This is a genomic window from Pseudomonas sp. B3(2017), from assembly GCF_002113595.1.
GTDB lineage: Bacteria > Pseudomonadota > Gammaproteobacteria > Pseudomonadales > Pseudomonadaceae > Aquipseudomonas > Aquipseudomonas ekonensis.
The window spans coordinates 1-56364 of the sequence record NZ_NEIU01000007.1 but is presented as its reverse complement, the minus strand read 5'-3'; the positions used below and the strand labels follow the sequence as shown (position 1 = coordinate 56364).

53 protein-coding genes and 1 pseudogene (1 of these 54 only partly in view) are annotated in these 56364 nt (G+C 63.7%); 28 read left to right on the top strand and 26 right to left on the bottom strand.

Annotated features, from left to right (window positions below; all coding sequences use genetic code 11):
• The 9 genes from tssM to CAG33_RS12245 all read left to right on the top strand — a co-directional run.
• A protein-coding gene (gene tssM, locus CAG33_RS12285) for a type VI secretion system membrane subunit TssM (protein ID WP_085638604.1) crosses the window boundary here: on the top strand, nt 1-331 show its 3' end. 3209 nt of this gene lie to the left of the window's left edge; only the last 331 of its 3540 coding nucleotides appear in the window; the start codon falls outside the window, past its left edge; its stop codon occupies nt 329-331.
• Entirely contained in the window at nt 331-1059 is a 729-nt protein-coding gene (locus tag CAG33_RS12280) for a PP2C family serine/threonine-protein phosphatase (RefSeq protein WP_085579018.1), read from the top strand. Before tssM ends, CAG33_RS12280 begins: the two co-directional genes overlap by 1 nt.
• Nucleotides 1056-2063, top strand: a complete 1008-nt coding sequence (locus CAG33_RS12275; protein ID WP_085638601.1) for a serine/threonine-protein kinase — start codon at nt 1056-1058, stop codon at nt 2061-2063. Before CAG33_RS12280 ends, CAG33_RS12275 begins: the two co-directional genes overlap by 4 nt.
• A 21-nt stretch (nt 2064-2084) precedes the next feature.
• A complete protein-coding gene (gene tssI / locus CAG33_RS12270; protein WP_085638598.1) occupies nt 2085-4520 on the top strand; it encodes a type VI secretion system tip protein TssI/VgrG in 2436 nt (811 codons plus the stop codon).
• 11 nt (nt 4521-4531) lie between these two features.
• On the top strand, nt 4532-6301 hold the full coding sequence (locus CAG33_RS12265; RefSeq protein WP_085638595.1) for a peptidoglycan-binding protein: 1770 nt from the start codon (nt 4532-4534) through the stop codon (nt 6299-6301).
• 1 nt (nt 6302) lies between these two features.
• Nucleotides 6303-6806, top strand: coding sequence for a hypothetical protein (locus tag CAG33_RS12260; RefSeq protein WP_256576733.1), 504 nt, complete (start codon nt 6303-6305; stop codon nt 6804-6806).
• Between the two features lie 94 nt (nt 6807-6900).
• Complete coding sequence (locus CAG33_RS12255; protein WP_085638589.1) at nt 6901-7356, top strand: hypothetical protein; 456 nt, start codon at nt 6901-6903, stop codon at nt 7354-7356.
• Between the two features lie 29 nt (nt 7357-7385).
• Nucleotides 7386-8762: a lysozyme inhibitor LprI family protein gene (locus tag CAG33_RS12250; protein ID WP_085638802.1), complete on the top strand. Its 1377-nt coding sequence runs from the start codon at nt 7386-7388 to the stop codon at nt 8760-8762.
• 59 nt (nt 8763-8821) lie between these two features.
• A complete protein-coding gene (locus CAG33_RS12245; RefSeq protein WP_139833005.1) occupies nt 8822-9592 on the top strand; it encodes a lysozyme inhibitor LprI family protein in 771 nt (256 codons plus the stop codon).
• A gap of 557 nt (nt 9593-10149) precedes the next feature.
• On the opposite strand, the gene CAG33_RS12235 is transcribed toward CAG33_RS12245, so the two are convergent.
• Complete coding sequence (locus CAG33_RS12235; protein ID WP_085578987.1) at nt 10150-10518, bottom strand: DUF6124 family protein; 369 nt, start codon at nt 10516-10518, stop codon at nt 10150-10152.
• Between the two features lie 519 nt (nt 10519-11037).
• Here CAG33_RS12235 and CAG33_RS12230 point away from each other — a divergent pair.
• Complete coding sequence (locus CAG33_RS12230; RefSeq protein ID WP_085578985.1) at nt 11038-11421, top strand: helicase; 384 nt, start codon at nt 11038-11040, stop codon at nt 11419-11421.
• Between the two features lie 90 nt (nt 11422-11511).
• Here the strand turns inward: CAG33_RS12230 and CAG33_RS12225 are convergent, their stop codons facing one another.
• The 6 genes from CAG33_RS12225 to exbB all read right to left on the bottom strand — a co-directional run bounded on the left by CAG33_RS12225 (nt 11512) and on the right by exbB (nt 18401).
• Entirely contained in the window at nt 11512-12912 is a 1401-nt protein-coding gene (locus CAG33_RS12225; protein WP_085578983.1) for an aminoacyl-tRNA deacylase and HDOD domain-containing protein, read from the bottom strand.
• A 79-nt stretch (nt 12913-12991) separates the two neighbouring features.
• A complete protein-coding gene (recG, locus tag CAG33_RS12220) occupies nt 12992-15067 on the bottom strand; it encodes an ATP-dependent DNA helicase RecG (RefSeq protein ID WP_085638580.1) in 2076 nt (691 codons plus the stop codon).
• Between the two features lie 9 nt (nt 15068-15076).
• Nucleotides 15077-16006 (bottom strand): hydrogen peroxide-inducible genes activator, encoded by a 930-nt coding sequence (locus CAG33_RS12215; RefSeq protein ID WP_085638577.1) that lies wholly within the window; start codon nt 16004-16006, stop codon nt 15077-15079.
• Between the two features lie 254 nt (nt 16007-16260).
• Nucleotides 16261-17007, bottom strand: a complete 747-nt coding sequence (locus CAG33_RS12210; protein WP_085638573.1) for an energy transducer TonB — start codon at nt 17005-17007, stop codon at nt 16261-16263.
• Complete coding sequence (gene exbD / locus CAG33_RS12205; protein WP_085638569.1) at nt 17004-17432, bottom strand: TonB system transport protein ExbD; 429 nt, start codon at nt 17430-17432, stop codon at nt 17004-17006. Before exbD ends, CAG33_RS12210 begins: the two co-directional genes overlap by 4 nt.
• A gap of 6 nt (nt 17433-17438) precedes the next feature.
• Nucleotides 17439-18401: a tonB-system energizer ExbB gene (gene exbB, locus CAG33_RS12200; RefSeq protein WP_085638566.1), complete on the bottom strand. Its 963-nt coding sequence runs from the start codon at nt 18399-18401 to the stop codon at nt 17439-17441.
• A gap of 187 nt (nt 18402-18588) precedes the next feature.
• Here exbB and CAG33_RS12195 point away from each other — a divergent pair, with 187 nt between their 5' ends.
• Nucleotides 18589-19446, top strand: a complete 858-nt coding sequence (locus tag CAG33_RS12195; RefSeq protein WP_085638563.1) for an NAD-dependent epimerase/dehydratase family protein — start codon at nt 18589-18591, stop codon at nt 19444-19446.
• A gap of 131 nt (nt 19447-19577) precedes the next feature.
• On the opposite strand, the gene CAG33_RS12190 is transcribed toward CAG33_RS12195, so the two are convergent.
• From CAG33_RS12190 to CAG33_RS12165, 6 genes are all read right to left on the bottom strand, one after another.
• The gene (locus tag CAG33_RS12190) at nt 19578-20318 is read right to left on the bottom strand and encodes a hypothetical protein (protein WP_085578969.1); all 741 of its coding nucleotides are present in this window, start codon (nt 20316-20318) and stop codon (nt 19578-19580) included.
• Nucleotides 20319-20391: 73 nt separating this feature from the next.
• Nucleotides 20392-20772: a RidA family protein gene (locus CAG33_RS12185; RefSeq protein ID WP_065258184.1), complete on the bottom strand. Its 381-nt coding sequence runs from the start codon at nt 20770-20772 to the stop codon at nt 20392-20394.
• Between the two features lie 24 nt (nt 20773-20796).
• On the bottom strand, nt 20797-22902 hold the full coding sequence (gene spoT, locus CAG33_RS12180) for a bifunctional GTP diphosphokinase/guanosine-3',5'-bis pyrophosphate 3'-pyrophosphohydrolase (protein WP_085638560.1): 2106 nt from the start codon (nt 22900-22902) through the stop codon (nt 20797-20799).
• Nucleotides 22903-22959: 57 nt separating this feature from the next.
• Nucleotides 22960-23226, bottom strand: a complete 267-nt coding sequence (rpoZ, locus tag CAG33_RS12175; RefSeq protein ID WP_085578965.1) for a DNA-directed RNA polymerase subunit omega — start codon at nt 23224-23226, stop codon at nt 22960-22962.
• 167 nt (nt 23227-23393) lie between these two features.
• Nucleotides 23394-24014 (bottom strand): guanylate kinase, encoded by a 621-nt coding sequence (gene gmk / locus CAG33_RS12170; protein WP_085578963.1) that lies wholly within the window; start codon nt 24012-24014, stop codon nt 23394-23396.
• 10 nt (nt 24015-24024) lie between these two features.
• A complete protein-coding gene (locus CAG33_RS12165; RefSeq protein ID WP_085578961.1) occupies nt 24025-24888 on the bottom strand; it encodes a YicC/YloC family endoribonuclease in 864 nt (287 codons plus the stop codon).
• 269 nt (nt 24889-25157) lie between these two features.
• Here CAG33_RS12165 and rph point away from each other — a divergent pair, with 269 nt between their 5' ends.
• Nucleotides 25158-25880 carry a ribonuclease PH gene (rph, locus tag CAG33_RS12160; protein WP_085578959.1) on the top strand — a complete coding sequence of 241 codons (723 nt, stop codon included), beginning with the start codon at nt 25158-25160 and terminating at the stop codon, nt 25878-25880.
• A gap of 28 nt (nt 25881-25908) precedes the next feature.
• Nucleotides 25909-26277 carry a DUF4870 domain-containing protein gene (locus CAG33_RS12155; protein WP_085578957.1) on the top strand — a complete coding sequence of 123 codons (369 nt, stop codon included), beginning with the start codon at nt 25909-25911 and terminating at the stop codon, nt 26275-26277.
• A gap of 85 nt (nt 26278-26362) precedes the next feature.
• Here the strand turns inward: CAG33_RS12155 and CAG33_RS12150 are convergent, their stop codons facing one another.
• Nucleotides 26363-27142 carry an exodeoxyribonuclease III gene (locus CAG33_RS12150; RefSeq protein ID WP_007920349.1) on the bottom strand — a complete coding sequence of 260 codons (780 nt, stop codon included), beginning with the start codon at nt 27140-27142 and terminating at the stop codon, nt 26363-26365.
• Nucleotides 27143-27224: 82 nt separating this feature from the next.
• On the opposite strand from CAG33_RS12150, the gene pyrE reads away from it, so the two are divergent.
• The gene (gene pyrE, locus CAG33_RS12145; protein ID WP_085630203.1) at nt 27225-27869 is read left to right on the top strand and encodes an orotate phosphoribosyltransferase; all 645 of its coding nucleotides are present in this window, start codon (nt 27225-27227) and stop codon (nt 27867-27869) included.
• Between the two features lie 105 nt (nt 27870-27974).
• Here pyrE and argB read toward each other — a convergent pair whose 3' ends face one another.
• From argB to coaBC, 4 genes and pseudogenes are all read right to left on the bottom strand, one after another.
• Entirely contained in the window at nt 27975-28880 is a 906-nt protein-coding gene (gene argB / locus CAG33_RS12140; protein WP_085630201.1) for an acetylglutamate kinase, read from the bottom strand.
• A gap of 17 nt (nt 28881-28897) precedes the next feature.
• A pseudogene (locus CAG33_RS12135) lies at nt 28898-30301 on the bottom strand (phosphomannomutase/phosphoglucomutase); the annotation flags it as partial.
• A 175-nt stretch (nt 30302-30476) separates the two neighbouring features.
• Complete coding sequence (dut, locus tag CAG33_RS12130) at nt 30477-30932, bottom strand: dUTP diphosphatase (protein ID WP_085578949.1); 456 nt, start codon at nt 30930-30932, stop codon at nt 30477-30479.
• Between the two features lie 5 nt (nt 30933-30937).
• Nucleotides 30938-32146, bottom strand: a complete 1209-nt coding sequence (coaBC, locus tag CAG33_RS12125) for a bifunctional phosphopantothenoylcysteine decarboxylase/phosphopantothenate--cysteine ligase CoaBC (protein WP_085578947.1) — start codon at nt 32144-32146, stop codon at nt 30938-30940.
• Between the two features lie 136 nt (nt 32147-32282).
• Here coaBC and radC point away from each other — a divergent pair, with 136 nt between their 5' ends.
• Entirely contained in the window at nt 32283-32957 is a 675-nt protein-coding gene (gene radC, locus CAG33_RS12120; RefSeq protein ID WP_085578945.1) for a DNA repair protein RadC, read from the top strand.
• 131 nt (nt 32958-33088) lie between these two features.
• Here radC and CAG33_RS12115 read toward each other — a convergent pair whose 3' ends face one another.
• Nucleotides 33089-34675 carry an ABC transporter substrate-binding protein gene (locus tag CAG33_RS12115; protein WP_085638556.1) on the bottom strand — a complete coding sequence of 529 codons (1587 nt, stop codon included), beginning with the start codon at nt 34673-34675 and terminating at the stop codon, nt 33089-33091.
• A gap of 446 nt (nt 34676-35121) precedes the next feature.
• Here CAG33_RS12115 and rpmB point away from each other — a divergent pair, with 446 nt between their 5' ends.
• Together rpmB and rpmG are read left to right on the top strand one after the other, a co-directional pair.
• Nucleotides 35122-35355 (top strand): 50S ribosomal protein L28, encoded by a 234-nt coding sequence (rpmB, locus tag CAG33_RS12110; protein ID WP_085578941.1) that lies wholly within the window; start codon nt 35122-35124, stop codon nt 35353-35355.
• Nucleotides 35356-35366: 11 nt separating this feature from the next.
• Nucleotides 35367-35522 carry a 50S ribosomal protein L33 gene (rpmG, locus tag CAG33_RS12105; RefSeq protein WP_003177274.1) on the top strand — a complete coding sequence of 52 codons (156 nt, stop codon included), beginning with the start codon at nt 35367-35369 and terminating at the stop codon, nt 35520-35522.
• Nucleotides 35523-35695: 173 nt separating this feature from the next.
• Here rpmG and CAG33_RS12100 read toward each other — a convergent pair whose 3' ends face one another.
• A complete protein-coding gene (locus tag CAG33_RS12100) occupies nt 35696-36058 on the bottom strand; it encodes a cupin domain-containing protein (RefSeq protein WP_085578939.1) in 363 nt (120 codons plus the stop codon).
• Nucleotides 36059-36294: 236 nt separating this feature from the next.
• On the opposite strand from CAG33_RS12100, the gene CAG33_RS12095 reads away from it, so the two are divergent.
• Together CAG33_RS12095 and CAG33_RS12090 are read left to right on the top strand one after the other, a co-directional pair.
• Nucleotides 36295-37788 (top strand): aldehyde dehydrogenase, encoded by a 1494-nt coding sequence (locus CAG33_RS12095; RefSeq protein WP_085578937.1) that lies wholly within the window; start codon nt 36295-36297, stop codon nt 37786-37788.
• A gap of 182 nt (nt 37789-37970) precedes the next feature.
• Nucleotides 37971-39116, top strand: a complete 1146-nt coding sequence (locus CAG33_RS12090) for an MFS transporter (RefSeq protein WP_085638553.1) — start codon at nt 37971-37973, stop codon at nt 39114-39116.
• A gap of 38 nt (nt 39117-39154) precedes the next feature.
• On the opposite strand, the gene CAG33_RS12085 is transcribed toward CAG33_RS12090, so the two are convergent.
• Complete coding sequence (locus CAG33_RS12085) at nt 39155-40723, bottom strand: phospholipase D family protein (protein WP_085630195.1); 1569 nt, start codon at nt 40721-40723, stop codon at nt 39155-39157.
• 60 nt (nt 40724-40783) lie between these two features.
• The gene (locus tag CAG33_RS12080; RefSeq protein WP_085578931.1) at nt 40784-42205 is read right to left on the bottom strand and encodes a PLP-dependent aminotransferase family protein; all 1422 of its coding nucleotides are present in this window, start codon (nt 42203-42205) and stop codon (nt 40784-40786) included.
• A 178-nt stretch (nt 42206-42383) separates the two neighbouring features.
• Between CAG33_RS12080 and CAG33_RS12075 the strand changes: the two genes are divergently transcribed.
• A complete protein-coding gene (locus tag CAG33_RS12075) occupies nt 42384-42629 on the top strand; it encodes a DUF1127 domain-containing protein (protein WP_085578929.1) in 246 nt (81 codons plus the stop codon).
• A gap of 82 nt (nt 42630-42711) precedes the next feature.
• On the opposite strand, the gene CAG33_RS12070 is transcribed toward CAG33_RS12075, so the two are convergent.
• On the bottom strand, nt 42712-44022 hold the full coding sequence (locus CAG33_RS12070; protein ID WP_085638550.1) for an FAD-binding oxidoreductase: 1311 nt from the start codon (nt 44020-44022) through the stop codon (nt 42712-42714).
• Between the two features lie 145 nt (nt 44023-44167).
• Between CAG33_RS12070 and CAG33_RS12065 the strand changes: the two genes are divergently transcribed.
• Complete coding sequence (locus CAG33_RS12065) at nt 44168-44521, top strand: YkgJ family cysteine cluster protein (protein WP_085578925.1); 354 nt, start codon at nt 44168-44170, stop codon at nt 44519-44521.
• Between the two features lie 240 nt (nt 44522-44761).
• Here the strand turns inward: CAG33_RS12065 and CAG33_RS12060 are convergent, their stop codons facing one another.
• Nucleotides 44762-45250, bottom strand: a complete 489-nt coding sequence (locus CAG33_RS12060) for an Lrp/AsnC ligand binding domain-containing protein (protein WP_003177284.1) — start codon at nt 45248-45250, stop codon at nt 44762-44764.
• 155 nt (nt 45251-45405) lie between these two features.
• Here CAG33_RS12060 and dadA point away from each other — a divergent pair, with 155 nt between their 5' ends.
• The 6 genes from dadA (at nt 45406) to CAG33_RS12030 (ending at nt 51531) form a co-directional block, all read left to right on the top strand.
• Nucleotides 45406-46710, top strand: a complete 1305-nt coding sequence (gene dadA, locus CAG33_RS12055) for a D-amino acid dehydrogenase (protein ID WP_085578923.1) — start codon at nt 45406-45408, stop codon at nt 46708-46710.
• Nucleotides 46682-47035: a RidA family protein gene (locus CAG33_RS12050; RefSeq protein WP_085578920.1), complete on the top strand. Its 354-nt coding sequence runs from the start codon at nt 46682-46684 to the stop codon at nt 47033-47035. Before dadA ends, CAG33_RS12050 begins: the two co-directional genes overlap by 29 nt.
• A gap of 94 nt (nt 47036-47129) precedes the next feature.
• A complete protein-coding gene (alr, locus tag CAG33_RS12045) occupies nt 47130-48203 on the top strand; it encodes an alanine racemase (protein ID WP_085579509.1) in 1074 nt (357 codons plus the stop codon).
• 122 nt (nt 48204-48325) lie between these two features.
• The gene (locus CAG33_RS12040) at nt 48326-48874 is read left to right on the top strand and encodes a cupin domain-containing protein (RefSeq protein WP_007920393.1); all 549 of its coding nucleotides are present in this window, start codon (nt 48326-48328) and stop codon (nt 48872-48874) included.
• Nucleotides 48875-49056: 182 nt separating this feature from the next.
• Complete coding sequence (locus CAG33_RS12035) at nt 49057-49473, top strand: cytochrome c5 family protein (protein WP_085578918.1); 417 nt, start codon at nt 49057-49059, stop codon at nt 49471-49473.
• A gap of 135 nt (nt 49474-49608) precedes the next feature.
• Entirely contained in the window at nt 49609-51531 is a 1923-nt protein-coding gene (locus tag CAG33_RS12030) for an acetyl-CoA hydrolase/transferase C-terminal domain-containing protein (RefSeq protein ID WP_085638547.1), read from the top strand.
• Between the two features lie 65 nt (nt 51532-51596).
• Here the strand turns inward: CAG33_RS12030 and CAG33_RS12025 are convergent, their stop codons facing one another.
• Nucleotides 51597-52169, bottom strand: a complete 573-nt coding sequence (locus CAG33_RS12025) for a xanthine phosphoribosyltransferase (protein ID WP_085578914.1) — start codon at nt 52167-52169, stop codon at nt 51597-51599.
• Between the two features lie 58 nt (nt 52170-52227).
• A complete protein-coding gene (rep, locus tag CAG33_RS12020; protein WP_085578912.1) occupies nt 52228-54237 on the bottom strand; it encodes a DNA helicase Rep in 2010 nt (669 codons plus the stop codon).
• A gap of 265 nt (nt 54238-54502) precedes the next feature.
• Here rep and CAG33_RS12015 point away from each other — a divergent pair, with 265 nt between their 5' ends.
• Entirely contained in the window at nt 54503-56176 is a 1674-nt protein-coding gene (locus tag CAG33_RS12015) for a bifunctional diguanylate cyclase/phosphodiesterase (protein ID WP_085630187.1), read from the top strand.
• The last annotated feature ends 188 nt before the right edge of the window (nt 56177-56364 follow it).

Genomic DNA, 56364 nt, shown 5'->3' with positions numbered 1-56364 from the left:
CAAGTTCGGCGACAAGGTCATGGAATACCGCCACGGCCCGATCCTGCCGATGTCCTTCAAGTGGCCGACCGATGCTGAAGACGGCCGCACCAGCCTGGTGATGGACAAGATGGCGGGCCGCCCGATCGGCATCGAGAAGAACACCGGCCCCTGGTCGCTGTTCCGCCTGTTCGACCTGATGCAGACGGAATACCTGACCGGCCGCGACGTGCTGGTGCTGAAGGCGGACGTGGGTGGCTTGCGCGCCAACTACCTGCTGACCAGCCAGCGCACGCCGAACCCGTTCGACCTCAGCGTGCTGCGCACCTTCCGCATGCCGGTGCAGCTCTGATGCTGGTGGCCAGCCCTTGGCGCAGCGCGGCCCGCACCGACGCGGGCAAGGTGCGTTCGCGCAACGAGGACGCCTTCCTCGACTGTCCGCAGCAGGGGCTGTGGGCGGTCGCCGACGGCATGGGCGGGCACCAGGGCGGCGACGTCGCCAGCCAACTGATCGTCGCCAGCCTCGCGGAACTGCCTCAGCAGGACGACTTCGACGAACGCCTCAAGGCCATCCGCCAGTGCCTGCACTGGCTCAACCGGCGTTTGGGGCAGGAGCTGACCGTCACCGCCGGCCGCCACGACAGCATCATGGGCAGCACCGTCGTGGCGCTGCTGGTGGAAGGCAACCGCGCGGCGTGCATCTGGGCCGGCGACAGCCGTTGCTACCTGTGGCGCGGGCAGCGCCTGTATCAGCTGTCGAAGGACCATTCGCTGCAGCAGCAACTGATCGACGAGCAGCAAATGAGTGCCGAACAGGCCGCCGCGCACCCGGCGGCCCAGGCGCTGACCCGGGCGGTCGGCGCCGCCGAACAGCTGACCCTGGATGTGCTGGAGCTTGAGGTGTATCCGGGCGACGTGTTCCTGCTGTGCAGCGACGGCCTCTACCAGGGCCTGAGCAGCGACGCGATGGGCAACGCCCTGAGCCTGAGCGCGCCGCATGTGGCGCTGGAGCGCCTGTTCGACGGCGCCCTGCGCGGCGCCGCGCGGGACAACCTGACCGCCGTGGTGGTGCGCCAATGAACGGGCTCGAATCCTCGGTCGACGACCTGCTGATGAGCGAAGAGCAGGCCAACAACCTGACCTACTTCGCTTTCGCCAAGTCCCACAAGGCAGAGCCCGCGCTGGCGCCGACCAAGGCCAGCATCGGCGAGCTGCCCCAGATCCTGGCGGGCCGCTACCACCTCGAGCGCCTGCTCGGGGCCGGCGGCATGGGCGCCGTCTACCGGGCGCGGGACCTTTTGCACGAGCAGTTCGGCGATCCCGACCCTTACATCGCGCTGAAGATCCTCGGCGAAGAATTCGCCGAATCGCCGGACGCCAGCGCCTTGCTCTACAGCGAGTTCGCCCTGACCCGGCGCCTGCGCCACGACAACGTGGTGCGCGTGCACACGTTCGAAGTGGACACCGACTGCCAGCGGGCCTTCATCACCATGGAACTCATGCGTGGCCTGACCCTGGACAAATTGCTCTGCGAGCGGCCCCTGGGCCTGCCGTGGAAAGAACTGCGCGACATCGCGCTGCCGCTGCTCGACACGCTGGCCTGCGCCCACCGCCGCGGCGTGCTGCACGGCGACATGAAACCGAGCAACGTGATGCTCAGCGAAGACGGCCTGCGCCTGTTCGACTTCGGCTTGGGTCAAGCCGAAGAGGGCGTGCTGCCCGGCCTGCCGCACCTGAGCCGCGAACGCTTCAATGCCTGGACACCGGGCTACGCCGCCCCCGAACTGCTGGAGGGCCGGCCGCTGTCGGCCAGCGCGGACGTGTACGGCGCCGCCTGCGTGATCTACGAGCTGGCGGGCGGCAAACACCCGTTCCGTCGCCTGCCTTCGACCCAGGCCCGGGACGAAGGCCTGGACCGCGGCCTGGAGGCCCCGGACAACCTACCGAAACACTGCTGGCCCGCGCTGCGCACCGCGCTGGTCTTCGACGCGGCGCAGCGCACCGTCACTGCCCGCCAACTGCATGAAGCACTGAGCGCCGATCCGTCCTGGCTGCAGCGTCTGGCGCTGCGGCGCCACGGATGACATTCGAACAGGGAGCCCTTTATGTTCAACCCCGCTAACGAAACCCACTTCAGCCTCACCGTCGAAGACTACGTGGGCGACCTGCAAGTGCTGTCGTTCACCGGCACCGAAGGCATCAGCCAGCCGTTCCGCTTCGACCTGGAACTGGTCAGCGAAAACCCCGACCTGGACCTGGAGCAGCTCCTGCACAAGCAGGCCTTCCTCGCCTTCGACCCGCAGGGCTCGGGCATCCACGGCCAGATCTACCGCGTCGCCCAGGGCGACGCCGGCAAGCGCCTGACCCGCTACAAGGTGTCGCTGGTGCCGCAGATGCAGTACCTGCATCACCGCACCAACCAGCGCATCTACCAGCAGATGTCGGTGCCGAAGATCATCGCGCTGATCCTCGACGAGCACGGCATCAAGGCCAACGCCTACAGCTTCCAGCTCAGCGAGAAGTGCCCGGACCGCGACTACTGCGTGCAGTACGACGAGACCGACCTGCACTTCATCCAGCGCCTGTGCGAGGAGGAGGGCATCCACTACCACTTCCAGCACAGCAAGAAGGGCCACCTGTTGGTGTTCGGCGACGACCAGACCGTGTTCCCCGACCTCGGCCAGCCGACCGCGTATGTGCAGGGCAGCGGCATGGTCGCCGAAGAGCCGGTGATCAAGGGCTTCAAGCTGCGCCTGGAAACCCGCACCGGCCGCGTCACCCGCCGCGACTACGACTTCGAGAAGCCGCGCCTGCAACTGGAGGCGGCCTACAAGCCGGACGGAGAAAGCACAGAGCCGGATCTGGAAGACTACGACTACCCGGGCCGCTTCCTCGACCGTGCGCGCGGCAAGTTCCTCAGCCAGCGCGCCCTCGAACGCCACCGCGCCGACTACCGCCAGGCCGAGGGCCGGGGCGACCAGACCAAACTGGTCAGCGGCCATTTCATGGCCCTGTCCGACCACCCGCGCAGCGAGTGGAACGACCTGTGGCTGCTCACCGAGATCGTCCACGAAGGCAAGCAGCCGCAAGTGCTCGAAGAGTCGGTGACCAGCGACACCACCGACAACAAGGACGACTTCCACCAGGGCTACCGCAACCGCTTCCTCGCCACCCCGTGGGACGTCTTCTACCGCCCGGCCCTGGAACACACCAAACCCCGCGTGCTCGGCAGCCAGACCGCCACCGTCACCGGCCCCAAGGGCGAAGAGATCCACTGCGACCAGTACGGCCGCGTCAAAGTCCAGTTCCACTGGGACCGCGAAGGCCTGGCCGACGACAAGACCAGTTGCTGGCTGCGTGTCTCCAGCGCCTGGGCCGGCGACCGCTACGGCGCCATCTCCATCCCGCGCATCGGCATGGAAGTCCTCGTCACCTTCCTTGAAGGCGACCCCGACCAACCCCTCGTCACCGGCTGCCTGTACCACAAGGAAAACCCGGTGCCCTACGCCCTGCCGGCGAACAAGACCCGCAGCGTCTTCAAGTCCCTCAGCTCCCCGGGCGGCGGCGGGTACAACGAACTGCGCATCGAAGACAAGAAAGGCGCCGAACAGATCTACATCCACGCCCAGCGCGACTGGGACGAAAACATCGAACACGACCAGAAGATCCGCGTCGGCAACGAACGCCACGACACCGTGGTGAAGAACACCTACACCGAACTCAAGGCCGAAGAACACCGCACGACCATCGCGGACCGCAAGATCGAAGCGCGAATGGACGACCACCTGACCGTCGGCCAGAACCAGCACGTGAAACTGGGCACCGCGCAACTGACCAGCGCAGGCAAAGAGATCCACCTCAAGGCCGGCGACAAGATCGTCATCGAAGCCGGCACCGAACTGACCATCCAGGGCGGCGGCAGCTTCATCAAGCTCGACGGTGGCGGCGTGACCGTGGTGGGGCCGGTGGTGAAGATCAATGCCGGCGGGTCGGCTGGCTCGGGCACCGGGATCGGGATCAAGCCGCCGGTGCTGCCGGGGGCGGCGGATAAGGATAAGGCGGGGAGTTTGATGGATCAGGCGTTGTTGAATGCGCCGCCACCTCCTCCGCCAGCATCCGAGAAAAAGAGCTTCCGTATTCAGATGAAGCGTCCCTATGACAAAAAGGGCATTGCTGGACAGGCCTATACGCTGGAAGTGGATGGAGTGACCTATAAAGGCACAACTTCTAGTGAAGGGTTTGTTGACCAGCCAGTTCCGCCTGATGCGAAGAAGGGCAAGCTTACTTTCTATCCATTTGGCGCAGAATCTCAGCCATGGATCTGGGAGTTGGACTTGAAAGCTCAGTCGGAGGCCTCGGACGTGAAAGGGCTTCAGTCCCGCCTTAAAAATCTTGGGTTCTATGATGGAAAAATAGACGGTGAGAATGGCCCGAAAACTAAGTATGCCACCCGTTGCTTCCATCGTTCCTGTGAGTTATCAGACAAAGATTATCTTTCTTTCAGCGATATTAAACGCCTTGAAGAACAGCATATTGCATAATGGAGTAAGCAATGATTTACGGGAATTTTGATCTCTGTAGGAGGGATCACGATGGTAAACCAGCACAAAACACACCTCCACGTTGGGGAGGGGTCGAGAACCCACCGGTTACCGTTACTAACGCTGAAACAGCTGGGGGGACATCCGGAAGCAGTGCTGCTTTAGCTGTGCCAGAACACGTGAGAAAACTCCAGGAGGATCTAATTAGCTTAGGATTCTCTGTTCTCGGAAAAGCTACTGGAGAGTTTGGGACTAGAACCGAGTGGGCTGTTCGGGAGTTTCAAATATATGCTTCAATGGCGCAGGTTGCATGTGTGAGAAATGAAAAAAGGGGTCAGCTACTATTGGATCAGGCTGGCTCTCCTGTCCGAATAAATAACTTGGATGTTTACTATGACGGCTCCGCAGGTATAGTCGCTAAAGCTGGAAAGGCCCCGACCGTTAGCGGGTCAACCATTGGTCCCGTGAGTTATTATGTTGATAGTCTTCAGTCAGTAGCGAATGCTGCAAGGTATACCGGCCCGATAAGTGGTGTGGTAAATGAAAAAACCAGAACCGCAATAGAGCATTGGCTGAATAGTGACTATAGATGCCCTGTTGTTTTTGAGGCGTGGAGGATCGCTGGGGGATCCAGGACTGATTTGGCTGAGAAAGGTTGCAATATCTGGGCTCATGATAGTTTTACTGAAAGCGGTCCAAGAGTTGTATTTAGGGATTTCAGTAGTTACTTTACTTTTCCAGATGGTCGCGCTCAAACAGAATATCATGCAGTTGGTTACTATCAGAGTGGAACCTTTGGTGGGCCTAATGCGGGTAAAGCGCATAGTTGGTCATCTCAGACTGAAATGACTGTTGAAAAAATAACCGGCGCATCTGCTAATTCGGCGCAACTCAATAGCCCATCCCTTTCAACATATCGAACGATAAGGGTGGTTGCGGAAGCAGAATGTTTTGGTCGGTTTGACGTGCTAAACGCTTGGGATAATGCTCTTATTTCTGGCGGCCCTTGCCATTGGACTATGGGGCTGTATGCACCAAACCCTATAAATCTTTATGGGAAAGGTGAGCTTCCTGGGTTTATGGCATACCTGAAAAATTGTGAGCCTGAAGTTTTTGAAAAGGTTTTTAGTAACTTCGGTTTGTACCCAACGAAAGAGTGGAATGATCCGGGTCTTTATGACGATGATCTAATGACCTATGCAGCTTGGGTAAAGCTTGCGAATGATAGCTACGCTGTTTCCCAAGCGACTCATTCCGAGAATGAATTTACAGAGCTGGTCGCCTCGAAAGATGAAGCTCATTACTTAAAAACTTGGCATTGGTTTTATCGTCTTAGTATGGCCGCGCGCACTATTCCTAGATATAGATCAGCAATGTGGTCTATGGCCAAGCTTAGGCTAAGGGAAATATTGACTGATCCGATCAGCTTCAATGTTGGATCTTTGGTCGTAAATAGTACTGTAGGAGCTATTTACACCTCCGAAAAAGCAGTGGCTATACTTTTGCGTTGGCATGTCTGGCGACCTTCACATGTTGTTAGTGGGGGGCAATATAATAGGCTTCGCAATGTTCTTCAAAACACAATTAACACGTCGGGAGGAGTTAACTGGCAACTCCCGATTGCTAGTTGGGGGGAGGCGCATGAGACTGCACTAGCAACAAAGTTATTTAACGCGTTGCAAGCTTTGAATGATACTATCACTGTCGCCATCGTTTATGGATCCAGTGAGGTTCAAGGGGCGGTCAGAACCGGTCGTAACACATTTGTTATGGAGAATTGATATGAGGTGTCTTTTTATATTCGCATTTCTTGCGACTGCAGCCAACGCTGCTCCTGTAGATGTGTGTTCTCCGGCAGGGGGGGCTAAGTATTTTTTGTCCCCGTGGACGGAGGGTGTGCGTGATTTTGATTTGCTTTCTCGGGTTGATGGTGAAAAATTTTCAATTGAGGAAGGGAAAGTCGTCATTAGTGAAGATATTAATGGCGATGGAGTGAAGGATTTCATTTATCTTTCAACTTCTAGTGGTGGGTCGAGTGGTGATTTTATCTATGAGTTTCTAATTCAGTGTCGTGGTTTTTTAAGAAATGTTGGTGGTGAGTATTTTGCTGGTGTGAAAGTTCTTGATACTCACCCAGTAAATAGTTTGTTTAGAGATATTGAGATCTATTCTTATAATAGAGACAAGCAAGATCAGATTATGCATAGAGATGGTAAGCCGCTAACAACGTCTCATGTTTGGCGTTTTAATTCGGAAACTAAGCTCTATGAAGGTGAGTCAAGGTAGCTAATAGAGACGAATGGTTTGTTTATGCCAATGGTCAATCAATAAAACCGTCCTGTTTTGTATTGTGCGACCGGAGCTAGGACGTGTACGTGCCTTGAAACTATTTGCCGGGTTATTACTAGGCGTGTTGTGGACGGTCTCCGCCCAAGCTGAGCTAATCACCTTCAGTCCAACCCCAGGCACTGAAGTGACGCTCACATCGGAGGGTTCTTCGCTCGCGTTTTCGGTTACACGCGATGGGCACAGCGTATCCCGATCCATCACCTTTGAAGCGGAAAGCGAACTACGTATGCAGTTCGATGATTTCAATTTCGACGGGATGAAAGACTTCGCGGTCTGGCAGGTTGATGACGGGATGGGCACGTACAACATCCACAGGATTTTTGTTTACCAGCCCAAAACCGGCAGCTTCCAGGAACTACAGCCTGATTGCGGTGATGGATTCGTCAACCTGCGTGTTGATGGCAAGCACAAAGCGCTGATCAGCACCTACTGGGAAATGAACGTCCCCAAGCGATGTACAACCCGCTTTGCAAAGCGCAAAGCCTGATGAGCTGAATGAATCAAGGATTGAACACGGTGAAGCGTTTTGTTTTTTCGTTTATCGGCGCGTTGTTGCTGCCGGTTTCGGCGGTGTATGCGCAGGATGACTGCACTCAGGTTTCTTCAGGCTTGGAAAGGCTGCCTTGTTCCGAGTCGGCAAAAAAGTCTGCCGATACGCAGTTGAATGTCAGTTATCAACAGTTGATGGCGCGGATTGAAGCGCAGTATCGGGTCGATCCTGCGCTGGGCTCGTCGTATGCCGCAAAGGTCAAAGAGTCTCAGCGAGCCTGGCTCAAGCTGCGGGACACTGGCTGCGCTTTGGAAGCGTTTGAAATCGAGGCGGGTCAACCCGCTTATGTGGCCACCGTTAACTTGTGCGTTGCCCGGATGAGCCGTGAGCGGTCGGCGTACCTAGAAAAAATTGCGCCTGAACAGGTCACTCCCCCAACCAACAAAAATGCTGCTGCGGCGCCGGTCAATGATGTTTGCCCGTCCGAGGAATTCACGCCGTTTCTGATCGCGTATTCTGCCGATAGCGAGTCTCAGCGACGCCTAACGGCGCTGACGGTCAAACAACTGTTACTCAAGCCGATAGCGGGCAAAGGGCCGACGGACTTCGAACCCGTGACAACGGGAGTGCCGGGGGCCTCGTTGGCGTACCCATTGTTGGCGCCTGTCAGTCCAACCGGGACGCTCGGCGTCGAGATTGAGACCGTCGACGACAGTCACGTCAATGTGGTGGATAAGCGGGCGGGCAACAGCAATGTAAAAATCTTCAACTTCTCACGTCAGGCATGTTGGGTGCTTGAAGGCGTCGAAGACTGGTCGATCAGCGAGAAGGATCTTGTCGCAACGCGTAAACCCGGAATGAGCCGTGCCGAAAACTTCTGCGAACAGCGTGCTGAAGCTTTAGGAGGGCTAGGGTTTCTTGAGCAATACCGGCTGACTGTGGAGTTGATTGAAGCGTCTCTGGAAAATTATGTCTGCGCAGCAGAGTCGGGTGATCCAGAGGCGAGCGAGTCAGCGGCAAGACTGAGCCTTTCGCAGATGGCGTCCCAACTGGAAACCAGCAAGGTTGAGGCGCTGTTCAAAGCCGCTTCAAAGACGCCGAGTGGTGCGTTGGGTTATGCCTCGTTCTTTTGTATGGGGAACTCCACCAATTACGACGGTCCTTGCCTCCACCCCAAGCAGGCAGAAGAGCAGGTCATTCGTGCGATTTCCATGGGTTCAGTTGATGGGATGAATTATCTGGCCAGCTCGTTCGAAGCTGGCGACTTAGGAACGAAGGATGTGTCTAGGGCGTTGGCCTGTTACCAAATGGCGGCCGACAAAGGTGATCAGGCGGGCGCCCGTAACGTGCAGCGGTTGACATCGCAAGGTGCTGGCACGATCAAGGCAAGTCACTGCATTTAGGGGGACAGAGTCAGAGCAGCACGTGTAATTGGGTGATCATCAAATCAGGGACTGAACCATTGAACTGGCTTAACCGTTTTTTATCACTCTCCTTCGGACTGTTGTGCACATCAATCGCGCTGGCCGATGGCGACTGCGCAGTGGTATCCAGCAGTGCGCAGGTTGATCAATGCGCCGAAGTGGCGAAAACCAAAGCTGACACTCAGTTGGACACCCGTTACCACGAACTGATGGAGCGGCTTGAAGCCCACTATCAGCGTGATCCTGCAATGGGCGCTGCGTATGTGGCGAAGGTCAAGGAGGCGCAGCGGGCGTGGGTCAGGTTGCGGGATGCGAATTGCGTGGTGGAGGCGTTCGAGATCGATGCGGACGCGCCTGCCCATAGGACGGTCGTCAACAGGTGCATTGAGCGGATGAGTTTGGAGCGTGCCGTTGAGCTGGACAGGATTGCGCCGGTTTCTGCCGGTGACAAGGCTGTCGACGCTGTTTGTCCGGCCAAGGAGTTTCCGGCGTTCCTCACGGCGTTTTCCGAGCGCCTGGAGGTGCAGAAGGCTTATGTGAAACAACCCCTGCAACTGGTCACAACGATTCCGGGCGATCCCGAGCCGGGATTGGAAAAGCGCAGTGTGAGCGGTGATCAGATCAAGTTTCCGCTCATCCCCGGTCGCGAAAAACGCGATGCGGACGGCCTGACGTTGACCGTTAAGGAAGTGCAGGGCAACAGTGCCACGGCCATTCTGCAGAAGCCGGATACGGACTATGTGTTCGAGTACCGGTTTGTTCGAGGGGCGTGCTGGGTGCTTGAAGAGGTTTCGGACTTTTCGCTTTAGCGCTTTGGCATTCATCTGAACCGCCACGTAGATTTGTGGCTATCCGTACCGCTTAAGGAATGATCGGTTTGAAGTATTTGTCTGTGCTGCCTTTGGTTGCGCTATTGCTCTGTCCTTTGGCTGCCTATGGGGAACTCACATCCGAGGTTCGCTGTTTTCGTTCGTCGGAAGGCAAGAACATCAGTTTTGAGTTCAGGACGTATCACGACTCCGTGTCCATATGGGGCGGGGTGGGTGTCCGGTATAGGCAGTCCAAGCGATTTATTACGCTTGTGCATCGGAACACCGAGCAAATAATCCTGGCAGAGGATCGACCGTATGAGTTCACGACGACTTGGGTGGAGGTCTCCGAAGGTGCTCTGACAGGTGAATATGAGATGGTCAGTCAGGGTGCCCGTGTCTACAGCATGGTCTACACGAACTACAAGTCTGGGAAGAAGTACTCATTCGAGGAAGATTTCGGTATAGATTTTTCACCTGAGACGGGTTGCCAGTGGTGATCCCGGAACCATCAGAAAAGGGGACTCAACGTCCCCTTTTTTCCGCCCACGATCCAGCTACGGCCTGACCTGATACTCCCTGAACTCAATGTGATCGATTGTGCCTTCCACCATCAAGCGCACGCCATCCGCCATTCTGCTCAGGCCCAGTGCCATCGAGCGGCGGGGGCCGTCGAGTTCGTCGGCCAGGTTGGCGGCGATGGCGCTGATGCACAGGAGGTCTTCGGAGGCGTTGGCCATGAGGGCTTCGGCGTCGGCGTTGGGGCAGAGGATGAACAGGCCGCCGAGGCGTTTGGGGCGCGCGGTGGCGGGTTTCAAGTGGTGGTCGAGGGCGCGTTCGGCGGCTTCGTGGAGTTTCCTTGAATCAAGGGATTCGTAGGGGGAGGTTTCTGGTGTTGCGGGGGGATTGGGTGTTGGTTTGATCATTAGCGCTTACTCCAGATTCAAGGAGCTGACACCGTTTCGCTCGCACTTCGAAAGTGGTGGCAGCTGTGCATAGGTGTGCAAGACCGGTGGAGTAACCCGGCAGACCCGAAGGCCTCCCATACACAGCAGCCATAACGATCCGCGAGCATAGGAAAACGCCCGGCCGATTGCCATAACCAATGTGTACTCCCACCGGACTTGCACGTCCGAGTCACCGATTTTGCGGCGACACACAGAGGCTATCGACGAACCACTAGCCCGCCTAGTTCATGGGCATCCCGGCGTTTTGAGGGAAATTTCCTATAGGTTTGCGAGGCGCAAGATCAAAAGATCGCAGCTTCGGCAGCTCCTACAGGGATGTGTTTCAACACGTGTAGGACGCGGGGTTGGAAATCGTGACTTGGCAGTCATCATGCGAGAAAAGCTCGCCATCGTCTTGCAACGTCACTCGATAGTGGCGTTATCCCATGAATCCCTTACACTCCCCCAGCCGTTCATTTTCCTTTTGAGGCTGTGCGCATGAAATTTCGTTTTCTTCTGTGGATGCTGGGGCTGTTGATGGGCAAGGCCAGTCGGACCAATCCGGCGTTCCAGCAGCAGTTGGGTGACAAGGATCTGGTGTTTCAGCTGCAGACCCTGGACGGCAAGGTGGCGCGGCATTTCGTGGTGAAGGGGCAGCGCATCACCAGCAAGGCCGGGGCGGTGGCGGAGCCGGCGTTTGCGATTGCGTTCAAGGACGCGGCGTACGGGTTTGCCACGATGCAGGCCAAGAACAAGCAACTGGCGTTCATGCAGGGGATTCAGGACAAGTCGATTCAGCTCAAGGGCAACCCGGCGCTGGTGATGTGGTTCCAGGGGTTGACCAAGTATTTGAAGCCTAAGAAGGCCAAGCCCAAGGCTTGATGCGGTCAGGTAGACCGGGTTGGATTCATCGCGAGCAGGCTCGCTCCCACAGGGGTTGTGTAAACCCTGAGGGAGCGGGCCTGTTGGCGTTTAGGCCTGGCTGAACTGCGAAGCCAGTTCGCGCAGCAGGACTTCGGCTTCGAGGACTTTGCTGACGACGTCGTTGGCCTTGTCGCGGGTCAGGCCGACGCGTTCCAGCAGCGCGTCCGGGATGTCTTCGTCGGGGCCGGAGCCGATGCCGCGGGCGCGCAGCAGGCGCACGGCCAGGCACACGAGGTTCGGATACTCGGCGTAGGCGCCGTCGTAGTTCGGGTCGTGCTGGAAGCGCAGGGCGGTGGCCAGTTCGTCGGGCATGTCCCAGTAGCGCATCAGCCAGGAGCCGATCTGTTCGCGGCTGATGCCCAGCAGGTGCTGTTCCACGAAGCTGTGGCACAGGTGCGGGTTGACCTCCAGGTGCCGGCAGATCAGCGAGAAGTGCGGCGGGAACACGTGGGCCAGCAGCAGGTAGCCGAAGTTGTGCAGCAGGCCGGCGAGGTAGGTCAGGCCGGCTTCAGGGCGCTGGGCGCGCGGCATGGCGCGGGTCAGGCCTTCGATGACGGCGGCGGTGTAGATCGACTGCTGCCAGTACGGCGTGGTGTGTTGCGGGTGGTCCTTGGGCAGGCTCAGGGTCTTGCCGAGGGCCAGGCCCAGGGCCAGGTTGATCACCAGGTCGAAGCCCAGCACGCGGACGATGGCGTCTTCCACCGAGCGGATCTTGCCCGGCGAGGCGTAGTACGGCGATGCCGCCCAGCTCACCACTTGTGCGGCCAGCGCCGGGTCGGTCTCGACCACGCCGGTGATGTCGTCGATGGTGGCGTTGGGGTCGACCCGCAGTTTGATGATCTTTTGCGCGGTCTCGGCCAGCGGCGGGATCTCGATGGTCGCTTCCAGGCGCTGCTGGATGCGCCGTGCGGTGAACGCCTGCACGGCCTGGGTGATTTCCTCGCGGTCGTCGTCCGGGCGGTCGAGGTTGGGCCGGATGCTGCTCAGGGCTTCGCCGAAGTTGGCGGCGCTGGCCTTGGTCAGCATGGTCTTGAAGGCTTCGCTGGTGATCTCCAGCAGAACGCCCGGCTCGCCGGAGTGGATCAGCAGCTTGGGCTCGCGCAGCAGGCTTTCTTCGTAGAGGCACGGCGAGCTGGTCAGCGCCGGCAGGCCCGGCAGCAGGCTCAGGCTGTGCTTGCCGAGCATCTTGTCCAGGCGCTCGGTGGACACGGCGGTCAGGCGACGGCCGGTCAATTCGGCGAGGCGGTTGAGATCCAGCAACTGGCTCTGTGGGAACAGCACCATCAGCGCGCCGACGGCGTCGTCCAGCAACACGGCCTGCACTTTGCGCGAGGCGTTGAGGCCGTGGTGGTCGATCACTTCTTCGTAGGCGATGCCGAGTTTGTTGAGCAGCAGCCGAATGACAGACGGAGCGTGCGGGGTGTCGGGGGCGAGAGCAGCTTCGGTCATGGTCTGTATCCGTTTTTGAAACAATGGCAGGAGTATAACCAGCTTGGTCGTCGCGGGCTTTGAGAAACTGCGACGGTGCTCACACTTGGCCGTATTGCTGCCCGTGCCGCAGCCAGCGGTCGAGCAGCGGGCTGACGTGGGTGGGCCAGCGCTCCAGCAGCGCCTGCGCGGCGTCGCGCACGGCGGGCAGCAGGTCGGCGTCGCGCATCAGGTCAGCGACCTTGAACTGCAGCAGGCCGGTCTGGCGGGTGCCGAGCATTTCGCCGGGGCCGCGCAGTTCGAGGTCCTTTTCGGCGATGACGAAGCCGTCGTTGGTCTCGCGCATGATGCCCAGGCGCTGACGACCGATCTGTGACAGCGGCGGGTGGTAGAGCAGCACGCAATGGCTGACCGCGCTGCCCCGGCCCACGCGGCCGCGCAGCTGGTGCAGCTGGGCCAGGCCCAGGCGCTCGGGGTTCTCGATGATCATCAGGCTGGCGTTGGGCACGTCCACGCCGACCTCGATCACGGTGGTGGCCACCAGCAGTTGCAGGTTGCCGGCCTTGAATTCGGCCATCACGGCGGCTTTTTCGGCGGGCTTCATGCGCCCGTGGATCAGCCCGACCTTCAGCTCGCCGAGGGCGGCGGTGAGGTCTTCGAAGGTGGTTTCGGCGGCCTGGCAGGTCAGCTCTTCGGACTCTTCGATCAGCGTGCACACCCAATAGGCCTGACGGCCCTCGGCGCAGGCGCTGCGCACCCGCTCGATGACTTCGACGCGGCGGGTGTCGGTGACCAGCACGGTGTTGACCGGCGTGCGGCCCGGCGGCAGTTCGTCGAGGATCGAGGTGTCGAGGTCGGCGTAGGCGCTCATGGCCAGGGTGCGCGGGATCGGCGTGGCGGTCATGATCAGCTGGTGCGGGCACATCCGCCCGCCGACGCCTTTCTGCCGCAGCGCCAGGCGCTGCTGGACGCCGAAGCGGTGCTGTTCGTCGATGATCACCAGGGCGAGGTTCCGGAACTGCACTTCGTCCTGGAACAGCGCGTGGGTGCCCACCACCATCGGCGTGCCGCCGGCGATCTGCTCCAGCGCGGCGGCGCGGTTCTTGCCCTTGAGCTTGCCGGCCAGCCACGCCACTTCAATGCCCAGCGGTTCGAGCCAGCGCTTGAAGGTGAGGTAGTGCTGTTCGGCGAGGATCTCGGTGGGCGCCATCAGGGCGACCTGATAGCCGGCCTCCAGCGCTTGCAGGGCGGCGAGGGCGGCGACCACGGTCTTGCCCGCGCCGACGTCGCCCTGGATCAGGCGCAGCATCGGTTCTTGCTGGCTGAGGTCGTAGGCGATCTCGTTGCCGACCCGCTGCTGGGCGCCGGTGGGGCTGAAGCCGAGGTTGGCCAGGTACTGCGCCGGCAGCCGGGTGGCCTTGGGCATGGCCGGGGCGCGCAGCGAGCGCAGGCTCTCGCGCAGGCGCTGCTGGGATAGCTGGTGGGTCAGCAGCTCTTCGAACGCCAGCCGGTGCTGGGCCCAGTGATGGCCGAGGGCGAGCTCTTCGACGTCGGCGTCGGCGGGCGGGTTGTGCAGGTAGCGGATCGCGTCGGCCAGCGGCGCCAGTTGGTAGTCGCGGGCCAGTTCGGTCGGCAGCCAGTCGGGCAGGCTGGACGGCTTGAGCAGGGTCAGGGTCTGCAGGCAGAGCTGGCGCAGGCGCTGTTGGGTCAGGCCTTCGGTGAGCGGGTAGACCGGGGTCAGGGTCTCATCCACCGGCGGCGGTTCGTCGCCGGTGATGGCGCGGTATTCCGGGTGGTAGATCTCCAGCCCCGACGCGCCGGGCCGGACTTCGCCGTAGCAGCGGATCCGCGTGCCGCGCTTGAGGCCTTCCTTCTGCGCATTGCTGAAGTGGTAGAAGCGCAGGCTCAGGCCGCCGGTGCCGTCCTGCAGGCGCACCACCAGGCTGCGGCGCCGGCCCATGACCACATCGGCGCCGCTGACGGTGCCTTCGACCACCGCGTCCTGCCCCGGGCGCAACGCCCCGATGGGCACCACGCGGGTGCGGTCCTGGTAGCGCAGCGGCAGGTGGAACAGCACGTCCTGGAGGTTCTCCAGGCCGACCTTGGCCAGTTTCTCGGCCATGGCTTCGCCGACACCCTTGAGTGCCGTCACCGACACTTGCGACAGCTCGCCCATGACGCTGGCTTAACCGGCCGTGACCGCGGCGGCGGGCTTGGCCACGGAGCACAGGCGGATGGAGTCGGCGAGGATCTCGATGGCCTTCGGGCGCGGGAAGCTGGCGCGCCAGGCGATGGCCACGGTGCGGAACGGCACCGGCGCCGACAGCGGCCGCACTTCGATCACGCCGGGGGCGTAGTGGTGGCTGTCGACCGCCGACAACGGCAGGATCGACACGCCCAGGCCCGAGGCGACCATGTGGCGGATGGTTTCCAGCGAACTGGACTCCACCGTAGTGTGCTTGGCGCCGTCGTTGCCCTTGGTCAGGGTCGGGCAGGCTTCCAGCACCTGGTCGCGGAAGCAGTGGCCTTCGCCGAGCAGCAGCAGGCTCTTGTCGTTGAGCAGGGCGGCGTCGATGGATTCTTTTTGCGTCCACGGGTGCTGGGCCGGCATCAGCACGTAGAACGGCTCGTCGTAGAGCGGCAGGGTCAGCACGTCGGCTTCGTTGAACGGCAGGGCGATGATGATCGCGTCCAGCTCGCCGTTGCGCAGCTTGTCGCGCAGCACGTGGGTGAAGTTTTCTTCGATGTACAGCGGCATCTGCGGGGCGACCCGGTGCAGCTGCGGAATCAGGTGCGGGAACAGGTACGGCCCGACGGTGTAGATCGCGCCGACCTTCAGCGGGGCGGTGAGCTGGTTCTTGCCGGCCTGGGCCAGTTCGCGGATGCCCTGGGCCTGCTCCAGCACCTTCTGCGCCTGGGCGACGATGCCTTCGCCGACCGGGGTCAGGCGCACGGCGCTTTTGCTGCGCTCGAAAATCAGCACACCGAGTTCGTCTTCAAGTTTTTTCACGCCCACCGAAAGGGTCGGTTGGCTGACGTGGCAACGCTCGGCCGCATGGCCGAAATGCTGCTCTTGGGCGAGGGTGACGATGTAGCGTAATTCTGTGAGAGTCATGGCAAGCGTCCGTGGGTTTGCGGGCCAAGCATACCGGCTGCAATCGATAGACGCACGTTATCAGACTGAGTGCGGCATGCGACACCGGGCAATGCCGGTTTGCCGTTTGCGGATGTGACAAAGGCACCTTTCGGTGCCTTCTGTCGGGTGATGAAGCTTCCTGTAGGAGCGAGCCTGCTCGCGATGGCGCCGTTGGATTCAACGCAGGTGTTGAATGTGATGGCCTCATCGCGAGCAGGCTCGCTCCCACAGTTTCAGCGGCGACGCTCCAGCGAGTACACGAACGGCGCGACGATTTCGATCGAGCCGTTGTTCAGCATGTCGGCCGGCGGCTTGGGCAGCGGCTGGGCGCGGCGGATCATGTCCAGGGTGGCCCGGTCCAGATCGGCATTGCCGGAGCGGCCCACCAGTTCGAACGACAGCACGTTGCCTTCGGCGTCGACCACGAACCGCAGGCGGTTCAGGCCTTCCTTGCCCCGTGCCTGCGCGCTCGCCGGGTACTTCTTGTACTTCTGCAGGTGCGCGAGCAGGGTGCCTTGCCAGCTGGCCTTGGCCGCCAGCTGCGCCGGCGACGGGCCCGGTGCCGGCTGCGCGGATTTCTCCGTGGGCGCCTGGGTCGGTTGCGTGTCGGCCGGTTTTTCCTCGGAAGGCTTTTCCTTCGGCGGCTCCGGCTTCTCGACCGGTTTGGGCGGCTGAGGCTTGGGCTTCGGCTTGGGTTTAGGCTTGGACACGGCGATCTCGGCCTTCGGCGCTTCCGCCAGTTTCGGGATCGGCAGCTGCTCGACCGGGGCCGGCGGCTGCGGCGGCGTGACCACTTTCGGCGGTGCGGGCGGCGGCGGTGCGGGCACCGGGGCCAGCTCGACCATCATGGCCTGCGGCGGCAGTTCGATGGGCGGCCGGGCGGTCCAGTTCACCGCCAGCGCGATGGCCAGCGCGTGGACGCCCAGCACCACGGCCAGGCTACCGCCGTAACGCGTCAGCTTATGGCGCGGCTCGATCATTTCTTGGCTGCCGTCTCAAGGCCCACCAGGCCGACCTTCAGGTAGCCTGCGCCGCGCAGCTTGTCCATCACGCTCATCAGGTCGCCGTAGTCCACGCCTTTGTCGGCCTGGAAGAAGACCGTCGTGTCCTTCTTGCCCTGGGTCTTGGCGTCGAGGGCGACGCCGAGGGTTTCAGGCTTCACTTCGTCGTCGCCCAGGTACAGGCGCTGGTCGGCCTTGACGCTGAGGAACACCGGTTTTTCCGGGCGCGGCGCGGGCTTGGCGGTGGAGGCGGGCAGGTCGACCTTGATGTCCACGGTGGCCAGCGGCGCGGCCACCATGAAGATGATCAACAGCACCAGCATCACGTCGATGAACGGCGTGACGTTGATTTCGTGGTTCTCGGCCAGATCGTCGTCTGCGCCTTCTTTCAAATGCAGGCCCATGGCCGGTTACCCCACTTTCACCATGTGCGGTTGCGAGCTGCGCTCAGGCTGATGGTCGAGGTCGCGGCTGACCAGCAGCAGCACCTGAGCCGACGCGTCGGACACCTGGGCCTTGTAGCCGGCGATGGAGCGGGCGAACACGTTGTAGATGACGACCGCCGGGATCGCTGCCACCAGGCCCATTGCGGTGGCCAGCAGCGCTTCGGCGATGCCCGGCGCGACGACGGCAAGGTTGGTGGTCTGGGTCTTGGCGATGCCGATGAAGCTGTTCATGATGCCCCACACGGTGCCGAACAGGCCGACGAACGGCGCGGTGGAACCGATGGTGGCGAGCACGCCGGTGCCGTTGCTCATGTTGCGGCCGCAGGCGGCCACCAGACGCTCAAGGCGGAAGCTGACGCGTTCCTTGATGCCTTCCTTTTCGCGGGCGTTGGCCGACAGGCGCATTTCTTCCAGGGCGTCGTGCACCAGCAGGTTAGCCAGGGTGCCTTCTTTGGCGGCGGTGACGCTGGCTTCCTTGAGGGAGGCGGCTTTCTTCAGGCTGGCGATCTCGCCGCGCAGGCGGCGCTTGGCGCCCATCAGCTCGAAGCCCTTGGCGATCCAGATGGTCCAGGTGAGGATCGAGGCGAGGGCCAGGCCGATCATCACGGACTTAACGACCGCGTCGGCGTTCTGGTACATGCCCCAGGGCGACAGGTCGTGGGCCATGCCCAGGGTGTTGTCCGCTTCGAGGACTTCCGGTTGGTCGGCGGCGCCGGCATCAACGGCCTGGATCGCGTCGGTGGCGGCTGGCGCTGCGGCAGGGGCGGCTGGCGCGGCCTGCTCGGTGGCGGCAGGGGTGGCAGGGGTGGCCTGGGTGTCGGCGAACGCGGCGACCGGCGCCAGCATCAGGCTGAGCAGCAGGGCTGCCGCGGCGCGCCAGGCGCGAGGTCGGTTGGTTGGCGAAGCGGAGGTTTGAATGCGTGTCATGCTGGCCGGACCTGAAGTAGAAAAACGGTGATGCTCTTCCAGGCCTCGAAAGGCCGAGAACAAAGTGGCGTGCATTATTGCAAGTAATTCTTGTTAACAGAAGTAATAGAGTTGCTTTTTTTCCTGCATTGCTAGCCACTCGTCAGTCGCCGAGGCTAGTCTGGTTCTTTCCGATAGGAGTTTTTCGATGTCTGCGCCTTCTGTTTTGATCGCCGGTTGCGGTGATGTCGGCGGTCGTCTGGCCACGCAATTGCTCGGCGGCGGATGGCAGGTCTACGGCCTGCGCCGCACGGTTTCCCGTTTGCCGGCGGGGGTGCTCGGGGTGGCGGGCGACCTGTTCGGCGAGGCCTGCCCGGCCGGTTGGCCGACCGGTTCGCTGGACTATCTGGTGTTCAGCGCGGCCGCCACCGAGCATGACGAGGCCGGTTACCGCGCTGCCTACGTCGAGGGGCTGCGGCATGTGCTGGGTTGGCTGAAGCAGCATGGCCAGCGGCCCAAGCGAATTCTGTTCGTCTCCAGCAGCAGCGTGTACGGGCAGCAGGACGGGGAGTGGGTCGATGAAGGCGCCGAGACGGTCGCAGCCGGCTATTCGGGGCGGGTGATGCTGGAGGCCGAGCAGGTGGCGTTCGGCAGCGGCATCCCGGCCAGTACCGTGCGCCTGACCGGGATCTACGGCCCCGGCCGGGAATGGCTGCTGACCCAGGTGCGTCGCGGCTATCGGGTGGCGGTCGAGCCGCCGCTGTACGGCAACCGCATCCATGCGGACGACGCGGCCGGACTGCTGGCGTTCCTGCTGGAGGCGGATCGTGGCGGGGCGGCGCTGGATGAGGTGTACATCGGCGTCGATGACGCGCCGGCGCCGTTGGCCGAGGTCGTGGCCTGGCTGCGCGAGTACCTGGGCGTCACCGAATGGGCCGAGGACGCCAGCGTGCGCCGCACCGGCAGCAAGCGGTGCAGCAACGCCCGGGCCAAAGCCCTGGGTTGGGCGCCGACCTATCCGAGCTATCGCGAAGGCTACGCTGCCATTCTTGAAGGGCGCTGCTGACCCCAACGCCAGCAGGCTGGCGCCACAGGGTTCAGCGGCAGCCGCAGATGCTGCGATCGACCGAAATTCCTGTAGGAGCCAGCCTGCTGGCGATGGCGGCAGTGAGGGCGGCGCCGGGATTCAGAAGCGGGTCACTGCTTCTCGAGCAGCCACTTGCGCTCACCCGGGGTGAACTGCGGCTGTTCGTCCGCCAGCGCGGTGTTCACCGCCTGGAAGATCTCCAGTTCCTTGCCCTTGCGCGCAAAGATCCAGTTGTTGCCTTGGCCGTTGAGCTGCAGCCACATGCTGTCGTGGTCGCTGTTCATCGACGCGCAGTCGCCTGCCAGGCACAGGGCGTAGCGGTCGGCGCCGGGCAGGCCGGAGACCTGGCCGTCGGCCTGGAACTGCACGGTGCTGCCTTCGCCCTGGCCGCTGGCGATGGTCCAGTTGCCGCCCAGGTAGGCCGAGTACAGGGCGCGTTCGAAGCTGGCGCCGATGGGGGCGCCGTCCGGCACCGGGATCTGGGCGCGGTCGAACAGCTGTTCCGGTTCGTTTTCGGTGGCGGCCTGTTTCATCTGGCTGCCGTCGCGCTTCAGCTCGCTGCCGGAACCGCCGTAGAAGTCGATTTTCCACGCGCCGGACTGCTCGCCCTGCAAGCGTCCTTCGACATTCTCGAAACCGTTGGTGTAGCGGGCCTGGCCGGCGCGGGTGTTGACGTCCCATTCCAGGTTCGGGCCGTAGGCCTGCAGCGCTTCGCGCAGGGGGCCGCCTTTTGCGGCTGCGTCGATGGCGGTCTGGTTGATCCAGGTGCCGCTGATGTCGCGGTCGGCAGGGTCGCTGGCGCAGCCGCCGAGGAAAACGGCGAGCAGCGAGAGAGCAAGCGCTTTGCGCATGGATAAATCCTTTCGAAACCTTTTCTTGACGGCAAAGCAGTCGGCGCAGCGTTCGCACGCTGCGCCGTGCGCATTACTCGATGACCAGGATGGCATCCATTTCGACCTGCGAACCCTTAGGCAGGGCGGCGACGCCGATGGCGGCGCGGGCCGGGTACGGCTGTTCGAAGTACTTGCCCATGATCTCGTTGACCTTGGCGAAGTGGCTCAGGTCGGTGAGGAAGATGTTCAGCTTGACGATGTCCTTGAACGAACCGCCGGCCGCTTCGGCCACGGCTTTCAGGTTCTCGAACACCTGGACGGTCTGGGCTTCGAAGCCTTCGACCAGTTCCATGGTTTTCGGGTCCAGCGGGATCTGGCCCGACATGTACACGGTATTGCCGGCCTTGATCGCCTGGGAGTAGGTGCCGATGGCGGCCGGGGCCTTGTCGCTGCTGATAACGGTCTTGGTCATGTATGACTCCTTGTGATGGCGGGCTTAGGCGCGCATGCGGGTGATGCGTATCACCCCGGCCAGGGCGCGCAGTTTCTTGATCACGCGGGCCAGGTGCACGCGGTCGTGGACGCTGACCACCAGCTGGACGACGCTGATGCGGCCGTCGCGTTCGTCCATGCTGATTTTCTCGATGTTGCCGTCGGCGGCGTTGACGCTGCTGGCCAGCAGCGCGATCAGGCCGCGCTGGTGCTCCAGCTCGACCCGCAGCTCGACGTTGAATTCGCCGCTGACATCCTTGGCCCACGAGAGCTGGATGCATTTTTCCGGGTTGTGGCGGATTTCGCTGATGTTGCGGCAGTTGTCCAGGTGCACGACCATGCCTTTGCCCGCCGACAGGTGACCGACGATCGGGTCGCCGGGGATCGGCGTGCAGCATTTGGCGTAGCTGAGCACCAGGCCCTCGGTGCCGCGGATCGCCAGCGGGCCTTCCGGCGCCGGCAGCTGTTCGTCCTCGCCGAGCAGGCGGCGGGCCACCACATAGGCCATGCGGTTGCCCAGGCCGATGTCTTCGAGCAGGTCTTCGATCAGCTCCAGGCGGTACTCGGCGAGCATGGCCTGGATCCGCTCGGCGGAGATGTTCTCCAGCGAGCTGTCGAAACCGTTCAGCACCTTGTTCAGCAGACGCTCGCCCAGGCTGATGGATTCGGAGCGGCGCTGCAGCTTGAGCGCATGGCGGATGTGGGTGCGGGCCTTGCCGGTGACCACGAAGTTGAGCCACGCCGGGTTCGGCCGAGCGCCGGGGGCGCTGACGATCTCGACCGTGGAGCCGCTCTGCAGCGGTTCGGACAGCGGGGCGAGGCGGCGGTTGATCCGGCAGGCGATGCAGCTGTTGCCGACGTCGGTGTGCACCGCGTAGGCGAAGTCGACGGCGGTGGAGCCTTTGGGCAGCTCCATGATCCGGCCTTTGGGCGTGAACACGTAGACCTCGTCCGGGAACAGGTCGATCTTCACGCTTTCGATGAATTCCAGCGAGTTGCCGGCGCGTTGCTGCATTTCCAGCACGCCTTTGACCCATTGGCGGGCGCGGGCGTGGGTGCCTTTGGGCTGTTCGTCGCTGCTGGACTTGTACAGCCAGTGCGCGGCGATGCCGTTGTTGGCCATCTCTTCCATCTCGCGGGTGCGGATCTGGATCTCGATGGGCACGCCGTGCATGCCGAACAGCGTAGTGTGCAGCGACTGGTAGCCGTTGGCCTTGGGGATCGCGATGTAGTCCTTGAAGCGCCCCGGCAGCGGCTTGTACAGGTTGTGCACGGCACCCAGCACGCGGTAGCAGGTGTCGACCTTGTCGACGATGATCCGGAACGCGTACACGTCCATGATCTCGTTGAAGGCCCGGCGCTTGCCGCGCATTTTCTTGTAGATGCCGTAGAGGTGCTTCTGGCGGCCGCTGATCTCGCCCTGGATGCCGTCGATGGCCAGGCAGTGGCTCAGGGACTCTTCGATCTTGTTGACGATTTCCTTACGGTTGCCCCGGGCGCGCTTGACCGCCTGGTAGATCCGCGCGGAACGCATCGGGTGCATGGCCTTGAAGCCGAGGTCTTCGAACTCCACGCGGACCGAGTGCATGCCCAGCCGGTTGGCGATGGGGGCGTAGATCTCCAGGGTTTCCTTGGCGATCCGCCGGCGCTTCTCGCCGGAGAGCACTTCCAGGGTGCGCATGTTGTGCAGGCGGTCGGCCAGCTTGACCAGGATCACGCGGATGTCGCGCGCCATGGCCATGGCCATCTTCTGGAAGTTCTCGGCCTGGGCTTCGGCCTTGGTCTCGAAGTTCATCTGGGTCAGTTTGCTGACCCCGTCGACCAGTTCGGCCACGGTTTCGCCAAACTGCGCCTGCAGCGCCTCTTTGGCGATGCCGGTGTCTTCGATCACGTCATGCAGCATCGCGGCCATCAGGCTCTGATGGTCCATGTGCATGTCGGCAAGGATGCTCGCGACCGCGAGCGGGTGCGTGACGTACGCCTCGCCGCTGCGGCGGCGCTGGCCGTCGTGGGCCTGTTCGGCGTAGAAGTAGGCCCGGCGGACCAGGTTGACCTGGTCCTGGCCGAGGTAGGCCGATAAGCGATCGGCGAGGGCGTCTATGCTCGGCATGATGACTCCTGCCGCAAGCTGTGTTCCCGCGCCGTGCTACGTCGACCAGGCATAGGCTTAGACGGCCTCGTTGGACTCGTCCTCGGTAAATGCAGCGAAGACCGGGTCTTCGGTGACGATTTCTTCGGCGGCGATGAATTCAGGGGTCACGATGCCTTCGGCGATTTCACGCAGGGCGACGACGGTAGGCTTGTCGTTTTCCCATGCGACCTTCGGCTCTTTGCCGCCGGTTGCCAATTGACGGGCACGCTTGGTCGAGAGCATGACCAGCTCAAAGCGGTTATCCACGTGTTCTAGGCAGTCTTCAACGGTTACGCGGGCCATGGTCTTCCTCGTAGCAAATGCGATATGCGCGGTGCCCGGATGGGCGAGCGGACTCGGCAGTTTAAAAAAACACCAGCGATTAGGGAAGCGCTGATTTTTTGACCAGACCCTTCAACGCGCTGCAAGTGCCAATGTAAAGCCCTTGCGGCGCGTTTGGGAAGAGCCGGTCAACCGAGCAGTTCGGCCAGCAGTTTGCCGAAACGCACTTGCTGGCGTTTCTGCAGCAGCTGGTTGGAACGGAAAATCGCTTTCAGGTCGTCCAGCGCATGGGCGAAATCGTCATTGATGATCACGTAGTCGTATTCGACGTAGTGGCTCATCTCGCTGACCGCCTCGCGCATGCGTCCGTCGATGATCTCGTCGCTGTCCTGGCCGCGGTTGGTCAGGCGCTGGTGCAGGGCTTGCAGCGAAGGCGGCAGGATGAAGATCGAGCGGGCCTGGGGCATCAGCTTGCGCACTTGTTCGGCGCCTTGCCAGTCGATTTCCAGGATCAGGTCATGACCTTCGTCCAGGGTCTGCTGCAGGCGGCTTTGCGAGGTGCCGTAGAAGTTGCCGAACACTTCGGCGCGTTCGAGGAAGTCGCCGTGTTCGCCCATCTTCACGAACGCTTCGCGGGTCACGAAGTGGTAGTTCACGCCATCCACCTCGCCCGGACGCATGGCGCGGGTGGTGTGGGAGATCGATACGCGGATTTCCGGGTTGGCGTCGGTCAGCGCCTTGACCAGGCTGCTCTTGCCCGCGCCCGAGGGGGCGGAAATGATGTAAAGGGTGCCGGTGCTGTGGGTCATGGGAATAGCCTTACTCAATGTTCTGCACTTGTTCGCGCATCTGCTCGATCAACACCTTGAGGTTGACCGCCGCCTGGGTGCTGCGCGGGTCGAAGGCCTTGGAGCCCAGTGTGTTGGCTTCGCGGTTGAGCTCCTGCATCAGGAAGTCCAGGCGCCGCCCGGCCGCGCCGCCGGACTTGAGCACGCGGCGGACTTCGATGATGTGGGTGCTCAGGCGATCCAGTTCTTCGGCCACGTCGCTCTTTTGCGCGAGCATGACCATTTCCTGCTCCAGGCGCTGCGGATCCAGCTCGGCCTTCATGTCGGCGAAGCGGTCCAGGACCTTCTGGCGCTGGGTGGCGAGCATCTGCGGAACCAGTTCGCGCAGGGTCGATACGTCTTCTTCGATGGAGGTCAGGCGGTCGTCGATCAACCGGGCCAGCTCCGCGCCTTCGCGCTCGCGGCCGGCCTTGAGCTCCTTCAGGCCCTGGTTGAACAGGGCCAGCGCCTCGGCGTTGAGCGCCTGCGGATCGCTGGCGTCGGCGACCAGCACGCCCGGCCAGGCCAGCACTTCCAGCGGGTTCAGGGCGGCGGGGTTCTTGATCAGGCCGGCGACGGTCTCGGCGGCGGCGACCAGTTGCGCGGCGCGCTCGCGGTCCACCTGCAGCGGTTTGCCGGTGCTTTCTTCGGTGAAGCGCAGGGTGCATTCCAGCTTGCCCCGCGACAGGCCCTGGCGCAGCGCTTCGCGCACGGCGCCTTCGAGGTCGCGGAAGGACTCCGGCAGGCGCAGGTGCGGTTCCAGGTAGCGGCTGTTGACCGAGCGCAGTTCCCAGCTCAGGGTGCCCTGGACGCCGGCTTTCTCGACGCGGGCGAAGGCGGTCATGCTGTGCACCATGGTGGTACCTCGCAATGCAGAACGGTGCGGAACCTGCGTTCCGCCTCATCGCTCTCAATGAATGTAAGCCGACTGGCAGCAAAGGCGCAGGATTGTAGCGCAGTGCGGCGGATGCGCCCAAACACACGCTGTGACAAAGGGCTGCAGGCCGTCGGGGACAGGCGTTGCAGGGCCCTCGGTCGTCGGCGGGCATTTTTGACGACTGCCCAGGCGCGGTGCACGGCCCTATAATGCTCCGCAGTTTTCCGTCCCCAGTACAGGTATCTCCTATGAAACGTCCAAGTGGTCGCGCTGCCGATCAGCTCCGCTCGATCCGCATTACCCGCAACTACACCAAGCATGCCGAGGGATCGGTACTGGTCGAATTCGGTGATACCAAGGTCATCTGCACCGTCAGCGTCGAAAACGGCGTGCCGCGATTCCTCAAGGGCCAGGGCCAGGGCTGGCTGACCGCCGAGTACGGCATGCTGCCGCGCTCCACCGGCGAGCGTAACCAGCGCGAGGCCAGCCGCGGCAAGCAGGGCGGGCGCACCCTGGAGATCCAGCGCCTGATCGGCCGTTCCCTGCGCGCGGCCCTGGACATGTCCAAGCTGGGCGATGTCACCCTGTACGTCGACTGCGACGTGATCCAGGCCGACGGCGGCACCCGCACCGCGTCGATCACCGGCGCCATGGTCGCGCTGGTCGATGCGCTGAAGGTGATCAAGAAGCGCGGCGGCCTGAAGGGCGGCGACCCGCTCAAGCAGATGGTCGGCGCCGTTTCCGTGGGCATGTACCAGGGCGAGCCGGTGCTGGATCTGGACTATCTTGAGGACTCCGCCGCCGAGACCGACCTGAACGTGGTGATGACCGGCACCGGCGGCTTCATCGAAGTGCAGGGCACCGCCGAAGGCGCGCCGTTCCAGCCTGAGGAACTGACCGCCATGCTGGAGCTGGCCAAGAAGGGCATGACCGAGATCTTCGAACTGCAGAAGGCGGCGCTGGCTGACTGAGCCGCCGGGCGACCCCAAGGAGGATGCGATGAGTGACGAACAAGAGCTGCAGCCCAGGCCGAGCCACGAGGTGCGCCAGTGGGCCATGTTTTGTCACTTGTCCGCCCTGCTGGGGATCTGGGTGCCCTTCGGCACGCTGATCGGGCCGCTGATCCTCTGGCAGATGAAGCGCGAGACCGATCCGTTCATCGATGCCCAGGGCAAGGAAGCGCTGAACTTCCAGATCACCGTGGCGATCGCCTCGATGGTCTGCTTCCTGCTGATGGTGCTGATCATCGGCTTCGTGCTGTTCGGCCTGCTGGCCATCGGCGCGCTGGTGCTGACGATCATCGGCGGGGTGAAGGCCAACGAAGGGATCGCCTACCGGTATCCGTTCACCTGGCGCCTGATCAAGTAACGATCGACGGTTCCCGCCGGGCAAAGCCTTCAGGCACAAAAAAACCGACAGCGATGTCGGTTTTTTTGAGGCTGCGAAAAGGCGCTCAGATGGTCAGCGTCCAGTCGTAGTCCACGATCAGCGGTGCGTGCTGCGAGAACCGTGGCTGACGCGGCAGGCGTGCGCTGCGCACGAAGCGACGCAAGCCCGGGGTCAGGATCTGGTAGTCGAAGCGCCAGCCGAGGTTGAGCATCTCGGCCTGTTCGTTGTCCGGCCACCAGCTGTACTGGTCGCCTTCGCGGCTGACTTCGCGCAAGGCGTCGACATAACCCATGTTGCCGACGATCTCGTCCATCCAGGCGCGTTCCGGCGCCAGGAAGCCCGGGGATTGCTGGCTGTCGCGCCAGTTCTTGATGTCGAGCTTCTGCTGCGCCACGTACAGCGAGCCACAATAGATGTACTCGCGACGTTTGCGCCGCTGTTTGTCCAGATACTTGCCGAAGTCGTCCATGAGCTTGAACTTCTGGTTCAAGTCCTCATCGCCGTTCATCCCCGAAGGAAGCAGCAAGGTGGCAATACTGACTTTGTCGAAATCTGCTTGCAGGTAGCGCCCGTAGCGGTCGGCCGTCTCGAAACCGAGACCGCTGATGACAGCCTTCGGTTGCAACCGCGAGTACAAAGCCACACCGCCTTGGGCGGGAACTTCGGCGTCGCAGGCATAAAGGAAGTAGCCGTCCAGTTGGAAGGCTGGGTCGTCCAGTTCAAAGGCGGAGGCACGGGTGTCCTGCAGGCAGATGACGTCGGCATTCTGAGCCTGCAGCCAACTGAGCAAACCTCGCTCGACTGCAGCCTGAATACCATTGACGTTCACACTGATGATCCGCATAAATGGCCCCAAAAATCGCGTGCGTGTATGATACACGGCGTCAAGCTAATTAGCTAAATCCGTGGTATTTGGGGTTTTTTTCATGCAAGCGTATCAGCGCGATTTCATTCGTTTTGCCATCGATCGCGGCGTTTTGCGCTTCGGTGAGTTCACCCTGAAGTCCGGGCGCACCAGTCCTTACTTCTTCAACGCCGGCCTGTTCAACTCAGGTTCCGCGCTGGCCCAGCTGGGCCGTTTCTACGCGGCGGCCATCGCCGACAGCGGCATTTCCTTCGACGTCCTCTTCGGCCCGGCCTACAAAGGCATCCCGCTGGCGGCCACCACCGCCGTCGCGCTGGCCGAACACCACGGCCGCGACCTGCCATGGTGCTTCAACCGCAAGGAAGCCAAGGCCCACGGCGAGGGCGGCAGCCTGGTCGGCGCGCCGCTGACCGGCGACGTGCTGATCATCGACGACGTGATCACCGCCGGCACCGCGATCCGCGAAGTGATGCAGATCATCGCGTCCCAGGAAGGCGCCAAGGCGGCCGGCGTGCTGATCGCCCTGAACCGCCAGGAGCGCGGCAACGGCGAGCTGTCGGCGATCCAGGAAGTCGAGCGTGACTTCGGCATCCCGGTGATCAGCATCGTGTCGCTGAACCAGGTGCTGGAATTCCTGGCCGACGACCCGCAACTCAAGCAGCACCTGCCGGCCGTCGAGGCCTACCGCGCCCAGTTCGGCGTTTGACCGGGTTCCTTGCAGGCGCGGGCAGGCTCGCTCCTGCAGGGATCTGAGGCAAAAAAAGACCCCGCTCAGCCAGGCTGAGCGGGGTCTTTTCGTTTGCGTGAGCGCTTAAGAACGCTTGCGGTTGCTGATCAGGGTGCCCACACCGGTGTCGGTGAAGATTTCCAGCAGGATCGCATTCGGCACGCGGCCGTCGATGATCAGCGAGCTGCCCACGCCGCCCTGCACCGCTTCCAGCGCGCAGCGGATCTTCGGCAACATGCCGCCGTAGATGGTGCCGTCGGCGATCAGCGCGTCGACTTGCTGGGTGCTCAGGCCGGTCAGTACCTTGCCTTCCTTGTCCATCAGGCCGGCGATGTTGGTCAGCAGCATCAGTTTCTCGGCCTTCAGCGCTTCGGCGACCTTGCCGGCCACCAGGTCGGCGTTGATGTTGTACGACTCGCCGTTCTCACCGACGCCGATCGGCGCGATCACCGGGATGAAATCGCCCTTGACCAGCAGGTTCAGCAGGTCGGTGTTGATCCCGACCACTTCGCCCACATGGCCGATGTCGATGATTTCCGGGGTGGTCATCTCCGGGGTCTGGCGGGTGACGTTGAGCTTCTTCGCGCGGATCAGCTCGGCGTCCTTGCCGGTCAGGCCGATGGCGCTGCCGCCATGCCGGTTGATCAGGTTGACGATGCTCTTGTTGACCTGGCCGCCGAGCACCATTTCCACCACGTCCATGGTGGCGGCGTCAGTGACGCGCATGCCGTCGACGAAGTGGCTTTCGATGGACAGGCGCTTGAGCAGATCGCCGATCTGCGGGCCGCCGCCGTGCACGACCACCGGGTTGATGCCCACGGCCTTCATCAGCACGATGTCGCGGGCGAAGCCGGTCTTCAGCTCCTCGCTTTCCATCGCGTTGCCGCCGTATTTGATCACCAGGGTCTTGCCGACATAACGTCGGATGTAAGGCAGCGCTTCGGACAGGACCTTGGCGGTTTGGGCGGCGGCATCGCGTTCGAGGGTCATTCAGGGCTCCGGGTGAATCAGAACGGTAGTTGGAGATCAGGTGCAACGCGTTTCAGCTGGGCATGGAACACAGCCTTGATGCGTGCAAGTTCTGCCTCGTCATCGGCCTCGAAACGCAGCACCAGCACCGGTGTGGTGTTGGATGCGCGTACCAGGCCCCAGCCTTTGGCGTAGTCGACCCGCACGCCGTCGATGGTGGTCAGGTCCGCGCCTGGGCCCCACTGTGCGTCGTGCAGTGCATCAATGATGCTGAATTTGCTCTCTTCGGTCACATGGATATTGATTTCCGGCGTCGAAACATCGTTCGGGAAGGTCGCGAACAGCGCTTCGGCGGTGGATTTCTCCTGGCTGAGGATCTCCAGCAGCCGCGCGGCGCTATAGATGCCGTCGTCGAAGCCGAACCAGCGCTCCTTGAAGAAGATATGCCCGCTCATTTCGCCGGCCAACAGGGCGCCGGATTGTTTCATCTTCTTTTTGATCAACGAGTGACCGGTCTTCCACATTAGCGACCGGCCGCCGTATTCCTTGATCAGCGGGATGAGGCGGCGGGTGCATTTGACGTCGAAGATGATCTCTGCGTCCGGGTTGCGCGCCAGCACGTCGCGGGCGAACAGCATCAGCAGGCGATCCGGGAACACGATGCTGCCGGCGTCGGTCACCACGCCGACGCGGTCGCCGTCGCCGTCGAAGGCCAGGCCCAGGTCGGCGCCGGTTTCCTTGACCTTGGCGATCAGGTCGACGAGGTTCTCAGGCTTGCCCGGATCCGGGTGGTGGTTGGGGAAGTGGCCGTCCACTTCGCAGAACAGCGGGATCACTTCGCAGTTCAGCGCTTCGATCAGTTGCGGGGCGATCACGCCGGCCGCGCCGTTGCCGCAGTCGACCACGACTTTCATGCGTCGGGCCAGCTTGATGTCCCGGACGATTTCGGTGGTGTAGCGGTCGAGGATCTCGACCTGGGTCACGCTGCCCTGGCCGCTGCTCAGGTCGCCGGTCTTGAGGCGCTCGTGCAGGGCCTGGATCTGCTCGTTGGCGAGGGTGTCGCCGGCGATCATGATCTTGAAGCCGTTGTAGTTCGACGGATTGTGGCTGCCGGTGAGCATCACCGCGGACTTGCCGGCCAGCACGTTGGCGGCGTAGTACAGCGCCGGGGTCGGCACCAGGCCGACGTCGCTGACGTGGCAGCCGCTGTCGGCGATGCCTTTGATCAGTTGGGCGACCAGTTCCGGGCCGGACAGGCGCCCGTCGCGGCCGACGGACACGTTCGGCTCGCCTTGGGCCAGGCTCTGCGAGCCGACGGCGCGGCCGATCCAGTAGGCCGTTTCGGCGTTGAGGAATTCCGGCACGGTGCCGCGGATGTCATACGCGCGGAAAATGCTGTCGGGAAGCTTCGGTGCTACTTGGGCTGGGGTGCTCATCGGCGGAAATGCTCCATCTCGAAAGTGGCTGGACGCGCCGGCGACTCACTCGGCGGCAGGCTCAAACTGAAGGGTATGACGGCGTTTTCCGCAGAGAGTTCGTGGTATGAAAGGGCCATGACGCCCCGCCCGGCGTGGCCGCTTGCTGTGGCGAGGGGGCCGACTCCCTCGCCACGAACGGTCACTTGGTGCCGGTATGGCCGAAACCGCCGGTGCCGCGTTCGGTCTCGACGAACTCCTCGACCATCTCGAAATGCGCCTGCACCACCGGCACCAGCACCAGTTGCGCCAGGCGTTCGCCGACGGTCATAGTGAAGTCGGTCTGGCCGCGGTTCCAGCAGGAGACCATCAGCGGGCCCTGGTAGTCGGAGTCGATCAGGCCGACCAGGTTGCCCAGCACGATGCCGTGCTTATGGCCCATGCCGGAGCGCGGCAGGATCAGCGCGGCGAGGTTCGGGTCGCCGATGTACACCGACAGGCCGGTGGGGATCAGCACGGTCTCGCCCGGCTTGATCACGGTGTCCTGTTCCAGCATGGCGCGCAGGTCGAGGCCGGCGGAGCCGGGCGTGGCGTATTGCGGCAGCGGGAATTCGGTGCCGATGCGTGGGTCGAGGATCTTGGCTTGCAAAGCGTGCATGTAAATTAAACCTGGTTCAGCCGTTCGGCGATGAATGTGACCAGTTGGCGGGCGATCTTGCCCTTGCTGGTCTGGGCGAAGACCGTGGCGTGCAGCCCACGGTCGATGACGCTGCAGGCGTTCTCTTCGCTGTTGAAGCCGATGCTCGGGTTGGCGACGTCGTTGGCGACGATCAGGTCGAGATTCTTGTCCTTGAGTTTGCGTGCAGCGTAGTCGAGCAGGTGTTCGGTCTCGGCGGCGAAGCCGACACTGAACGGACGGTCGGAACGGGTGGCGATGGTGGCCAGGATGTCCGGGTTACGTACCATTTGCAGGACGAAACCGTCGCCGCTCGTAGGGTCTTTCTTGAGTTTTTGTGGGGCCACGACTTCCGGGCGGTAGTCCGCGACCGCTGCCGAGGCGATGAAGATGTCGCAAGGCATCGCGGCTTCGCAGGCCGCGAGCATGTCCCGGGCGCTGACCACGTCGATGCGGGTGACGCGGTCCGGGGTCGGCAGGTGCACCGGGCCGCTGATCAGGGTCACGCGGGCGCCGGCCTCCACCGCCGCTTCGGCCAGGGCGAAGCCCATTTTCCCGGAGCTGTGGTTGGTGATGTAGCGCACCGGGTCGATGTTTTCCTGGGTCGGGCCGGCGGTGATGACCACGTGCTTGCCGGTCAGCGCCTGACGCTGGAAACAGTCCGCCGCGCATTGGGCCAGGTCGGTGGCTTCCATCATCCGGCCCATGCCGACGTCGCCGCAGGCCTGGCTGCCGGACGCCGGGCCGAAGGTCTTCAGGCCGCGGCTTTCCAGGAGCTGCAGGTTGGCCTGGGTGGCCGGGTCGCGCCACATGGCCTGGTTCATGGCCGGAGCCACGGCGACGATGGCGTCGGTGGCCAGCACCAGGGTGGTCAGCAGGTCATTGGCGATGCCTTGGGCCAGGCGGGCCAGCAGGTCGGCGGTGGCCGGGGCGATCAGCACCAGGTCGGCCCATTTGGCCAGTTCGATGTGGCCCATCGCGGCTTCGGCGGCAGGGTCGAGCAGGTCGAGGTGCACCGGGTGCCCGGACAGGGCCTGCATGGTCAGCGGGGTGATGAATTCGCTGCCGCCGCGGGTCATGACCACGCGCACTTCGGCGCCCTGGTCGATCAGGCGGCGAACCAGATCGGCGCTTTTATAGGCCGCGATGCCGCCGCCGACGCCCAGAACGATGCGTTTCCGATACAGCCGCTGCATAGGTCTGCCTTTCATTTCATGGATGGTAGCGGTGCGGCACCCCCCTCCCCAGGGGCGGGCCGACCGCCAAAAAAGATGGGCTACGATATCACAGCGTCCGCTATGGAACAGCGGCGCCCACAGACAAGGAATGTGTATGAGTATTCGCGATTGGCCGGCGGCGGAAAGGCCGCGGGAAAAGCTACTTGAGCAGGGCTCCGCGAGCCTTTCGGACGCCGAACTGCTGGCGATCTTTCTGCGCACCGGCGTGTCCGGAAAAAGCGCGGTGGATCTGGCGCGACACCTGTTGAATCAATTCGGCAGCCTGCGTTTCTTGCTGGAGGCTGACCTGAACGCCTTCAGCGGACAACTGGGGCTGGGGCCGGCGAAGTTCGCCCAGTTGCAGGCCGTGCTGGAGATGGGGCGTCGGCACTTGGCGGAACGCATGCGGCGCAAGCCGGCGCTGGAGAGCCCGCAGGTCGTGCGCGATTACCTCAAGGCCATGTTGCGCCACGAGCCGCACGAGGTGTTCGGCTGCCTGTTCCTGGACTCCAAGCACCAGGTGCTGACCTTCGAGACGCTGTTTCGCGGCTCCATCGACAACACGGCCGTGCATCCTCGGGAGATAGTGAAGCGCTCTCTGGCCAATAACGCGGCGGCGGTGATCCTGTGCCACAACCACCCGTCGGGAAATACCGACCCCAGCGAGGCGGATCGCGTGCTGACCAAGCGGCTGCAGAAGGCACTGGAGCTGATCGATGTGCGGGTGCTCGATCACTTCATCGTCGGCGAGGGCGAGCCGCTGTCGATGGCGGAGTGCGGCTGGATGTAGCTGCGCACGGAATCAGCGCAGTCCACTGTGGGAGCGAGCCTGCTCGCGATGGCAGATCGATCAACATCGATGTTGACTGACACGGCGCCATCGCGAGCAGGCTTGCTCCTACAGGGGCGGGGTTGTGTCTGCTATTTCAGGGTGACCTTGGCGTAGTCCTGCCGCCCGAACGGGCTCACCGAGTAACCCTGCACATCCTTGCGTGTGAGCGCGAAGGCGGTCGGGTGCGCCAGCGGCAGCCACAGGGCCTGTTGCTGGATCAGGGCCTGCGCCTGTTCGTAGAGCTTGCTGCGCACGCCTTGCTCGCTGGTGGTCTTGCCGGCGCTGATCAAGCGGTCCAGGTCGGCGTTGCAGTACCGGGCGAAGTTGGTGCCGGACTTGACCGCCGCGCAGGAAAACTGCGGCGTGAGGAAGTTGTCCGGGTCGCCGTTGTCGCCCGCCCAGCCCATGAACAGCAGGTCGTGTTCGCCGGCCTTGGCCCGACGGATCAGCTCGCCCCATTCGATCACGCGGATTTCCGCCTGGATGCCGATCTCCGCCAGGTCCGACTGCAGCAACTGCGCGCCGAGGCTCGGGTTGGGGTTGAGCAGGCTGCCGGACGGGCGCGTCCAGATGGTGGTCTGGAAACCGTCCTTCAGGCCGGCCTTGGCCATCAGCGCCTTGGCCTTGTCCACGTCGTGGGCGTAGCCGGGCAGGTTCTTCGCGTAGCTCCAGGTGTTGGGCGGGTAGGGGCCGTTGGCGGCCTCGGCGGTGTCTTCGAACACGGCCTTGAGGTAGTTGGCCTTGTCGAAGGCGAGGTTGATCGCCTGGCGCACTTCCGGCTTGTCCAGCGGCGGATGCTGGCTGTTGATGCCGACGAAAGCGGTCATGAACGCGTCGGTCTTTTCAACTTTGAGTGTCGGCTCCTGTTTCGCCGCCTGTACGTCCAGCGGTTTGGGCGACAGGGCGATCTGGCATTCGTTGCGCCGCAGCTTCTGCAGGCGCACGTTGGCGTCCGGGGTGATGGCGAAGATCAGCGGATCCACCGCCGGCTTGCCGCCGAAGTAGTCCGGGTTGGCCTTGTAGCGAACCGAGGCGTCCTTCTGGAAGCGGGTGAACACGAACGGGCCGGTGCCCACCGGCTGGCTGTTGAGCTTGTCCGTCGCGCCGGCCTTGAGCAGCCGGTCGGCGTACTCGGCGGAGTAGATCGAGGCGAAGCCCATGCTCAGGGTCGCCAGGAAGGTCGAGTCCGGATGGTCGAGGGTGAAGCGCACGGTCAAAGGATCCAGGGCGTCGATCTTCTTGATCAGCGCCGGCAGCTGCATCGACTGGGCATGGGGGAAGCCGCTCTGGGCCACCTGGTGCCACGGGTTGGCCGGGTCGAGCATGCGGTCGAAGCTGAACTTGACGTCTTCGGCGCTCAGGTCGCGGGTCGGCTTGAAGTAGTCGGTGCTGTGGAACTTCACCTGCGCACGCAGCTTGAACACATAGGTCAGCCCGTCGGTGCTGACGTCCCAGCTTTCGGCGAGGCTCGGGACGACCTTGCCGCTGGCGGTGTCGAAGTCCACCAGACGGTTCATCAGCACGTCGGCGGAGGCGTTGGTGGTGGTCAGCGAGTTGTACTGCACCACGTCGAACCCTTCGGGGCTGGCCTCGGTGCAGACGCTCAGGGCGGCGGCCTGGGCGAGGGGGCTCAGCAGCAGCGGAGCGAGCAAAAGGGGGAGGGCAGCGAGGCGCATGGTCAGATTCCTTTACAGATCGGAGGCCCATCTGCAAGTGCAGTCTGGAAAAGGCCTACCCTAGTGGGCACGGTTGCAAATGACTATCCCTTTTTGCAATTTCAGGGCCGGGTTTGCGGGGTTTTGGCGGTGGAGGGCGGTGCCGGGGGAGCGGATCGCCGGCATCGCCGCTTTTGTGCGACGAGCGGTCGAAATCCTCGACAGCCTTAATCCAAAGCGTCCGCAGGGGCAAATTCCGGCTTTTTGCCAATTGATTGCACACCGATTGTTGTTGCTCTCGGGTCTTTCTGGTATAAAGCAGCGCTCTTTTCTAGGGGCCCGGTTCCTTCGCTTGTAGGTGTAGCCGGTAAGACCTCTAAAGAATCGCGGCGCCTGGCGCCACAATGACTAGAGATTAAGCGGCCAACCCATGCCGGGTTGGGCATGTGGTTTTAGAGGGCTGAGGCATGTCTAGAGTATGTCAAGTTACCGGTAAGGGTCCGGTAACCGGGAATAACATTTCCCACGCAAACAACAAAACCCGTCGTCGTTTCCTGCCAAACCTGCAGCATCACCGCTTCTGGGTTGAGTCCGAGAAACGTTTCGTGCGTCTGCGCGTATCTGCCAAAGGCATGCGTATCATCGACAAGCGCGGCATTGATGTCGTGCTGGCCGAACTTCGCCGCGACGGCAAGATTTAAGGGAGCTAATCATGCGTGAATTGATTCGTTTGATCTCGAGCGCCGGTACTGGTCACTTCTACACTACCGACAAGAACAAGCGTACTACCCCGGACAAAATCGAGATCAAGAAATATGATCCGGTTGTTCGCAAGCACGTGATCTACAAGGAAGGCAAAATCAAGTAATTGATTTTTCCGACCGACGAAAAAGGCCCGTATCTCACGATACGGGCCTTTTTTGTTGCCCCGGTTTTGGGTTGCCGGTCCGGGCCCCTTCGCGGGCAAGCCCACACCGTGGATCTGTGTGGTGTTCCCTGTGGAAGCCAGCCTGCTGGCGTCAGCTAAAGGGGCGCAGATCCTCAGGCCTTCTGCTCGAAGATCACATAGATCTTGCGGCACGCCTCCAGCACTTCCCAGGTGCCCCGGAAACCGGCCGGAATCACAAAGCGGTCGCCGACGCGCAGGGTCTTGGCGTTGCCGTCGCTGTCGCGCAGCACCGACACCCCTTGCAGGATCTCGCAGTACTCGTGCTCGGTGTAGTTCACCGTCCATTGCCCGACCGCGCCTTCCCACACGCCGACGTTCATTTGCCCGCAAGGGCTGTCGTACTGGTTGAACACCGCCTGCTCGGGGTCGCCCTTGAGCACCTTGGCCGGATCCGGCCGGTAGCGTTCGGCTTCGCTGGCGGTCTGGCTGATGTCGACGACGTTCTGGATGTTCATTGTTGTTGTCTCCTGTGGTGGCGACGCGATGGATTGGAAAGGGCCAAAGTCTATGTTTATTAAATTGAACACCGCAAGGTCGTATCGCGGCCTTATGTCAAATATATTGAAACAAACCCGGCCACTGGTTTAGGGTGGCGGGTGCCCTTGGCCGAAATGCAGGCTGGCCGGGCAGAATTCCTGAGGACGGCCGCGAAGAGCGCGGCGCCCGCATCCAACAAGAGGAGGACACTCGAATGACCACCCTGACTCGTGCCGACTGGGAACAACGCGCCCGCGACCTGAAGATCGAAGGCCGCGCCTACCTCAATGGCGAGTACACCGACGCCGCCTCGGGCGAGACCTTCGAGTGCATCAGCCCGGTCGATGGCCGTCTGCTGGGCAAGATCGCCAGCTGTGACGCCGCCGACGCCCAGCGCGCCGTGGAGAACGCTCGCGCCACCTTCGATTCCGGTGTCTGGTCGCGCCTGGCGCCGACCAAGCGCAAGGCCGCCATGATCCGTTTCGCCGGCCTGCTCAAGCAGCACGCCGAAGAGCTGGCCCTGCTCGAGACCCTCGACATGGGCAAGCCGATCAGCGACTCGCTGTACATCGACGTTCCCGGCGCGGCGCAGGCGCTGAGCTGGAGCGGCGAGGCCATCGACAAGCTCTACGACGAAGTCGCCGCCACCCCGCACGATCAGCTGGGCCTGGTGACCCGTGAGCCGGTGGGCGTGGTCGGCGCCATCGTGCCGTGGAACTTCCCGCTGCTGATGGCTTGCTGGAAACTGGGCCCGGCCCTGTCGACCGGCAACTCGGTGATCCTCAAGCCGTCGGAGAAATCCCCGCTGACCGCCCTCCGCATCGCCGCCCTGGCGGTCGAGGCCGGCATCCCGAAAGGCGTGCTCAACGTGCTGCCGGGCTATGGCCACACCGTCGGCAAGGCCCTGGCCCTGCACAACGACGTCGACACCCTGGTGTTCACCGGTTCGACCAAGATCGCCAAGCAACTGATGATCTACGCCGGCGAATCGAACATGAAGCGCGTGTGGCTGGAGGCCGGCGGCAAGAGCCCGAACATCGTGTTCGCCGACGCGCCGGACCTGCAGGCCGCCGCCGAGTCCGCCGCCAGCGCCATCGCCTTCAACCAGGGCGAAGTGTGCACCGCCGGTTCGCGGCTGCTGGTCGAGCGTTCGATCAAGGACAAATTCCTGCCGATGGTGATCGAGGCCCTGAAGGCCTGGAAGCCGGGCAACCCGCTGGATCCGGCCACCAACGTCGGTGCGCTGGTGGACACCCAGCAGATGAACACGGTGCTGTCCTACATCGAAGCCGGCCACGCCGACGGCGCCAAGCTGGTGGTCGGCGGCAAGCGCACCCTGCAGGAGACCGGCGGCACCTACGTCGAGCCGACGATCTTCGACGGCGTGAGCAACGCGATGAAGATCGCCCAGGAAGAGATCTTCGGACCGGTGCTGTCGGTCATCACCTTCGACACCGCCGAGGAGGCGGTGCGCATCGCCAACGACACGCCGTACGGCCTGGCGGCGGCGGTGTGGACCCAGGACATTTCCAAGGCGCACCTGACCGCCAAGGCCCTGCGGGCCGGCAGCGTGTGGGTCAACCAATACGATGGCGGCGACATGACCGCGCCGTTCGGCGGCTTCAAGCAGTCGGGCAACGGCCGCGACAAGTCGCTGCATGCGTTCGACAAATACACCGAGCTCAAGGCGACCTGGATCAAGCTGTGAACCGTTGAGGGGGCCTGCCCGTCAGACCCCCGAAACAGCAGAGATCCCTTGTGGGAGCGGGCTTGCCCGCGATGGCGGTGTGTCAGTCGGCATTTTTGTGTCTGACCCACCGCCATCGCGGGCAAGCCCGCTCCCACATTGGTTTTGCGGTGCACATAACAATATCCACAGGAGCGTGGAACATGCGTTGGGCGACGTATTTCGCCGTGTTGGCGTCTGTCTTGAGTGTCGGCCTGGCCCTGGGCGTCAGCATGCCGCTGGTGTCGTTGCGGCTGGAGGGCTGGGGCTACGGCTCCTTCGCCATCGGTGTGATGGCGGCGATGCCGGCCATCGGCGTGCTGCTGGGGGCGAAGGTGTCCAGTCATCTGGCGGCGCGCCTGGGCACGGCGAACCTGATGCGCCTGTGCCTGTGGGGCGGGGCGCTGTCCATCGGCCTGCTGGCGCTGCTGCCCAGCTACCCGGTGTGGCTGGCGCTGCGGCTGATGATCGGCGTGATCCTGACCATCGTGTTCATCCTCGGCGAGAGCTGGATCAACCAATTGGTGGTCGAGCATTGGCGCGGGCGACTGGTGGCGCTGTACGGCAGCAGCTACGCGCTGAGCCAACTGTCCGGGCCGCTGCTGTTGGGGGCGCTGGGCACCGAGCACGATTATGGCTTTTGGGTCGGCGTGGGCCTGCTGACCGCTGCGCCCCTGCTGTTGCTCGGCCGCAGCGGGGCGCCGAGCAGCGAGGCCAGCAGCGTGACCTTCGGCGATTTGTTGGGATTTGGCCGGGAACTGCCGGCGATCGCCTGGGCCGTGTCGCTGTTCGCCGCGTTCGAGGCGATGATCCTGACGCTGCTGCCGGTGTATTGCCTGCGCCAGGGCTTCACGGCGGAAATCGCGCTGGCGATGGTCAGCACCGTGGTGGTCGGCGACGCGTTGCTGCAACTGCCGATCGGCGCGCTGGCGGACCGGCTGTCCCGGCGCACGCTGTTCACCGGCTGCGCCATGGTGCTGCTGCTGTCGAGCCTGGCGATTCCGCTGTTGATCGACACCTTGCTGATCTGGCCGCTGTGGGTGCTGTTCGGGGCCAGCGCGGGCGGTCTGTTCACGCTGTCGCTGATCCTGGTCGGCGAGCGTTACCGTGACGATGCGCTGGTGCGGGCCAACGCGCACATCGCGCAGCTGTGGGGCATCGGCTGCCTGGTGGGGCCGCTGGCGGCAGGCGCGGGCAGCCAGTGGATCAGCGGGCACGCGCTGCCGCTGCTGATGGCGGTCGGGGCGTTCGGCCTGGTGATCCTGCTGATGCGCCAGGGAGCGTTCGGCACGGTGGCCGAGCCGGCCTGACTGATCGCCCCTGTGGCGAGGCCGCCACAGGGGCGGGCCTAAAGCATCCGCTCAAGGCCCACGGTGGTGCTGAACCAGGCATTGAACCGTCGCCACCAGCTCCCCGGTTCCTGGGTCAGGGTGTGCAGCTTGCCGTCGTCCTCGGTCACCCACACCACCTTGCCGTCCTCCAGCTTCGCTTCGTAGCTGAGCGCCGGCGCCATGCCCTGCAAGGCCAGTTCCCGCACATGGGCGGCCAGGGCCGGGCTGTCCACCAGCACGCCGACCTCGGTGTTCCACAGCACCGAGCGCGGGTCGAAGTTGAACGAGCCGATGAACGCTTTCTTGCCGTCGAAGATCATCGCCTTGCTGTGCAGGCTCGAGTCCGAACCCCGGGAGGACGGCCCGTAGAACAGGCGCGGCCCGCTGCCGCCGGTGGCGCCGGGCTGGCGGCGCAGTTCGAAGAGCCTGACGCCGTGCTCCAGCAGCGCCTTGCGGTACGGCGCATAGCCGCCGTGCACCGCCGGCACGTCGGTGGCCTCCAGCGCGTTGGTCAGCAGGCTCACCGAGACACCGGCATCGGCGCGCCCGGTCAGGTACACCAGCCCCGGCTGGCCCGGCACGAAGTAGGCGGAAATCATCATCAGTTCCTGGCTGACGCCCTTCAGTTCCGGCGCCAGTTGGGTGGTCAGCAGCAACTGCGGATCGGGCTTGTCCTTGGCCAGCACCTTGCTCGGCGCATCCCACAGCGCCTGGTTCCAGGCCCAGATCAGCTCGCGGCGCCAGATGTCCATGCGCGGGTCGGTGCTGTAGGTCTTCAGTTGCCGGTACAGCGCGTGGTTCTGCTTGCGGGTGTCTTCCAGGGATTCTTCCAGGCGGGTGCGGGTGTTCTGCAGATCCTTGGCCGTCGGCCGGCTGGAGAGGAACTCGTCGACCGGCCGGCTCAGGGCGCTGTTCCAGTACTGGTCGAAGCTGTGCCCCAACTGCTGCGCCACCGGGCCCACGCTGAGCATGTCGATGTCGGTGAAGTTCAGGTTGGGCTCGGCATCGAAATACTCGTCCCCCAGGTTGCGCCCGCCGACGATGGCGGCGGCGTTGTCCGCCAGCCACAGCTTGTTGTGCATGCGCCGGTGCTGCAGCGACAGGTTGAACAGCCGGCCCGCCGCCCGGGTGACGCCGGTGCTGCGGCCCAGGTGCAGCGGGTTGAAGAGGCGGATCTGGATCTGCGGATGGGCTGCGAGCGTGGCGATGACCAGGTCGAGGCCGTCGCTGGTGGTGTCGTCCAGCAGAATCCGCACCCGCACGCCCCGGTCGGCGGCCTTGAGCAGTTCGTCCACCAGCATCCGCGTGCTGACGCCGTCGTGGACGATGTAGTACTGCAGGTCGAGGCTGCTCTGCGCGTTGCGGATCAGTTCGGCGCGGGCGGTGAAGGCTTCGGTGCTGTTGGACAGCAGGCGGAAGCCCGACTGGCCGTTGTGCGGCGCGGCCTGGGCCTGGATCGAGCGGCCGAAGGCGGAGGCCGACGCCGGCAGCGCCTGGCTCGGCTCGCGCGGGACGTCGAGGGTTGCGCAGCCGCCCAGCAGCGCGGTCAGCAATAGCAGAACGGACAGGGGCTGTCTGAAGCTCACGTGGGATCGTTCCGGATGGCGGAGGTGATGGGCATATGGACGCTGAAGGGCCGCGAAAAGTCAGTCGGTCTCGGCCAGCAGGCGGATGGCCGCTGCGCCGACCTTGCGCACCGCGTCTTCGATCTGCGGCGTCGGTTTGGCAGCGTAGTTCATCCGCAGGCAATTGCGGTACTTGCCGGAGGCGGAAAAGATACTGCCCACGGCGATCTGCACGCCTTGGTCGTGCAGGGCGCGGTTGAGCTTCAGGGTGTCGAAGCCTTCCGGCAACTCGACCCACAGCATGAAGCTGCCTTGCGGGCGGCTGGCGCGGGTGCCGGCGGGAAAGTAGCGGGTCACCCAGTCGATCATCGCGTCGCGGTTGCGCTGGTACTGGGTGCGCATCCGCCGCAAGTGCGGCTCGAAGTGGCCGGCCTTGAGGAATTCGGCGATGGCGATCTGCGGCTGCGGCGCGGTGGAGCCGGTGCTGATGTACTTCATGTGCAGCACCCGCTCCAGGTAACGGCCCGGCGCCACCCAACCGATGCGCAGGCCCGGCGCCAGGGTCTTGGAGAACGAACTGCACAGCAGCACGCGGCCGTCTTCGTCGAAGGACTTGATGGTGCGCGGGCGAGGGTAGGTGTAGGCCAGTTCCCCGTACACGTCGTCCTCGATGATCGCCACGTCGAAGCGCTGCGCCAGGTGCAGCAGGGCGCGCTTGCGTGACTCCGGCATGATGTAGCCCAGCGGGTTGTTGCAGTTGGGGGTGAGCTGGATGACCTTGATCGGCCACTGCTCCAGCGCCAGTTCCAGGGCTTCGAGGCTGATGCCGGTGAGGGGGTCGGTGGGAATCTCCAGCGCCTTCATGCCCAGGCCCTTGAGGGTTTGCATGGCGCCGTGGAAGCTCGGCGAGTCCACGGCGACGATGTCGCCCGGCTCGCAGATCGCATGGATGCTGGTGGACAGCGCTTCATGGCAGCCGGTGGTCACCACCAGGTCGCCGGCGCTCAATTGGCAGCCGGAATCGAGCATCAGCCGGGCGATCTGTTCGCGCAGTTCGAGGGTGCCGTGGATGTTGTCGTAATACAGGCCGGGCATGTCCTGGCGCCGGCTGATCCGGGCGAGGCCGCGCAGCAGCGGTTTCATGGTCGGCGAGGATACGTCGGGCATGCCGCGCCCCAGCTGCACCACGTCCTTGCGCGGCACGGCGCGGATCAGCTCCAGCACCTGATCCCACTGCGAGATCTCCACCGGGCGCTGCACCGGCCGGCCCACCACCGGCAGATCCGGCAGCTCGCGGCTGACCGGCACGAAATAGCCGGACTTGGGCTTGGGCGTGGCCAGGCCGTTGTCCTCCAGCATCCGGTAAGCCTGCTGCACGGTGCTCAGGCTGACCCCGTGCTCGACGCTCAGGGCGCGCACCGACGGCAAACGGTCGCCCGGCCGGTAGAAGCCTTGTTCGATGCGCGTGCCGAGCAGCTCGGCGAGGTTCACATACAGGGTCATGGCACTGCCTCGTACAGGTGATCCGGTAGACCGGTACAGATGGGGCGAAAATCGACAATTCAGAGCTCAGGACGGCGAATCTGTATGGAGTTAATACAGATGCGTTGAATCTGTAATGCTTTTGCCCGCCCGCGCATCATGGAATCTCTCGCTACCCAAGTAAACAGGAGCAAAGAAAATGAACGGCTTGAGCGATGTGCGGCTGACGTTACACAGTCAGGAACTGGCGGCAGGGCAACAGGACAGCGCGCGCAATGAGGCCCTGCGCAACGCCCCGTCCGGCCTGGGCCGCTGGGGCCTGTTCTGGCACCGTCTGCACACGCGCAGGGCATTGCTGGGGCTGACGCCGCAGCAGCTCAAGGACATCGGGCTGACCCGGGAGCAGGCGCTGGAGGAGGGGCTCAAGCCGTTCTGGCGGATCTGAGCCTCTTGCGGCCCCATCGCAAACAGGCTCGCTCCCGCGGCGAAAGGTGGGAGCGAGCCTGCTTGCGATCAGGGCAAGGCCTTCAGACCAGTTCCTTGAGCCGGTGCCACAGCATCCCCAGCGCCAGCAGCGGCGAGCGCAAATGCTTGCCGCCGGGGAAGGTGATGTGCGGCACCTGGGCGAACAGGTCGAACCCGCCGCCGTGCTGTCCGCTGATGGCTTCGGCCAGCAGCTTGCCCGCCAGGTGCGTGGCGTTCACCCCGTGGCCGGAGTAGGCCTGGGCGTAATACACGTTCGGCCGCCCCGCCAGCCGGCCTATCTGCGGCAGGCGGTTGGCGCCGATGCCGATCATCCCGCCCCACTGGAAATCGATCTTCGCGCCCGCCAGCTGCGGGAACACCTCCAGCATCTTCGGCCGCATGTAGGCGGCGATGTCCTTGGGGTCGCGCCCTGAATAATGGCAGGCACCACCGAACAGCAGGCGCCGGTCCGCCGAGAGCCGGTAATAGTCGAGCGCCACGCGCTGGTCGCAGACCGCCATGTTCTGCGGCAGCAGCTCATGGGCCTGGGCTTCGCTCAGCGGTTCGGTGGCGATGATGTAGCTGCCGGCGGGCAGCACCTTGCCGCCCAGTTGCGGGTCGAGGCCGTTGAGGTAGGCGTTGCAGCCCAGCACCAGGGTCTTGGCGCGCACCGTGCCCTGGGCCGTGTGCACCCGCACTTCGGGGCCGTGGTCGATGCGGGTGACCGCCGAACGCTCGAACAGCTTGACCCCCGACTGCTGCGCCGCCGCGGCTTCGCCCAGGGCCAGGTTCAGCGGGTGCAGATGCCCGGAGCCCATGTCGATCAGGCCGCCGACGTAGCGTTTGGAACCGATCACGGTGTGCATCTGGTCGGCCGGCAGCAGGCGGGTCTCGTGGCGGTAGCCGAGGCTGCGCAGTTCTTCAGCGTCTTCGGCGAAACCGTCGAGGTCGCGGGGCTTGTTGGCCAGGTCGCAGTAGCCCCAGGTCAGGTCGCAGGGGATCTGGAAGCGTTCCACGCGCCGGCGGACGATCTCCACCGCCTCCAGGCCCATGAGTTTCATCTGGCGCACGCCTTCGGCGCCGATGACGTTGGCGAACTGATCCAGGCCATGGCCGACCCCGCGGATCAGTTGCCCGCCGTTGCGGCCGCTGGCGCCCCAGCCGATCCGGTTCGCCTCCAGCAACACCACGCTGAGGCCGCGTTCGGTCAGCTCCAGCGCGGTGTTGAGGCCCGTGAAGCCGCCGCCGACCACGCACACGTCCGCGGCCACCTCACCCTGCAGCACCGGATGGTCGGGCTGCGGCAGACTGCTGGCGGCGTAGTAGGAGGCAACGTGGGGCTGGCTCACGGTGGCGTGGGCGCGGGCATTCATGGGCGTCATCCTGAGCGGGTGTCGAGAAAATTTGACGGAGGATAAGCCGGACGCCGGAAGCCGGGCAACACCGGTCGGCCATCGCTGTCTGGATCACGGCTTTTGCGGCACAATCGCCGCCTGTTCCACGTCGGTCATCGCGTCCATGAGCTGCAACAGCCAGAAAATCCGCTCCCTGCGCCAGCAGATCCCCACGTTCGACTGCGTGCCGGGCTGCCACGACTGCTGCGGCCCGGTGACCACCTCCCCGGAGGAGATGGCGCGCCTGCCGCGCAAGACCCGCGCCGAACAGGACGCGGCCATGGACGCCTACAACTGTGTGCACCTGGGGCCCGAAGGCTGCACGGTGTATGACGAGCGGCCGCTGATCTGCCGGCTGTTCGGTACGACACAGACCTTGCCTTGCCCGAACGGGCGCAGGCCTGTGGAATTGATCCATCCGCGGGTGGAGCGGCAGGTGTTCGAGTACATGGCCGAGAACCGGCAGGTGCTGGTTTGAAGCGTTCGCGCTAAATCCGCGGCGACCCCATCGCTGGCAAGCCAGCTCCCACAAGTCTAGCGGTGAGCGTAGATTCTGCGAACACCTATTGACCCTGTGGGAGTGACTTGCCAGTGATAAGGCCGGCCGGCTCAGGCTCTCTTCCCACAAGTCCAGAGGTGAGCGTAGATTCTGCGAACACCTTTTGACCCTGTGGGAGCTGGCTTGCCAGCGATGGGGCCGGATCAGGCACCGCAAATGTCAGTCGGGAATCGGCAGGCTCAGGCTCTCCTTCACCTCTTCCATCACGATGTAGCTCTTGGACTCGCGCACATGGGGCAGCTTGAGCAGAATGTCGCCCAGCAGTTTGCGGTACGAGGCCATCTCGGAAATCCGCGCCTTCACCAGATAGTCGAAATCCCCTGACACCAGGTGGCACTCCAGCACATGGGGCAGTTTCAGCACCGCGCGTCGGAACTCTTCGAAGGTGTCGCCGGATTTGTAGTCGAGGCTGATCTCGACGAACACCAGCAGGCTACCCTTCAAATGCTGAGGGTTGAGCCGGGCGTTGTAGCCCATGATGATCCCCTCGCGCTCCAGCCGCCGCACCCGCTCCGTGCACGGCGTGGTCGACAGGCCGACCTTTTCCCCAAGCTCCGTGAAGGAGATCCGCCCATCCGCCTGAAGGATCCGCAGGATGTTGCGGTCGATCTTGTCCAGCTCGCGTTTGGTCTGAGTGTTGGTACGCATAGGGGATGCGCCTCCGTGAAAAGGGTTTTTGCCGAGAATTGTCGCCAAATATAGGCGCTTATACAGTGAAAAGCACTGGCGATTCTTTCTTACACTGCGCGCATCATTGCTCTGACAACAGGTTCGCGGTCTGGCCGCGGCGAGGGATACAAAAAATGCGCGTCATGGTCTTGGGTAGCGGCGTCATCGGCACCACCAGTGCCTATTATCTGGCCCGCGCCGGGTTTGAAGTCGTGGTGGTCGACCGCCAGCCGGCGGCTGCCATGGAGACCAGCTTCGCCAACGCCGGCCAAGTGTCGCCGGGCTATGCCTCGCCGTGGGCTGCGCCGGGCGTGCCGCTCAAGGCCATCAAGTGGCTGCTGCAGCGTCACGCGCCGCTGGCCATCAAGGCCACTGCCGACATCGACCAGTACCTGTGGATGGCGCAGATGCTGCGCAACTGCACCGCCAGCCGCTACGCGGTGAACAAGGAGCGCATGGTGCGGCTGTCCGAGTACAGCCGCGACTGCCTCGACGAACTGCGCGCCGAGACCGGCATCGCCTATGAAGGCCGCAGCCTGGGCACCACTCAGCTGTTCCGCACCCAGGCCCAGTTGGACGGCGCCGCCAAGGACATCGCCGTGCTGAAGGAGTCCGGCGTGCCGTTCGAAGTCCTCGACCGCGCCGGCATCGCCCGGGTCGAGCCGGCCCTGGCCAACGTCACCGACATCCTGGCCGGCGCCCTGCGCCTGCCGAACGACCAGACCGGCGACTGCCAGATGTTCACCACCCGCCTGGCGGAAATGGCCGCCAAGCTCGGCGTCGAGTTCCGCTTCGGCCAGGACATCCAGCGCCTGGACTTCGCCGGCGACCGTATCAACGGCGTGTGGATCGACGGCAAGCTGGAGACCGCCGACCGCTACGTGCTGGCCCTGGGCAGCTACTCGCCGCAACTGCTCAAGCCGCTGGGCATCAAGGCCCCGGTGTACCCGCTCAAGGGCTACTCGCTGACCGTGCCGATCACCAACCCGGCGATGGCCCCGACGTCGACCATCCTCGACGAGACCTACAAGGTCGCGATCACCCGTTTCGACAACCGCATCCGCGTCGGCGGCATGGCCGAGATCGCCGGTTTCGACCTGTCGCTCAACCCGCGCCGGCGCGAAACCCTGGAGATGATCGTCAACGACCTTTATCCTCAGGGCGGCAACCTGGCCGAGGCGAGCTTCTGGACCGGCCTGCGTCCGACCACCCCGGACGGCACCCCGATCGTCGGCGCCACCCCGTTCAAGAACCTGTTCCTGAACACCGGCCACGGCACCCTCGGCTGGACCATGGCGTGCGGCTCCGGCCGTCTGCTGGCTGACCTTATGGCCAAGAAAAAGCCGCAGATCAGCGCCGAAGGCCTCGACATTTCCCGTTACGGCAACACCACCCAGGAGTCCGCCAAGCATGGCAATCCAGCGCCAGCTCACCAATGAGCGCATGAGTCAGATCGTCACCCACAACGGCACCGTGTACCTGGCCGGACAGGTCGGCGACGACTTCAGCGCCGGGGTCGAACAGCAGACCCGTGACGTGCTGGCCAACATCGAGCGGCTGCTGGACCTGGCCGGCACCGACAAGCACCATCTGCTGTCGGCGACGATCTACCTGAACGACATCGGTGCGCACTTCGCCGCCATGAACGCGGTCTGGGACCAGTGGCTGCCCAAGGGCGTCGCGCCGGCCCGCGCCACCGTCGAAGCGAAGATGGCCCGGCCCGATGTGCTGGTCGAGATCTCGGTGATCGCCGCACAGCCTTGATCCGACGCTGAAAAATCCCTCTCCCGGCGCTGTTGGCGGTCAACGCCAGCCGGCGCCGGTTTTTCTTCCCATGACCGCCCAGAAGTCTGCCGCCATGCGTCCTGCCCGTGCCCTGATCGACCTTCAAGCCCTGCGTCACAACTACCGTATCGCCCGCGAGACCACCGGAGCCAAGGCGCTGGCGGTGATCAAGGCCGACGCCTACGGCCATGGCGCGGTGCGCTGCGCCCAAGCCCTGGAGGCCGAAGCGGACGGCTTCGCCGTGGCCTGCATCGAAGAGGCCCTGGAACTGCGCGCCGCCGGGATCCGCGCGCCGGTGCTGCTGCTCGAAGGCTTTTTCGAGGCCGACGAGCTGGCGCTGATCGTCGAGCACGACTTCTGGTGCGTGGTGCATTCGCTGTGGCAGCTCGAAGCGATCGAGCAGGCGGCGTTGAGCAAACCGGTCACCGTATGGCTCAAGCTCGACTCGGGCATGCACCGCGTGGGCCTGCATCCCAAGGATTATCAGTCGGCCTACCAGCGGCTGCTGGCCAGCGGCAAGGTGGCCAAGATCGTGCTCATGAGCCACTTCGCCCGCGCCGATGAGCTGCACGAGCAGAGCAGCGCCGATCAGGTCGCGGTGTTCGAGGCCGCCCGCAAGGGCCTGGCGGCGGAAATCAGCCTGCGCAACTCGCCGGCGGTGCTGGGCTGGCCGCAGATCCCCAGCGATTGGGTGCGCCCGGGCATCATGCTGTACGGCGCCACGCCGTTCGAAGAAGCCAACGCCGTGGCCGAGCGCCTGCAACCGGTGATGACCCTCGAATCGAAGGTCATCAGCGTGCGCGAATTGCCGGCCGGCGAGCCGGTCGGCTACGGCGCCCGGTTCATCACCGACAAGCCGATGCGCATCGGCGTGGTCGCCATGGGCTACGCCGACGGCTATCCGCGCCAGGCGCCGACCGGCACCCCGGTGCTGGTGGCCGGCCAGCGCAGCCGCATCCTGGGCCGCGTGTCGATGGACATGCTGTGCATCGACCTGACCGACGTGCCGCAGGCCGGCCTCGGTTCCACCGTGGAGCTGTGGGGCAAAAACATCCTCGCCAGCGACGTGGCCAAGTGGGCCGACACCATCCCGTACCAGATCTTCTGCAACCTGCGCCGGGTGCCGAGGCTCTATTCCGGGGATTGACGCCCCGAAGCCGTCGCCGCCGACCGCATGCCCCTCCGGGGCCCGGGCCCAAGTGTTGTAAATACTGAACGCTGTCGCCATGATAACGCTCACTATCTCTACAACCTCAGGAGGCGCGTGCCTTGGACGTCGGCGAACGGCTGCAATCGATCCGCAAGCTCAAAGGGCTTTCCCAGCGTGAACTCGCCAAGCGTGCGGGCGTCACCAACAGCACCATTTCGATGATCGAAAAGAACAGCGTCAGCCCTTCGATCAGTTCGCTGCGCAAAGTGCTGGGCGGGATTCCCATGTCCATGGTCGAGTTCTTCTCCGAAGAGATCCTGCAGGAAGTCCCGACCCAGATCGTCTACAAGGCCAACGAACTGATCGACATTTCGGACGGCGCCGTGACCATGAAGCTGGTCGGCCGCGCCCACCCGAGCCGGGCCATCGCCTTCCTCAACGAGATCTACCCGCCGGGCGCCGACACCGGCGAAGAGATGCTCACCCATGAAGGCGAGGAAACCGGGATCCTGGTGGAAGGGCGCCTGGAACTGGTGGTGGGCCTTGAAACTTTTATCCTCGAAGCGGGCGACAGCTACTACTTTGAAAGTACCAAGCCGCATCGCTTCCGCAATCCGTTCGATGCCCCGGCGCGACTAATCAGCGCAGCCACGCCGGCGAACTTCTGAACCGATAGGCGCCAGGCCGTTGCGGCGAAGGCGTGCGAACCGTTTGACCGATGCGCGACAAAACCCCTTCAACTTTGGGGTTGTTTCAGTGTGGCGGGCTTACCGCTATACTTGCGCCCGCCTGCGAACCGTGGCCGCAGGCGTGAATAGCCACCATTGAGGGTGAACGCGTGAACCTAATTATGAAAATGCTGGCCGCACCAGCAACCGTACTGGCCCTCTGGGCTGCCAGCGCTCAAGCTGCGACCAACGACGATATCGCCAAACGCCTCGAGCCGGTCGGCCAGGTCTGCGTTCAGGGTCAGGAGTGCAAGGGGATGGAAGTCGCCGCAGCCGCAGGCGGCGGTGGCGGCGCGAAGACGCCGGACGAAGTGATCGCCAAGCACTGCAACGCTTGCCATGGCTCCGGCCTGCTGGGTGCGCCGAAGATCGGCGACACGGCGGCGTGGAAAGACCGCGCCGACCACCAGGGCGGCCTCGACGGCATCCTGGCCAAGGCCATCACCGGCATCAACTCGATGCCGCCGAAGGGCACCTGCGCCGATTGCTCCGACGCCGAGCTCAAGGGCGCGATCCAGAAGATGTCCGGCCTGAAGTAAGGCCCCGCATCCTCGAAAAAACCGTCTTCGGACGGTTTTTTTGTGCCCGCGATCCGGCTCTGAGGCTGGTCATTGCAGCAATCTGGCGGCAAGCTCGGTCGTACCTCTATTCATGGAACGGGCGGGAGGCTTCAGATGGTGCAGCTGTGTTCGATCGAACAGGCCGTGGACGATGTGCTGGCGCGGTTGCCGGTGCATATCCACATGGGCCTGCCGCTGGGGCTGGGCAAGCCTAACCGCTTCGTCAATGCGCTGTACCGGCGCATCAAGGGCCTGCCGCAGCGCCGGCTGACGGTCTACACGGCCCTGTGCCTAGGCCGTCCAGCCCTGGGCGACGGTTTGCAGAAGCGCTTCCTGGAGCCCTTCGTGGAGCGGGTCTTCGGCGATTACCCGGAACTGGAGTTCCTCGCCGACCTGCGCCGCGACAGCCTGCCGGCCAACATCCGCATCGAGCAGTTCTTCATGCAGCCCGGCAGCCTGCTGCACAGCACGCAGGCACAGCAGGACTACGTCAGCAGCAACTACAGCCACGCGGCCCGCGACATCAACGCCGCCGGGCTGAACCTGGTGGCGCAGTTGCTGGCCAGCAGCAGTGAGCATCCCGACCGCCTGAGCCTGAGCTGCAACCCGGACATCACCCTCGACCTGCTGCCGATGATCGCCAAGCGCCGGGCCGCCGGGGAAACCATCCTGCTGGTGGGCCAGGTGCACACCGAGCTGCCGTACATGCCCGGCGACGCCGAGGTGGACATCGACACCTTCGACCTGCTGGTCGACGAGAAGGACAGCAGCACGCTGTTTTCCACGCCGAACATGCCGGTGGGGTTTCAGGATCATTTCATCGGCCTGCACGCCAGCGCGCTGGTGCGCGACGGCGGCACGCTGCAGATCGGCATTGGCTCGATGGGCGATGCGCTGACCGCCGCCCTGCTGGCGCGCCAGGCCGACAACGCCGGATACCGCAGCCTGTTGGCCGAGGTGAACCTCAGCCCGTGGGCGCGGCTGATCGAGGGCGAGGGCGGTCTCGAACCGTTCGCCAAGGGCCTGTACGGTTGCAGCGAAATGTTCGTCAACGGCCTGCTGGTGTTGGCGGAGGCGGGGATCATCCGGCGCAAGGTCTACCCGGATGTGCCGACCCAGGAACAGGCCAACGCCGGCACCCTCGATGAGGCCGCGCAATCCGACGGCGTTTCGGTGCACGGCGGCTTCTTTCTCGGGCCGCGCAGTTTCTACGAGCGCTTGCACGAGCTGTCGCACGGTAAGCGCCTCGAATTCGACATGACCCGCATCAGTTACATCAACGAGCTGTACGGTCAGGAAGCGCTCAAGCGCCTGCAGCGCCTTGATGCGCGGTTCATCAACACGGTGTTCACCATGACCCTGCTCGGTGCCGGTGTGGCCGACCAGTTGGAGGACGGGCGGGTGCTCAGCGGCGTCGGCGGACAGTACAACTTCGTTGCCCAAGGCCACGCGCTGGAGGGGGCGCGGTCGATCCTGCTGCTGCGCAGCTGGCGCGAGGCCGGCGGCGAGGTCAGTTCGAACATCGTCTGGGAGTACGGCCACTGCACGATTCCGCGGCACCTGCGCGATATCGTGGTGACCGAGTACGGCATCGCCGACCTGCGCGGCAAGTCCGACGCGGCGGTGATCGAGGCCTTGCTGAACATCAGCGACTCGCGCTTTCAGCCGGAGCTGACCGAGCGGGCGCAGAAGGCCGGCAAACTGCCGAAGGATTTTCGCCTCGATCCGCGTTTCGCCGACAACACCCCGCAGCGTTTGCAGGGGATGGCCGCGCGGCATCCGAACCTGTTTCCGGAGTATCCGCTGGGGTGCGATTTCACCGAGACCGAACGGGATCTGCTGCGGGCGCTGAACTGGCTCAAGAGCAAGTTCAAGCTGAGCGAAGTCCTTGAGTTGGGGAAAGCGGCGCTGGATGCGCCGCAGGCGTCGGCGTTCCCCGCGCACCTTGAGCGGATGCGACTGACAGCCCCGGAGGGCCTCAAGGAAGACCTGTTCCAGCGCCTGCTGCTCACCGGCCTGAAGGCCACCGCGCAATGAGATCAGCAGCCAAAACAACTGCGGGAGCCAGCAGGCTGGCTCCCGCAAGGGCACTGCTGTGCGGGTTACTCGATGAAGGTGACGACGCCGTCCTTCAGCGATTTGACCCGGGCCAGCGATTCGACGCGGTAGCCCTGGGAGTCCAGCTCGGCGCGGCCGCCCTGGAACGACTTTTCGATGACGATGCCCAGGCCCGCCACGGTGGCGCCGGCCTGCTTGATGATCGAGATCAGCGCCTGGGACGCTTTGCCGTTGGCCAGGAAGTCGTCGATGATCAGCACGCGGTCGCTGCTGGTCAGGTGACGGGGGGAGATGGCCACGGTGCTTTCGGTCTGCTTGGTGAACGAGTACACGGTCGCCGACAGCAGGTTCTCGGTCAGGGTCAGGGACTGGTGCTTGCGGGCGAAGATCACCGGCACGCCCAGGTTCAGGCCGGTCATGATCGCCGGGGCGATGCCCGAGGCTTCGATGGTGACGATCTTGGTGATGCCCGAATCCTTGAACAGCGCGGCGAATTCGTCGCCGATCAGCTTCATCAGGGCCGGGTCGATCTGATGGTTCAGAAAGGCGTCGACTTTCAGGACCTGGTCGGAAAGCACGATGCCTTCTTCGCGGATTTTCTTGTGCAGTGCTTCCATGAAGCGTTCCTCTACTGGCGCCGTGTGCGCCGAAGGTCTAGTAAAAAAGTGGTCGATTCTAACGCTTTAGCATCGCGCGTATATCAGCCAATGCGTTGTTGCCCCGCACGGCCTTGACTTCGGTCGGGGTGTCATCGTTGCCTTCCCAGGCCAGGTCGTCCGGCGGCAGCTCGTCGAGGAAGCGGCTCGGGGCGCAGTCGACGATCTCGCCGTACTGCTTGCGCTTGGCGGCGAAGGTGAAGGCCAGGGTCTGGCGGGCGCGGGTGATGCCCACGTAGGCCAAGCGGCGTTCCTCTTCGATGGTGTCGGCCTCGATGCTGGAACGGTGCGGCAGGATTTCCTCTTCCATGCCCATGATGAACACGTAAGGGAACTCCAGGCCCTTGGACGCGTGCAGGGTCATCATCTGCACGCCCTCGGCGCCGTCTTCCTCTTCCTGCTGGCGTTCGAGCATGTCGCGCAGCACGAGTTTGCCGATGGCGTCCTCGACGGTCATCTCGCCGTCTTCGTCCTTCTCCAGGGTGTTCTTCAAGGCTTCGATCAGGAACCAGACGTTGCTCATCCGGTAGTCCGCGGCCTTGTCGCTGGAACTGTTGGTGCGCAGCCAGTTCTCGTAGTCGATGTCCATGACCATGCTGCGCAGGGCCGAGATCGGATCCTCGCCGGCGCACTGCTCGCGCACCTTGTCCATGAAGCGCTTGAAGCGCGACAGGCGGTCGGTGAAGCGGCTGTCCAGGTGTTCGCCCAGGCCGATCTCGTCGGTGGCGGCGTACATCGAGATCTTGCGCTCGGTGGCGTAGTTGCCGAGCTTCTCCAGGGTGGTGGAGCCGATTTCCCGGCGCGGCACGTTGATCACCCGCAGGAAGGCGTTGTCGTCATCCGGGTTCACGATCAGGCGGAAGTAGGCCATCAGATCCTTCACTTCCTGGCGGCCGAAGAAGCTGTTGCCGCCGCTCAAGCGGTACGGCACCTGGTGGTGCTGCAGCTTCAGCTCGATCAGCTTGGCCTGGTAGTTGCCGCGGTAGAGGATCGCGAAGTCGCTGTAGGGCCGGTCGGTGCGCAGGTGCAGGCTGAGGATCTCCATGGCCACCCGCTCGGCCTCGGCGTCCTCGTTGCGGCAGCGGATCACGCGGATCTCGTCGCCGTGGCCCATCTCGCTCCACAGCTGCTTCTCGAACTCGTGGGGGTTGTTGGAGATCAGCACGTTGGCGCAGCGCAGGATGCGGCTGGTGGAGCGGTAGTTCTGCTCCAGCATCACCACTTTGAGCGACGGGTAGTCTTCCTTGAGCAGCATCAGGTTTTCCGGCCGCGCGCCGCGCCAGGCGTAGATCGACTGGTCGTCGTCGCCCACCACGGTGAACTGGTTGCGCTTGCCGATCAGCATCTTCACCAGCAGGTACTGGCTGGCGTTGGTGTCCTGGTATTCGTCCACCAGCAGGTAGCGCACCTTGTTCTGCCACTTTTCGAGGATGTCGGCGTGGCCCTCGAAGAGCTTCACCGGCAGCAGGATCAGGTCGTCGAAGTCCACCGCGTTGAACGCCTTGAGCGTGCGCTGGTAGTGGGTGTAGACGATGGCGGCGGTCTGCTCCTTGGGGTTGCGCGCGTTCTCCAGGGCCTGGGCCGGCAGGATCAGGTCGTTCTTCCAGGCGCCGATCATGTTCTTGATCTCGTCGACGCCGTCGTCGCCCGAGTATTCCTTCTGCATGATGTCGGTCATCAGCGACTTGACGTCGGTCTCGTCGAAGATCGAGAAGCCGGGCTTGTAGCCCAGGCGCTCGTGCTCCTTGCGGATGATGTTCAGGCCCAGGTTGTGGAAGGTGCTGACCGTCAGGCCGCGGCCTTCGCCGGCGCGCAGCAGGGTGCCGACCCGCTCCTTCATTTCGCGGGCGGCCTTGTTGGTGAAGGTCATCGCGACGATGTACTGGGCGCGGATGCCGCAGTTCTGGATCAGGTGCGCGATCTTGCGCGTGATCACGCTGGTCTTGCCGGAGCCAGCGCCGGCGAGCACCAAAAGAGGGCCGCCGACGTAGTTCACGGCCTCTTGCTGCCGGGGATTGAGTCGGGACATACGGAAATTCGGGAGTCGTTGACGAAATGGGGCGGCATTTTAACAGGCTCAGCGAATTGTGCCGCACCTGTCCGACTTGTGACGCAGCACGCGGTTACAGTTTGCCGGTTTTGATACTTTCACGCAGGATGTGCGGAGATTTTGCGTCTAATGTTCTCATTCGTGACACAAAACGACGATTTGATAACCGATGTCATTTGGTCATTGGCCGGCGCAACGGCATAATGCCCGCCGCCCACATCATTGCAGAGTCTAGGGAGTCAGCTTGTCTACGCCTGTCGAACCCTTGCGTTTGCTGCTGCTGGCCGAAGAGCCGGCCTGGACAGCGTTGTTGCGCGAGTGCCTGGCGCCGATGGGCAGCTCGGCGGTGCTGATCGGCGCGCCGGACTGGGATTCGGTCAGCCGCCTGTTCGAAGACAACCGCCACGCGGTGCTGCTGACCGTGCCGGCCCTGCAGCCGGCGCCCGGACGCTGCAGCCTGCCGACGGTGCTGCTTCTGGAGCACGAGCCGGCGAACCCGCCCGACGGCGTCAGCGACTGGCTGGTGCGCGACGCGCTCGACACCGGCATGCTGCGCCGCTGCCTGCGCCATGTGCGCGAGCGGGGCGTGCTGGAGAACACCCTGCAGCGTTTGGCCGAACAGGATCCGCTGACCGGGATCGCCAACCGCCAGGGTTTCCAGACGTTGCTCACGGCCCGCTTGGCCGAAAACGACGGCCGCGGCCTGGCCCTCGGGCACCTGGACCTGGACAACTTCCGCCACGCCAACGACGCCCTCGGCCACCAGGCCGGCGACCGCCTGATCCTGCAGGTGGTGGCGCGGCTCAAGAGCCAGCTGGAGGCCGGCGATCAGCTGGCCCGGCTGGGCAGCGACGAATTCGCCCTGCTGATCGACACGCGCCGCGCCCCGCAGCGCGCCGAGTGGATGGCCGAGCGCATCACCGAAGCGCTGGCCGAACCCTACTGGATCGACGGCGAGAGCCTGCTGATCGGCTCCAGCCTGGGCATCGCCCATGCCCGCGCCCATGCCGGCGCCGACCCGCTGATGTGGCATGCGCACATCGCCATGCAGCAGGCCAAGAGCACCCAGGGCTGCACCTTCCATATCTTCAACGAACGGATCAACCGCAACGCGCGGAGCATGGCCGACCTGGAAAGCGAGCTGCGCCGGGCCTTGCGCCGCGACGAACTGGAACTGCACTACCAGCCGCGCCTGAACCTGGCGGACGGGCAGATCGTCGGCCTTGAGGCCCTGGTGCGCTGGCGCCACAGCGAGCGCGGGCTGCTGCCGCCCAGCGAGTTCGTGCCGCTGGCCGAGCAGAGCGGGCTGATCGTGCCTTTGGGCTACTGGGTGATCTCCCGGGCCCTGCGCGACATGCAGGCCCTGCGCGAACACGGCCTGCCGGCGCTGCACATGGCGATCAACCTGTCGTTCCGCCAGTTTCAGGACAGCCAGCTGCTGCCCACCCTCAGTCGCCTGATCGCCGAACGCGGCGTCGAGGCCCAGTGGCTGGAGTTCGAACTCACCGAAACCGCCGTGATGCGCCGCAGCGACCTGGTCAAGCAGACCATGGACGCCCTCGGCCGCCTCGGCGTGCGCTTCTCGCTGGACGACTTCGGCACCGGGTTCTCCTCGTTCGTGCACCTCAACAGCCTGCCGATCACCTTGCTCAAGATCGACAAGAGCTTCGTCGGCGGCATGGAACAGCGCGAAGAGAACCGCAAGCTGGTGCACGCGATGATCAACCTGGCGCACAACCTGCACCTGGAAGTGGTGGCCGAAGGGGTGGAGACCCCTGAACAGATGGCGTTGCTGCGCGGGTACGGTTGCGACCAGGTGCAGGGCTACCTGATCAGCAAGCCGCTGCCGCTGGCGGAGCTGGTGGCTTACCTCACGGTCGGTTCCGGCGAAGAGCCGGCGCTGGACGTCGTGGTCTGAGCGGACCACTCCGGCAGGTGCAGTGCTTCGGCTGAGGCCAGCGCCAGCAGGCTGGCGCCCGCAGAGAACTGCGGGGCACCGCTAAACCCTGTGGGAGATTCTATGGTTGAGGCAAAGCCCTCAGCCTGCTTTTGGTTCATATTCGCTTTGCCCTTTGAGCAGGGCGAATACGATCCGGGCCAGTTTGC

Coding starts and splice junctions, on each gene's coding strand:
- CAG33_RS12100 (WP_085578939.1), bottom strand. CDS start 36,058: ATGAACATCCAGAACGTCGTCGACATCAGCCAGACCGCCAGCGAAGCC.
- CAG33_RS12035 (WP_085578918.1), top strand. CDS start 49,057: ATGAAAATGCTGGCCGCACCAGCAACCGTACTGGCCCTCTGGGCTGCC.
- CAG33_RS12225 (WP_085578983.1), bottom strand. CDS start 12,912: ATGACCGAAGCTGCTCTCGCCCCCGACACCCCGCACGCTCCGTCTGTC.
- CAG33_RS12280 (WP_085579018.1), top strand. CDS start 331: ATGCTGGTGGCCAGCCCTTGGCGCAGCGCGGCCCGCACCGACGCGGGC.
- CAG33_RS12060 (WP_003177284.1), bottom strand. CDS start 45,250: ATGCGTACCAACACTCAGACCAAACGCGAGCTGGACAAGATCGACCGC.
- CAG33_RS12150 (WP_007920349.1), bottom strand. CDS start 27,142: ATGCGGATCATCAGTGTGAACGTCAATGGTATTCAGGCTGCAGTCGAG.
- CAG33_RS12185 (WP_065258184.1), bottom strand. CDS start 20,772: ATGACCAAGACCGTTATCAGCAGCGACAAGGCCCCGGCCGCCATCGGC.
- exbB (WP_085638566.1), bottom strand. CDS start 18,401: ATGACACGCATTCAAACCTCCGCTTCGCCAACCAACCGACCTCGCGCC.
- CAG33_RS12210 (WP_085638573.1), bottom strand. CDS start 17,007: ATGATCGAGCCGCGCCATAAGCTGACGCGTTACGGCGGTAGCCTGGCC.
- recG (WP_085638580.1), bottom strand. CDS start 15,067: ATGGGCGAGCTGTCGCAAGTGTCGGTGACGGCACTCAAGGGTGTCGGC.
- rpmB (WP_085578941.1), top strand. CDS start 35,122: ATGTCTAGAGTATGTCAAGTTACCGGTAAGGGTCCGGTAACCGGGAAT.
- spoT (WP_085638560.1), bottom strand. CDS start 22,902: ATGCCGAGCATAGACGCCCTCGCCGATCGCTTATCGGCCTACCTCGGC.
- dut (WP_085578949.1), bottom strand. CDS start 30,932: ATGCACGCTTTGCAAGCCAAGATCCTCGACCCACGCATCGGCACCGAA.
- CAG33_RS12115 (WP_085638556.1), bottom strand. CDS start 34,675: ATGCGCCTCGCTGCCCTCCCCCTTTTGCTCGCTCCGCTGCTGCTGAGC.
- CAG33_RS12080 (WP_085578931.1), bottom strand. CDS start 42,205: ATGACCCTGTATGTGAACCTCGCCGAGCTGCTCGGCACGCGCATCGAA.
- rpoZ (WP_085578965.1), bottom strand. CDS start 23,226: ATGGCCCGCGTAACCGTTGAAGACTGCCTAGAACACGTGGATAACCGC.
- CAG33_RS12070 (WP_085638550.1), bottom strand. CDS start 44,022: ATGAATGCCCGCGCCCACGCCACCGTGAGCCAGCCCCACGTTGCCTCC.
- CAG33_RS12260 (WP_256576733.1), top strand. CDS start 6,303: ATGAGGTGTCTTTTTATATTCGCATTTCTTGCGACTGCAGCCAACGCT.
- CAG33_RS12050 (WP_085578920.1), top strand. CDS start 46,682: ATGGCAATCCAGCGCCAGCTCACCAATGAGCGCATGAGTCAGATCGTC.
- CAG33_RS12235 (WP_085578987.1), bottom strand. CDS start 10,518: ATGATCAAACCAACACCCAATCCCCCCGCAACACCAGAAACCTCCCCC.
- CAG33_RS12195 (WP_085638563.1), top strand. CDS start 18,589: ATGTCTGCGCCTTCTGTTTTGATCGCCGGTTGCGGTGATGTCGGCGGT.
- CAG33_RS12190 (WP_085578969.1), bottom strand. CDS start 20,318: ATGCGCAAAGCGCTTGCTCTCTCGCTGCTCGCCGTTTTCCTCGGCGGC.
- CAG33_RS12165 (WP_085578961.1), bottom strand. CDS start 24,888: ATGGTGCACAGCATGACCGCCTTCGCCCGCGTCGAGAAAGCCGGCGTC.
- alr (WP_085579509.1), top strand. CDS start 47,130: ATGCGTCCTGCCCGTGCCCTGATCGACCTTCAAGCCCTGCGTCACAAC.
- tssI (WP_085638598.1), top strand. CDS start 2,085: ATGTTCAACCCCGCTAACGAAACCCACTTCAGCCTCACCGTCGAAGAC.
- rph (WP_085578959.1), top strand. CDS start 25,158: ATGAAACGTCCAAGTGGTCGCGCTGCCGATCAGCTCCGCTCGATCCGC.
- pyrE (WP_085630203.1), top strand. CDS start 27,225: ATGCAAGCGTATCAGCGCGATTTCATTCGTTTTGCCATCGATCGCGGC.
- CAG33_RS12065 (WP_085578925.1), top strand. CDS start 44,168: ATGAGCTGCAACAGCCAGAAAATCCGCTCCCTGCGCCAGCAGATCCCC.
- CAG33_RS12215 (WP_085638577.1), bottom strand. CDS start 16,006: ATGACTCTCACAGAATTACGCTACATCGTCACCCTCGCCCAAGAGCAG.
- coaBC (WP_085578947.1), bottom strand. CDS start 32,146: ATGCAGCGGCTGTATCGGAAACGCATCGTTCTGGGCGTCGGCGGCGGC.
- rpmG (WP_003177274.1), top strand. CDS start 35,367: ATGCGTGAATTGATTCGTTTGATCTCGAGCGCCGGTACTGGTCACTTC.
- CAG33_RS12090 (WP_085638553.1), top strand. CDS start 37,971: ATGCGTTGGGCGACGTATTTCGCCGTGTTGGCGTCTGTCTTGAGTGTC.
- CAG33_RS12230 (WP_085578985.1), top strand. CDS start 11,038: ATGAAATTTCGTTTTCTTCTGTGGATGCTGGGGCTGTTGATGGGCAAG.
- argB (WP_085630201.1), bottom strand. CDS start 28,880: ATGACCCTCGAACGCGATGCCGCCGCCCAAACCGCCAAGGTCCTGTCC.
- CAG33_RS12265 (WP_085638595.1), top strand. CDS start 4,532: ATGATTTACGGGAATTTTGATCTCTGTAGGAGGGATCACGATGGTAAA.
- CAG33_RS12030 (WP_085638547.1), top strand. CDS start 49,609: ATGGTGCAGCTGTGTTCGATCGAACAGGCCGTGGACGATGTGCTGGCG.
- dadA (WP_085578923.1), top strand. CDS start 45,406: ATGCGCGTCATGGTCTTGGGTAGCGGCGTCATCGGCACCACCAGTGCC.
- gmk (WP_085578963.1), bottom strand. CDS start 24,014: ATGACCCACAGCACCGGCACCCTTTACATCATTTCCGCCCCCTCGGGC.
- CAG33_RS12275 (WP_085638601.1), top strand. CDS start 1,056: ATGAACGGGCTCGAATCCTCGGTCGACGACCTGCTGATGAGCGAAGAG.
- CAG33_RS12025 (WP_085578914.1), bottom strand. CDS start 52,169: ATGGAAGCACTGCACAAGAAAATCCGCGAAGAAGGCATCGTGCTTTCC.
- CAG33_RS12075 (WP_085578929.1), top strand. CDS start 42,384: ATGAACGGCTTGAGCGATGTGCGGCTGACGTTACACAGTCAGGAACTG.
- CAG33_RS12095 (WP_085578937.1), top strand. CDS start 36,295: ATGACCACCCTGACTCGTGCCGACTGGGAACAACGCGCCCGCGACCTG.
- radC (WP_085578945.1), top strand. CDS start 32,283: ATGAGTATTCGCGATTGGCCGGCGGCGGAAAGGCCGCGGGAAAAGCTA.
- rep (WP_085578912.1), bottom strand. CDS start 54,237: ATGTCCCGACTCAATCCCCGGCAGCAAGAGGCCGTGAACTACGTCGGC.
- CAG33_RS12155 (WP_085578957.1), top strand. CDS start 25,909: ATGAGTGACGAACAAGAGCTGCAGCCCAGGCCGAGCCACGAGGTGCGC.
- exbD (WP_085638569.1), bottom strand. CDS start 17,432: ATGGGCCTGCATTTGAAAGAAGGCGCAGACGACGATCTGGCCGAGAAC.